Below are 56,787 nucleotides of genomic sequence, written 5' to 3' on the forward strand. Positions count from 1 at the left end.
GACCGCGCCAACTCTTTCCCCCCGGCCATAACCGCACTGACTGATCCCGAAGTTCGATTTGAAATAGAAACCGCATCTTCCGAGTGCGCCCCCAATTCCGACAGGCTATTGAAGATATCGACAAAATTGGTGTCGATCAGCGCCTTCAATTGTGTGAGTAATTGAACCTGCTCTGTAATGTCTGTGGCAAACTTTACAACTTTGCTGACTTTACCATTCGGATCGAAAATCGGGTTATACGAAGCCTCTATCCAGACTTCCTTGCCGTTCTTGGCCAACCGCTTGAACTGACGAGCGCAAAATTGCCCTTTACGCAAGTCGTCCCAGAATGACTCGTATTCCACACTTTGCCCATAACCGACTTCGACAAACAACCTGTGGTGCTTGCCTAGAATTTCGCCAATATCATAGCCCATAACGGATAGGAAATTCTCATTCGCTCCAAGAATATGCCCGGAAAGATCAAATTCGATCACGGCCTGACTGCGATTGATTGCATCAACTTTTCCATCAAGATCAGCCATTTTCTCTTGCCGTGCGGTAATGTCACTTGCAAGTTTGACTATCTTCTCAACTCTTCCATTTGCTGTCAGCACAGGATTGTAAGTTGCCTCAATCCAAACCTGACGACCGTCTTTCGTCTTTCGGGGAAAGGCAGCGCTCTTGAAGCTTCCAGTACGCAGGTCGTCCCAAAACTGCTGATATTCCGCTGTCTCTGCCATACCGGCAGGCATAAAAATCCGATGATGTTGTCCAAGGACCTCACTGACTTCGTAACCCATAAGCTGCAGGAAGTTCCCATTTGCTCGAATAATCGTACCATCAGGTTTGAATTCAATAACTGCGAGCGAACGTTCCAGTGCATCGACAACCGCCATCGCCGCGTTCTTCGAGAATGTACCGAATATCGTCATAACTACCCCGTATGGTCAAAAGGTGTGGAAAATTCCATCAGCCCAGCGCATCACTTCAACCGAGAGTTAGCTATTTCAATAATCTTCTCCATCCTCATATGAGGAGTAATATCGCCCAAAACAAAAGAGCGCACTAAAGGTGCGCTCCTTTGTTTCATTTGAGACTCTGGCTATATGACTGTTATATAGTCACTTTTCAACGAACGCCTTTTCAATCACGAAGTGACCGGGCTCGTTCATATTACCTTCCTTACCGCCCCACTCGACCAGCATCTGGCGGGTTTCAGCAATCATTTCCGGATTACCGCACAGCATGAAGCGATCATTTTCAAGGGTCGGCTTGTCCATACCCAGATCGTCATAAAGCTTGCCTGACTTCATCAGATCGGTGATGCGGCCCTGATGTTTGAATTCCTCGCGGGTGACGGTCGGATAGTACAGAAGCTTTTTGGTTACTTCCTCGCCAAAGAACTCATTGTTGGGCAGCTCGCTGTGGATGAATTCCTGATAGGCCAGTTCACGAACTTCGCGGCAACCATGAACAAGGATGACCTTGTCGTAGCGTTCATAGGTCTCGTAGTCACGGATGACGCTCATGAACGGCGCCAGACCGGTACCGGTCGACAGCAGCCAGAGGTTCTTGCCCGGCAGCAGGTTGTCATGGATCAGGGTGCCGGTCGGCTTGCGCCCGACTAGAATCTTGTCCCCAACCTTGACGTGCTGCAAACGCGACGTCAGCGGACCGTTTGGCACTTTGATCGAAAAGAATTCAAGCTCTTCGTCATAATTGGCACTCACCATCGAATAAGCGCGCAAAAGCGGCTTGCCTTCGACTTCGAGTCCAATCATGGCAAACTGACCGTTGATGAACCGGAAACCCGGATCACGGGTGGTTTTGAATGTGAAGAGGGTCTCAGTCCAGTGATGGACGTAAGTGACTGTTTCTTCGTTTAAATTGCTGGCCATAACGCTGCATCAATCCGTTTCGTCTAAAGCTTTCTACTGGACCGCGGCGGGAACGACGGACACACTTTCCCGGCACCATATCCATGCCAAGTTGACGCGATTTAACATCAATCAAACGTATATCGCAAGAAAACATTCACTATTTGTGTATTTTTATGTAAGGAACCATAGAAATATACAAATTAAGTGTAGAATATTGTCTGACAATAGTGCACGATAATCGCATCAGGTCTATATCGCAAACGCGAACTGCCCCATAGATAGGCTACGATGCGCCGCACGGCAATGATCCATCGCAATCCGGTGAAAAATGACAGAAACCGCCGCATTACCAAACGATAGTCTGACCGTTCAGCAGGTTTCCGATGCCATCACCAATGCAGTGCGCGACGGGCGACTGGTACCGGGTCAACGTCTGACGGAAATCGATTTTGCCAAACGCCTTGGCGTCAGCCGTCCATCCGTTCGCGAAGCCTTTCGACAATTGACCGCAGACGGGCTACTGCACAGCCAACCCTATCGCGGGGTCAGCGTGCGCCACATGACACGACGCGAAGTCGATGATCTGTTTATCGTGCGGGGTGCGCTTGAAGGCCTTGCCGTGCGGCTGGCAACCCCAACACTTCAAAACGATGCGTCGAAATTGCTTGCCATCCAGGCCGAGCTGGACACTGCCGAAACCCGCAACGACCTTGCCGCCATGTCGCACCACAACCTTGCCTTCCATATGCTGTTTGCAAATATCACCGGCAACGCGCTTTTATGTGAACAGTTGCGACGGATTTCCAACAGTGTTTATTGGCTGCAATTCCGCGTTCTGGTCGCTGATGACAAGGTCCTGCAAACCAATACCCAGCACCGTGACATTGTTGACGCAGTTCGCAACGGGGATGCCGCCAAAGCCGAGGCCATCATGATTGATCATGTCGATCATTCGCGCCAATTGGTGCAATCGCTGCCCGAAAATCATTTTGCTGAAAGCCCGGCAGACTGACGGCTCCCCCCCCTGCCACCGCGGTCCCTTGCCGGATGCGCGACCGCATAGAACCCCACCTCACGGCACATCTCCGAACCAGATTTCCAGTCTATCGTGGGTCCTTCATCGGCGCTGGACATGAGATACTTGCATCCCCGAATTCCCGCGATTACGATTGTCTGACAATTTAAACAAACAAATATTAGAGAGCACCATGACAACTCGCCCCGCTCCGACCACCGAATTTTTGCCGATCCCGTTGCCCGATTATCAGGAACGACCGCTTGACGAGATGCGCCTTGGTGCGCAGGCATTTTATGAAGAAATCCGTACGCGCCACACGGTACGCGAATTTTCGGATCGGCCGGTGCCACGCGACATCATCGAAACATGCATTCGTGCGGCGGGTACGGCCCCCAATGGGGCCAATCATCAGCCATGGCATTTTTCGGTTATCGGCGATCCGGCGATGAAAAAGAAAATCCGCACCGCTGCCGAGGAAGAAGAACGCGCATTTTATGCTGGCCGCGCTGGCGAAGAATGGATCGAAGCTCTTCGCCCCTTGGGCACGGATGACAGCAAACCGTTTCTGGAAATCGCACCATGGCTGATTTGCATTTTCGGCGAACGTAAAAGTGCCTCAGCCGACGGGAAGTTGCGCAAAAACTATTACGTGCCGGAATCCGTTTCCATCGCGACCGGCTTTCTGATTGCCGCCCTGCATCGTGCGGGGCTTGCGACACTGACACATACGCCAAACCCGATGAGCTTCCTGACCGAGATTTGCCAACGCCCGGACCACAACAAGCCCTATATCCTTCTGGTCACCGGATATCCGGCAGCGGATGCGACGATCCCGAAACACGCGACCGAGAAAAAAGACCTTTCGGAAATCGCGACTTTCTTCTGAAACACATCAAACCCAAAACAAGAAGCCCCGCAGCACGGCGGGGCTTGGGGCTTTCTGTTTAAAATTCCAAAGACGCTTAATGCCCGATCGGCAGGACAAGACGGACGCGAAGCCCGCCGCCCGGCGCATCTTCAAGGAAGACATCACCGCCATGGCCACGCGCTGAATCGCGCGCAATTGTCATGCCAAGGCCGACACCGCCTGTCGCCTGATTGCGCGATTCCTCCAGACGATAGAACGGCTTGAACACGTCCTCACGCTTGTCGACCGGAATGCCCGGACCATCGTCGTCAAACACGATTTCATAATCCTGCCCGCGACGTCCGGCACGCACCGACAGATTGTTGGCATAACGACCGGCATTGGACATGATATTGGCAAGGCAGCGTCGCACGGATTGCGGACGCAGATCCATTTCCAGACTATCGGCAATATGCAGATCAATCTGCTGGCCATCCCGAAGGGATTCGCCAACCTGATCGGTAATCAGCTTGCCGATATCGGTCGGTACGGCCTTTTCGCCCTCTTCACCGCGTGCAAAGGCAAGATAGGCATCGACCATGCGTTCCATATCGACGACGTCCTGTTTTAGCGCATCGACACCGGGCAGCGACCCCTGCATCGCCAGTTCCAGCTTCATGCGCGTCAGCGGCGTGCGCAAGTCATGCGACACCCCTGCCAGCAAGGCGGTCCGTTGCGATAAATGGCGTGCGATGCGGTCGCGCATCGAAATGAAGGAAGATGCTGCCAATCGCACCTCGGCCGCCCCTTCGGGCTTAAAGGTATCGACTTCAACCCCGCGGCCAAACTGGTCGGCAGCCTTGGCAAGACGGCGGATCGGACGGACCTGGTTGCGCATGAACATCACGGCAACGCCGTAGAGGATCAGTGCCGAACCGGCGATCCACATAAAGAAGATATAAGTGGTCGAGGAATAAAGACGCTTGCGCGGTGCAACCACCGACAGGACCCCGTCCTTCAACTGCACCCGGATTTCCAGTTTGCGGTCATCAACATCAAGATCGAAGAAGAACGGACGCTGCAAACGTTCATTCAGGGCATTGAACAATTCCTGGGAGACAAGCCCGAAGGGCGGCTGCGTGATTTGCCGTTCAAGGATTTCATCTGGTTCGAACAGGATATCAAGCTGCAAGCGCGTGCGTGCCGAATGTTGTAGCCATTCGAAATGATCCGCATCCGGGTATTCGCCAAGATAATCAATGACGAAAGCAATATCACCGGCAAGGCCCCGGCTCAGCTGGCGCGCAACCGTGTCCCAATGCCGCTCGAAGAAAATCAGCACGGTGACGATCTGCAACAGCAGCATCGGCGTCATCAGGATCAACAGCGACCGCCCCAGAAGACCTGACGGCATCAGCGATTTGATCCATCCTGTTTTTCCGCTGCCCAATACCCTTATCCTTATCCGTGTTCGTCGCACCGACGGCTCGACGCTCTGTCTTTAATCCACATACAGCACATAGCCCCGTCCGCGTACAGTCTGCAAGTATCTTGGTTGCTTCGGATCTTCCTCAAACTTGCGTCGAAGGCGCGTCACCTGCACATCAATACTGCGCGATGCCCCCGGATCAACGGCGTTGCCCCCCATCATCTCGTGAAGGTCTTCGCGGGTTGTCGCTTCGCCGCGCCGCCGAACAAGGGCCGCCAAAAGTGCCTGTTCCGAACTTGTCAGATAGATATGTTCCGATCCGCGCTGCAAGGTCATCCGGCTGACATCAAAGGTGAAGCCACCAAACTGCGCCGTGGTCGATGCCTCACCACGTATCTCGTCGGTGACCGGTACCGGCGCTTCGGCATAACGCCGTAAAATGGCTTCGATCCGTAACACAAGCTCACGCGGCTCAAACGGCTTGGCAAGGTAATCATCGGCCCCCGCCTCAAGCCCGGAGATGCGGTCTTCGGTTTCCGAAAGTGCCGTCAGCAGAAGGATAGGCACCTTGGATCCTTCGTCCCGTAGACTGCGCGCAAGATCAACCCCTTTTTCACCGGGCATCAGGACATCCAGCACCAGAAGGTCAAACTGCAATCCGGCAAGGCTCGACCTTGCTTCGGCGGCATTTCGCGCCGCCGAGACGACAAAACCGTTTTCGCCAAGATAGCGGGTCAGCAGATCACGCAGACGATCATCATCATCGACCACAAGAATATGCGGCTGATCCTGATTTGTCATACGCGGCTCTCCTGAAAGCTGAACATTTGAAACGCTTTATCCTATGCGAGTTAGGCAAAAAAAAGTTTCAAAATTGTATCTGTCCAAAAGACAGCAGATCAGGCCATCATCCTGATCCGCTTGATGTCGCACGACTGAAATCAAGACCGTTTTACACTAGCTGGCCCGGCGGCGCATACCGGGCGGGCTGTCGTCGGTGAAACGGGCACGGTCGGGTTCTTCAAGCATGCCCAGCATCACCTTGCGGAACCCTTCAACCGCCTCGGCCCCGGCTTCACGATAGGCGGCCGCAATCAGGCCGCGCTGGTTTTCGGTCAGTTCACGTTCCAGCGCATCACCCTTTTCCGTCAGGGTCAAAAGCCGCTGGCGGCGATCCTGAACACCGGTTTTCTGATCAATAAATCCTTCGCGCACGAGCTGGCCCAAAACACGCGACAGGGACTGCTTGGTGATTTTTAGAATCGACAGAAGCTCGCTTACCGTAATGCCGGGGTTCCGACTTACGAAATAGATGACCCGGTGATGGGCGCGACCGAAATTATATTGCTCAAGAATCTGATCTGCCACTGCCGTGAAATCGCGATAGGCATAGAACAGCAGTTCAATACCTTGCCTAAGCTCTTCTTCCCGCAGAAAAAGCGGGTTTACCTTGCGTGTTGAGATATCAGCCATGCTTTTCCGTTATGTCAGTTATATTGACATATTAATCGATGAATGTTACTCCGGCCAGACAATTAAGGACATAAAGTTACGTCCAAGTGCCCTTTTGAATTGGAATCTGGCAAATGATCACTCCGACCTTCGACAACCGTGATGGTTTTATCTGGTATAATGGCGAACTTAAACCCTGGCGTGAAAGCACCCTCCATGTGCTGAGCCATGCGGTCCATTATGGCAGTGCCGTCTTCGAAGGGGAACGGGCTTATAACGGTAAAGTGTTCAAACTTGCCGAACATGGTCAGCGTCTGATCAAATCGGGCGAAATTCTCGATATGAAAGTGCCTTATAGCGCGGCTGAACTTGATGATGCGGTCATTGAAACGCTGGCAGCCAACAATATCACCGATGGCTATATCCGCCGCATTGCATGGCGCGGCAGTGAAATGATGGGTGTTTCGGCCCAGACCACGCGCATCAATGTCGCGATTGCCACATGGGAATGGCCAAGCTATTTCAAGCCGGAAGAACGCCTGAAAGGCATTCGTCTGGCGCTTTCGAAATGGGCGCGTCCGGCCCCGAATACCGCGCCGACTTCGGCAAAGGCAGCCGGTCTCTACATGATCTGCACCCTGTCGAAACACGAAGCGGAACGTAACGGTTTTGCCGATGCGCTGATGCTTGATTACCGTGGCCAGATTGCCGAGGCGACCGGGGCGAACGTGTTCTTTGTCAAGGATGGCAAAATCCATACGCCAACCCCGGATTGCTTCCTGGACGGCATTACCCGCCGTACCGTGATCGGGCTTGCGAAAGCACGCGGTTTCGAGGTGATCGAGCGCGCGATAATGCCGGAAGAAATGGCAGAATTCGAGGAATGCTTCCTGACCGGAACGGCTGCAGAGGTCACCCCGGTGGCCTCCATCGCCGATTACACCTTTACCCCGGCGCATGTTTGCAAGACGCTGATGGAAGACTATATGGCTCTGGTACGCGGTGAAAAAAACGCGGTTGCCGCTGAGTAGTAAAATTCAATAATCGACCAGATTATTCACTTTTGATGAAAAATAGCCCGGCACCCGTTTGCCGGGCTATTTTTTGATTTCAGGACAAAACGCACCATGACGGCACGATTTTCACAAAAGTCTGATGATATACAAAACACCGATCACAGCCTGCTCTATCAGACCCATTCCCCGTTTGCGCGCAAGGCATTGGTCTTTGCGCTCGAATGCGGATTGGGCGACCGGATCGAGGTGATCCATCAGGAAACCAGCCCGACCAATCGCAATGACCGTGTTTTTGCAGCCAACCCGCTCGGCAAGGTGCCGGTTCTGATCCTGCCTGACGGCATGGCTTTGTTTGATTCGGATGTAATCTGCGAGTATCTCGACAGCCTGCATACAGGCCGGAAACTGATCCCCGCTACGGGAGCGGAACGCTGGCAGGTGCTGCGTTTGCAGGCCCTGGCGCAGGGTATGTGCGATGCGGGGGTTCTGTATCGCTGGGAAACCAATCGTCGCCCGGAACACCTGCGGTATCCGCCGCTGGCCGAGGGACAGAAAACCAAGCTGATTGAGACATTTGATCATCTGGAAAACGAACTTGATCCCAAAGCGCCGCTCGATGGAGGTCAAATCGCGCTTGCGACCGGGCTTGACTGGATCGAGTTTCGCGAACTGGCCGATTTCAGAACCGGTCGCCCGAGGCTGAGCCAATGGTATGAGGGTTTCTGCGCCCGTCCATCGATGGTGCAAACCGGCTTTAGCGGTCAAACCCATGACCATGGTCACCCGCCTTCTTAAGCCGGATCATCCCCAAGGCAGTTCTGGTATATCGCAGACACCTATTCCCCACGTGGAAAGCGCTGGCTTTCTTCGAGTTGGTTCAGGTCCATGTGATTGCGCATATAGCGTTCGGATGCCTTTTGGAGCGGCTGGTAATCCCACGGGAAATAGGCACCGTTGCGCAGCGATTCATAAACGATCCAGCGCCGGGCCTGACTTTCGCGGACCGCACTGTCAAATGCCGCCATATCCCAGCGCGCATCGCGCTGCTTGCGGAACGCATCAATCTGCCGGGCATATGCCGGATCGGGGGCCAGATTGCGCAACTCGTCCGGATCGGTTTCAAGATCGAAAAGCTGTTCGGGATCGAGTTCGCAATGAACGTATTTCCAGCGCCCGTCGCGAATGCAGACCAGCGGGGCGTTTGATCCCTCGGCGGCGTATTCCATCAGGACGGGTTCGCTGCGCCGGGTCCCGGAAAAACCGGGCACGAGGCTGATTCCATCGGTCCAGGGCATGACATCGTCAAGCGAGATACCGGCCAGTTCGGCAAGGGTCGGCGTGACATCAAGGGTCGATACCGGATCGGTGTAGCTGCCCGGTGTGATATTCGGCCCCGCCATCATCAACGGCACACGTGCCGAGCCTTCGAAGAAGCTCATTTTAAACCACAGGCCGCGATCACCCAGCATATCGCCATGATCGGACAGGAACAGAATGATGGTGTTATCCACCTGCCGGGTGCGTTCGAGCACATCGATGATGTCGCCAATCTTGTCATCGATATAGGAAATATTGGCGAAATAGGCGCGACGCGACCGGCGGATATTGTCATCGGTAATGTCAAAGGCGGTATGGTCGCACGCCGCCATCAGGCGTTTTGAATGGGCATCCTGTTCATCAAACGGGATCGCCGAAACGGAGGGTTCCAGCCCCGGGCAGTCTTCGTAAAGGTCCCAGAATTTCCTGCGCGCGACGTAAGGATCATGGGGATGGGTGAAGCTGACGGTCAGGCACCATGGGCGGTCATCCTTGCCCCGGGCCAGGTCATACAGCTTGTGGGTGGCGTGATAGGCGACCTCGTCATCATATTCCATCTGGTTGGAAATCTCGCCCACGCCGGCCCCGGTAACGGAACCCAGATTATGATACCACCAGTCGATGCGTTCGCCCGGCTTGCGATAATCGGGCGTCCAACCGAAATCGGCGGGATAAATATCGGTGGTCAGACGTTCTTCGAAGCCATGCAACTGATCGGGGCCGACAAAATGCATCTTGCCCGACAGGCAGGTGTGATATCCCGCGCGGCGCAAATGATGGGCGTAGGTCGGAATGTCGGAACAGAATTCGGCCGCGTTGTCATAGACCCGGGTGCGGCTGGGCAATTGACCGGCCATGAAGGATGCCCGCCCCGGCGCACAAAGCGGGGATGCAGTATAGCAATTGCGAAACCGCGCAGATCGGGCCGCAAGGGAGGAAAGATGCGGGGTATGAAGGAATTCAGCCGGGCCATCGGGGAAAAGCGTTCCGTTTAGCTGGTCGGCCATCACGATAAGGATATTCGGGCGTTTCATTTTATGTACTGCTTTTTAGCGGGTATCACGCGGAAAGAACGGACAGAGCCAGTCGGATAGATCGGGCACCGCAAAACGGCGCGCGATGGAAAGAAAGTGGTGCGACATATTGGCGAAGCTCCCCTTATTCTTTTTGATGCTGATCTGATATGCTCCATTAAATTCACAAATCGATCCATGGCGAAAGCCGGTGTTTTTTAATCAATATTATAAAGATTCTTTATGCTTCAGCGACATCTTGACCTTGGATGGCTTCGGACTTTTGACGCGGTTGGCAGACTGGGCAGCCTGACACGCGCCGCACAGGAACTTGGCCTGACACAGCCCGCCGTGACCTATCAGATCCGGCGGGTGGAGGAGCAGCTTGGCCTATCGCTTTTTCACCGATCACAGGGCGGCAGCCGGTTGACCGAAGCGGGCGAGGTTCTGTTTCGGGCCGTGCGGGCAAGTGTGGAACGCATCGATGACGCGGCACAGGAAACGTTGCGCAAGGAGCGCGATCCGGCGATCCGGATTTTTACCGATTATGGTTTTGCCGCCTTCTGGCTGATGCCGCGCGTGGCGGATTTCCGCCGCCTGCATCCCAAGGCCGAAGTGCATATCGTGGCGTCGCAAAGTCTTGAGGACGAACTAGAACGTGATACCGATGCGGCGATGGTGTTCGGCGCCATGGGCGATTTTCCGCCAAGCGCACGGCTTCTGATCCCCGAACGCGTGGTGCCGGTCTGTGCACCCGGTTTCCTTGAACGATATGGCCCGTTCGACGATCCGGCGCAGTTTGCCAATGTGCCGTTGCTGCATCTTGAAACCTCGGAAAAAGCCCGCTGGCTAACATGGGCGACGTGGCTGTCAGCACATGGGGTTGCTCGCGAACCCGCGCAGGGCGATCTGGGCCTGAACACATACGGCTTTGTCATTCAGGCAGCCCTTGCCGAACAGGGACTGGCACTGGGCTGGATCGGGCTTGTCGATCATCATCTGGCGCAGGGCAGCCTGATACAGGTAGGCCCCGAAATCAGCCGCCATGATCGGGGATACTGGCTGGTGCCAAGCCCGTCGGCCCACGGCACAACCGCCGCCCTTTTGGATTGGCTGATCAACGAAACCTGAGGCGCTGACATGCCGATTGAAAAGCGCCCCTTAAATCTAATACTTTTGGATAGTTTTTTACTTTCTCCTGCGGTAAAACAGAAAGCACATAAGAATAAATGTGAATGAGGAACGTCATGCGGATCATGCAATCTGTGATGACAATCGCCGCGTCGCTTATGCTTTTCACCACCAGCGCCAGTACGGCGCCCCTGAAGCAGGACCGGATCATCCGAATACCGGTGAGGCAGGCGGATATTGATGGCGTGGAAGCATGCATTCGCAGTCAATCTGATGATTGCCGAAAATGCCGCGAAAACAATCAATCGAACCTTTCGCTGATGAACTATACCCTGCTGCGCGAAGCCATGCATGCGGGCGGTATCGAGGCCGACATCCAGCCGGTCATATCGCCCAATTCCGAGCGCAGCCGGAAAATGATTGCATCGGGGATGGCCGACATCAAAACAGACTGGGCCTTCAACATTTCCGGAAATGGCGACCTGCTTGAGACGGAGCCATTTTTAATGGCAGGGGAGATCGAGAAAGGCCTTTATGTTCCGCGTGGGTTTATGGATGGTCATGCAGATAACGCCCTGCCAGATATTCACACACTCCGGGCGGTGGGCATCCGCAACTGGCGGCTGGACTGGCAGGTTCTTGAAAGTCTGCCCCCGGCCAGCCTGACCAACGCAGCGACAATCAAACAGGTGTTTTCGATCATAAATGCCGGGCGTGCCGATTTCACATTGCTTGAATTTTCATCCCGACCGGATATGGGCAGGGAAGTCGATGGCATATGGCTTTACCCCATTCCCGGTATCAAGATATCCCTGCCCGAAACGCAGCATTTCATGGTTTCGCAAAAACTGAAAGATGCCGGCAGGGTGGTCGAGGCCCTGAACCGCGGCATCAAAACTTTGCGCGACAACGGCTTCATACGTCTTTGCCTGATGAATTACGGCGTCACCCGTCCCGATGTTCAGGACTGGCACACATTGAACGCGACAGCAGAATCGGTCGATAAGGATCATCCGACCGTTTCATCACAGTGACAAGCCCCTCGGGCTTAAGGCCAGTTGGCCTCGGGCGGCAGGGACATCAGGATCGCCTCGGTATTGCCGCCGGTCATGAGACCAAAGCGCGTGCCGCGATCATGGAGCAGGTTGAATTCGACATAGCGTCCGCGCTTGATCAATTGGGCGCGGCGTTCGTCATCAGACCAGGGTTTGTTGTAATGGCGTTTGACCAGTTCGGGATAGATATCGCGAAAGGCGCGCCCGACATCCTGTGTGAAGGCAAAATCCGCATCCCAGTCGGCATCAAGATAATCATAGAAAATCCCGCCCACTCCGCGCGGTTCGTTGCGGTGCGGCAGGAAGAAATATTCATCGCACCATTTTTTGAACCGGTCGTAATAATCATCGCCATGCGCGTCACAGGCGGCCTTTAAGGCGCCGTGAAAATCGGCGGTGTCGGCATCCTTGGGGAAAACCGGGGTCAGGTCGGCCCCACCGCCAAACCACGCCTTGGTGGTAACGATATGACGGGTATTCATATGCACCGCCGGGACATGGGGCGAACAGGGATGGGCCACCAGTGAAATGCCCGCCGCCCAGAAATTCGGGTTTTCGGCCGCACCGGGGATTTCAGCGCGGAATTTTTCGGAAAATTCGCCATATACGGTCGAGATATTGACGCCTACCTTTTCAAAAACGCGGCCCTTCATGACCGACATTTCACCGCCGCCCTGCCCTTCGCCATTCTGATCTTTGCCGCGTTCCCAGCTTTTGCGTTCAAACCGCCCGGCGGGACGATCGGCAAGCGGTCCGGCATAGCTGTCTTCAAGCGCCTCGAAGCTGGCACAGATTTCGTCACGCAACTGGCGGAACCAGTTCCGCGCCGTTTCCTTGTGCCCTTCGATCTTTTGGGCGATCAGATCGTTATCGGTGCTGGTCATCGGGCCTCTCCGGAAAGCTGTTGGTTTGGCGCAGGGCTTCGCCCAGGGTCATGGCCGTTGCCATCGCGACGTTAAGCGACCGCATTCCGGGTTTGAGCGGAATAACGACGCGGGCATCGACATAATCATGCACCTGATCGGGTACGCCACTGCTTTCGGAGCCCAGCATCAGAATATCATCGGGTCGATAATCAAAATCGCAATAGGGCACCGCCCCCTTGGTCGTCAGCAATACCAGACGTCCGGGAACGGTTCCATCATTACGCGCCTGCACAAAGCCGCGCCAATCGGCATGGCGTGTATAATCCGCAGCCCCCAGATAATCCATCCCCGCACGCTTTAGCGCCGCCGAGGTCAGAAGGAAACCGCAAGGTTCGATAATGTCGACGGTAACCCCGAGACATGCCGCCATGCGCAGGATTGTGCCGGTGTTTTGGGGAATGTCGGGTTCGAACAGACAGATTCTCATAAAGCTCTATAGACTCGTAACATTTTCGACCTGAAATCCGGACGCAAAACCTTACAAAATTACGCCGATATATCGCCATTAGACTTATTTGGAATAAGGCGAAAGATGGATATAACCACTTGGTTGCAAATACGCCAGTCTGTTAGAAAACGCTACGTTCGCTTCGATTGTGCAGCGCAAAACCAAATAGGCAAATCGAATGCGAACAATTTGCAACTCCAAGTTCCCCTTAACAAACCCCCTTTTTGTTAGTATACGAACCCGGTTTCAGGCCTGAAGGCTTTGGGGCAAAAGCATTGTTTGATTTCCATCAATGGAAATTAAAGGTCTTTGCCCTAAGTGTGCAGTTGGGCATTCCGCATGCCTGTTTTGGGGGCAGAAAGAGGAATACATTATGTCGCAAACGGTGCAATCATCCGGGGACCACACTCCGGACGAGAACCGCAGGGATTTTCTGACCCTGGCGACCACGGCAGTCGGTGTTGTTGGCACCGGCATGGCGCTGTGGCCGTTCGTGGACAGCATGAACCCGTCCAAGGACGTTCTTGCGCTGGCCTCGGTCGAAGTTAACCTGTCAAATATTCCGGTCGGTCAGGCCGTCAAGGTCATGTGGCGCGGTAAACCCGTATTCATCCGCCACCGTACCGAACGTGAAATCAATGAAGCCGAAGAGGTTTCCTTGAACGAGCTGGTCGATCCGCAATCCGATGAAGCCCGTGTCCAGAAAAAGGAATGGCTGATCGTGGTCGGTGTCTGCACCCATCTGGGTTGCATTCCGATGGGCACGGCAACCGGTGAGACACGCGGTGATTATGACGGATGGTATTGTCCGTGCCACGGGTCGCACTACGACACGTCCGGTCGTATCCGCAAAGGTCCGGCACCGCTGAACCTTGTCGTGCCGACCTACACCTTCCTCACCGACACGTCGGTTCAGATCGGCTAAGGAGCAGGTAGATGAGTGCACCCGTTTGGAATAACAAGGTAGTGAAATGGGTCGATGACCGTCTTCCGGTCTTCTCCATGTTGCATCACTCCGCTTATGAATATCCGACCCCGAAAAACCTGTCCTATATGTGGAACTTCGGTTCGCTGGCCGGTTTTGTTCTGGTGACGATGATTCTCTCCGGGATTTTCCTGGTGATGAACTATACCCCGCATGCCGATATGGCGTTCTGGTCGGTCGAGCGCATCATGCGTGATGTGAACTATGGCTGGCTGATCCGCTATATCCATATGAACGGCGCATCGATGTTCTTCATCTGCGTCTATATCCATATTTTCCGTGGCCTGTATTACGGGTCTTACAAAGCACCGCGTGAAATGCTGTGGTGGATCGGTATCCTGATCCTTCTGGCGATGATGGCGACCGCGTTCATGGGCTATGTCCTGCCGTGGGGCCAGATGTCATTCTGGGGGGCGACGGTTATTACCAACCTGTTCTCGGCCTTCCCGATCATTGGCGATCCGTTGGTGACATGGCTTTGGGGCGGCTTCTCGGTTGATAACCCGACGCTCAACCGGTTCTTCTCGCTGCATTACCTGATGCCGTTCGTGATCCTTGGCCTTGTGGTCCTGCATGTCTGGGCCCTGCACACCGTACGGTCGAACAACCCGACCGGCGTTGAAATCAAGACACCACAGGATGCGATCGCATTCCACCCGTACTATACGATCAAGGATCTGTTCGGTATGGGCGTGTTCCTGATCTTCTTCCTGTTCTTCGTGTTCTTTGCACCGGACTTCTTTGGCGAGCCGGATAACTATATCCCGGCAAACCCGCTGGTGACCCCGCCGCATATCGTGCCGGAATGGTACTTCCTGCCGTTCTATGCGATCCTGCGATCGATCGACTTCACGGTGTTTGGCATTCCGGCAAAGCTGCTTGGCGTGCTTGCGATGTTTGCATCCATCATCGTTCTGTTCGTCATTCCGTGGCTTGATACCTCGAAGGTGCGCAGCTCAAAGTTCCGCCCGGTTTACAAGTGGTTCTTCCTGATCCTGTTCATTGACTGCTTTATCCTTGGATATTGCGGCAAGAAGGCCCCGGATGACTACTTCATGGGGATCGAAGGGCTTAAAGTGATCACCGTTGGCCAGCTGGCAACGCTTTACTACTTCGCGCATTTCCTTCTGGTGATGCCGATTGTGGGCAAACTGGAACGGCCTAAACCGCTTCCGGCCAGCATCAGCGAATCCGTACTCAAGGGAGGCGCAAATGCGTAAGTTTGCATTGACCGCCATTGCTGCGGCATTCGCACTATCCGCCTTTGCCGGCACTTCGGCAAAGGCCGCAGGCAACGCTCCGGTTCCGGAAGCACAGGAATGGAGCTGGCAGGGGCTTTTTGGCACCTATGACCGTGCGCAGCTTCAGCGTGGTTTCCAAGTCTATAAAGGCATCTGTGCCGGTTGCCACAGCCTTCGTTTCATTGCGTTCCGTAATCTGGAAGGCATTGGTTTCAACGAAGACCAGATCAAGGCAATTGCAGCGGAATACGATATTGAAGACGGCCCGAACGATGATGGTGACATGTTCACCCGTCCGGGTATTGCGTCGGATTATTTCCCGTCACCCTTCCCAAATGACAAGGCAGCCGCTGCGTCAAACGGGGGTGCGATTCCGCCTGATCTGTCATTGATGGCGAAGGCACGCCTGCATGGGCCGGATTATGTTTTTGCCCTGCTGACCGGTTACGAGGAAGAAGCACCTGAGGGCTTCGACCTTGCGGAAGGCAAGTATTACAACCACTACTTCCCGGGTCATCAGATTTCGATGGCACCGCCGCTTTATGATGAAGCGGTCGAGTACACCGATGGCACCCCGATGACCATGGAACAGCACGCGCATGACGTGGTTGCGTTCCTGAACTGGACGGCACAGCCGGAACTTGAAGCCCGCAAATCAATGGGTATGAAAGTTCTGCTGTTCCTGATCGTTCTGACCGCGATGCTCTATGCGGTGAAACGCAAAATCTGGCGCGATATCGAACATTAAGCGTTCGCGATATCGCCAAAAATCAAAGGCCGCCGGGAAACCGGCGGCCTTATTTGTTGGCGCATCGCAAAGCGTCGTCGCACGAAACTGCCGCCTGTGATCAGGATTTGGGGTTGGCGGGCAGAGGTTCGGCACAGGTCAACGCGGTTTCGCACTCAATGTCAGCGTGATTTCCGCTGGAATGGTTGCCACTCGAATGATTACCGTCCGCCGGGCGCAGGGGCGGAACAGTCACAGGGATATGTACCAGCCTGCGTTTGCGCGCCGGGGTGCCGGTGCTGGCGTAAAGCTGTTTGCCGGCTTCGACAATCGAAACCCCCGCAAAGGCCTTGAACAGACGTGATCCGACATTTTCGAATGCCTGCGACCAGCGTAGCAGAAACCGGCTTTGGGTCGGGGGCAGGAAAAGGGCGCGGCTGTGCTGCACGGGCAGGAACATGTTTTCGCGCATCAGGTTCTGAAGCTGTGACACGCTATAGGGATGGCCAAAGCCAAAGGGCGTATTTTCCGACCAGGACCAGAGCGAGCTTCGGTTGGGTGTGACCACCACGATCCGGCCGTTGGGGGTCAATACCCGCCAGCATTCGCGCATCAGGCGGCGCATAGAATCGGAATGTTCGACCAGATGCACCAGCAGGATGCGGTCGACCGAGCTATCGGGCAGCGGCAGCATGGTTTCTTCGGTCAGGGCGACATGATTGGGATCGCCCGCGGGCCACGGCACGCAGCCCTGCTGGCCGGGCATGAAGGCCAGCACACGTTCTGCCTCGCCCATGAAGGGACGCAGATAGGGCGTGGCATAGCCAAAACCCAGCACGCGCATGCCCCGGACATCCGACCACATCACGCGCAAGCGGCGACGGATCAGGCGGCGAGCGGCCTGCCCGAGGCTTCCGGCATAAAAACGGTGAAGATCAACAACATCCTGACGCATGAAAAGCAGCCTAGCATCGAGTGATACGGGCGGGAACAAATTAATCGGCCCGGCCCGGGTGTTCCGGTTTTTGATTGAAGCGCAAAAACTTTGCATGATGCGTGATTGTTTTAAGAAGCCGCAAGCTGATAGGCTTGGCGCATATTCCATTCACACACGCGAGGTCGGCCATGTCCGCAGGCGATGTCTTTGTCATTCCGTGCCTTTCCGATAATTACACCTATCTTGTGCGCTGCCATGAAACAGGAACAACCGCGATTGTCGATCCGGGCGAGGCCGACCCGGTGATAAGCGCGCTTGAAGATCGCGGCTGGTCGCTTGATATCGTGATCAATACCCATCATCACAATGACCATATCGGCGGCAATGCAGAACTGATCACCAGATATGGCGCGAAACTGATTGGCCCCAAGGCCGAAACCATGCGCATTCCCGGCATGGATCAGACGGTCGCCGAGGGGGATGAGGTGACGATTGGTGCGCTTTCCGGGCAGGTCTTTGACGTGCCGGGCCATACCAGCGGCCATATTGCGTTTTATTTTCCGGCGGTATCGGCCCTGTTTTCCGGTGACAGCCTGTTTGCATTGGGTTGCGGGCGGTTGTTTGAAGGAACGCCAGCCCAGATGTGGCAGTCCCTGCAAAAATTTCGCAACCTTCCCGGCGAGACGCTGGTGTATTGCGGGCATGAATATACCCAGTCCAATGCCCGGTTTGCCGCAACGATTGAAACCGGCAATGTGGCGCTTAAGGCGCGCTGTGCGGAAATTGACGATCTGCGCGCACGCGGCATCCCGACCATTCCATCACGCATGGACAAGGAACTGGCAACCAACCCGTTCCTGCGCGCCGATCATGCATCGGTTGCCAGCGACCTTGGCATGGAAGGCGCAACCGCCACCGAGATTTTTGCCGAAATCCGCGGGCGGAAGGATCAGTTCTGATCATGGCATGAAGCAAGAAATTGCCGGCAGAAGGCAATTTCTTGCTGCTGTCATCATGCGATAAAAGGCTTTGCTCAGGACTTATTCGGGGATACGTCCATAAACGTCGTCAAGACGTTCAATGTCATCTTCGCCAAGATAGCTGCCCGATTGGACTTCGATCAGTTCCAGCGGGATTTTCCCCGGGTTTTCCATGCGGTGCACGGCCCCAACCGGGATATAGGTTGACTGGTTTTCGCCCAGCAGGAATTTTTTGTCATCACAGGTGACCAAGGCACTGCCTTTGACAACGATCCAGTGTTCGGCCCGATGGTGGTGCCGTTGCAAAGAAAGCTGGGCACCGGGTTTTACGGTAATGCGTTTGACCTGATAGCGATCACTGTGATCAATGCTGTCATAATCGCCCCAAGGACGTGCAACCCGACGATTATCAAGAGCCTGCCCGTGATTTTCCGCAGCAAGGTCCCCTACGACATTTTTGATGGCCTCAACCTCGGCAGACGCGCTGACCAAAAGTGCGTCTGGTGTATCAATCACCACTAGATCCTTGGTCCCCAATGTCACGATCAGGCGACGGTCTGTACCGTGAACAATCGTGTTTTCCGAGTTGACCATACGAACGTTTTCTTCAACACCCAGAACACAGTTTCCGTTCTGCAACTTTGTCCCCAGGTCTGACATCGCGTTCCAACTGCCAACGTCGCTCCAAACGCCCTGGAATGGTGCGACAAGAACATTTTCGGCATGTTCCATGACCGCATAGTCGATACTTTTTGCCATCGCGTCTTTGAATTGCCCACCCGGGCGAAGGAAATGACCATCTCGTTGTGCCGACGCTATAGCGTCGCTGCACGCGTCAAAGGTCTGAGGCTCAAAGCGTGCAATCGCATCAGCCAGGACATCCGCACGCACAAGAAAGACTCCGGCGTTCCAGAGATGCTTTCCCGAAGACAGAAAGGCCATCGCAGTTTCGAGATCGGGTTTTTCAAGAAATTTTGCCGATTTCCATATGCCCGGCCCAACTTCGACACCGGTTTCGATATATCCGTAAGCCGTGCTTGGTGACGTAGGACGCACACCAAAAGTGACGATATTGCCGCTCTTTGCATAATCTGCCGCTTCGAGCACCATTTTACGGAAAAGATCATTATCCGGAATAAAGTGATCCGCCGGGCAGAAAAGCAAAACGCTTTCGGGATTTTCTTGCCTTGCGTGACAGGCGGCAAGCGCCATCGCAGGCGCGGTGTCCCTTGCGATCGGTTCGAGAATTTGCGTCAGATTTACTTTGGATTTTTCAGCAGCTTCTTCGACAAAGAAACGGTGCTCTTCACCCGATAACGCCAAAATATTGCCAAATGACGACAACCGTTCGAAGGTCAGCTCAAGCAGGGATTTACCATGATACACAGGAATGAATTGCTTGGGGAAACCCTTGCGTGACAAAGGCCATAAGCGCGTTCCGGAACCTCCGCAAAGCACAACAGGTGTAATTTCTTTTATTGTCATTTCAAGAACCGATCCCAGAGGCTATCAAACCAAAGTCAATAGCCCCTGTTATAGTTGGAAACAGCTTTCAGTTCCAAGGAGTTTAAAGCTCTGGTCACTGAAAGGATCGCCATTGTTGACCCTAAACGGAAAGCTTGCGCCAAAAGAACTCAGGGCATCTGTTTGAACAGGACGTTCTGATCAAGAAGGTAGCGGGAAAACAGTGGCAGGCTGGCCGCACCGATGGCGCGGGCGGCACTGCCGACGACACCCTGTTCGATATGCGGGGTGGCGATGCCTTGCAGGTCAAGTTTCAGCGTTGCCTTGCGCGTGGCATCGACAATTTTGGCGCAGACATCGGCGGGGAAGCCGCCATCAACAATAACGGCTTCGAAATCGATCACAGAGCAGACCGAGGTAATGGCAATCGCAAGGCCGCGCGCGGTGTGATCAATCCAGAGATTAAGGGTTGCGCCAAGCTGATGCCAGTAATCGGGGTCCTTCCACAACAAGGCAGGATCGCGGCCTTCGCGGGTCAGCATTTCCTCAAGCACGAAGATGGATGCCTGATCGATCAACTGGCTGGGATGGCCAGAACGCGAGGGCACAGGCATCGAGCCAAAGGCCCCGGCATTACCGGTTTTACCAGCATAAAGCGCCTGATTGAGCACCACACCGCCACCGATGAACGATCCGATAAAGAAATAGGCAAAGTCGGAATAATTCGGCCCTGCCCCAAACACCAGTTCCGCCCCACAGGCCGCCGTCGCGTCATTCTGCTGAAAGACAGGAAACGGTACGATTTCACCGATGGTATCGATCAGATCGACTTCGCGCCAGGCGCTCATATCTTCGGGTGGTGCGCCGACTTCTTCCACCCAGTTCCATAATTCAAACGGCGCGGCAATGCCGATCCCGGCGATGCGCTGGCACTGGGCGGGGGATAACCCGCCGGACAATTGTTCGACCGAGGCGCGGACGAATTTGCGGATTCCATCGGGGGTCGGGTATTTATAGGCTTCGTTCAGGCTGGCCCGTACCGTGCCGACAAAATCCATCAGGATCAGTTCGGCACTGCGTCGGCCAATTTTAAGGCCGAAGGAAAAAACACCATCCGGGTTAAGCGCCATCGGGATTGATGGTTTGCCAACCTTGCCGCGCACCGGATCGCCACGTTTAAGCAATCCATCCTTTTCAAGGGCGCGCATGATCACGGAGACGGTTTGGGCGGACAGGCCGGAAAGACGGGCGATATCGGCCTTGGACAATCCGACATTGCGGCGGACCAGCGACAGCACCAGCCGTTCATTATAGGCGCGCACGCGCAACTGGTTCGCCCCCCCTCCCGGATGAAGCGGACGCGCTCCCTGCCCCTCATCCCCAGTGATATCCGGGTTGGTATTCAGTAAAGCTGTCATTGGTATCCGTTGTCCTCCCACTCGGGTCCTTTATTGCCCGATTGCTAATAAGAGTGACAGGATTAATTAATAAATCAATCGGATTTATTAATTGACAGCTTCGCGCATTTGGTGTGTCGTAGGCAACAGACAGGCGCAAAAGACGTGCGTAACGATACGTTCCACCTGTCGCAAAATGAACAAATCCAGCCCAAAGGGCTGATTATCAGGTTATTCCTGGGAGGAAACAGATGAAGAAGACTCTTGTTGGCGCCACCCTTGGGGCGCTTGCGCTTGGCCTTGCCGTTGCACCCAACGGAGCCAAAGCCGATGAAATCGGTGCCTGCCTTATCACCAAAACCGACATCAACCCGTTCTTCGTGAAAATGAAAGAAGGCGCACAGGCGGCATCTGTTGCCAATGGTGTCAGCCTTTCGACTTTTGCCGGTAAAATCGATGGTGACCATGAAACCCAGGTGCAGGCGATTGAATCCTGCATTGCATCGGGTGCGAAGGGCATCCTTCTGACCGCATCGGACACCAAGGCGATTGTACCGGTTGTCAAAAAGGCGCGCGATGCCGGGTTGCTGGTGATTGCACTTGATACACCGCTTGAACCGATTGACTCGGCCGATGCAACCTTTGCCACCGATAACTTCAAGGCCGGCGAGCTGATTGGTCAGTGGGCCGCGGCCAAGCTTGGCGATGAAGCCTCGGAAGCAAAAATCGCGTTTCTTGACCTGACGCCAAGCGCACCATCGGTTGATGTGCTGCGCGATCAGGGCTTCATGAAAGGGTTCGGGATCGACATCAAGGATCCGAACAAAATCGGTGATGAAGATGATCCCCGTATTGTCGGCCATGACATCACCAACGGTAACGAGGAAGGCGGCCGCAAGGCGATGGAAAACCTTTTGCAGCAGGATTCCGAAATCAATGTCGTCTATACCATCAACGAACCGGCCGCTGCTGGTGCCTATGAGGCGCTGAAATCGTTTGGCATGGAAGACGGCGTTCTGATCGTATCGGTCGATGGCGGTTGCCCGGGCGTTTTGAACATCAAGGATGGCGTGATTGGCGCAACATCGCAGCAATATCCGCTTGATATGGCCTATAAGGGGATCGAAGCGATCAAGGCCTGGGCCGAAAGCGGTGAAAAACCAGCCAATTCCGAAGGTCTTAACTTCTACGACACCGGCGTTAACCTTGTGACCGGTGATCCGGCAGAGGGCGTTCCGTCGATTGATATCGATGAAGGCATGAAACGCTGCTGGGGCTAAGCCCACCGCGTGATGTTCTGATATTCGAGGAGGGCGGTGATAAACGCCGCCCTCTTGTCCCACAAAAAGGTTACACTTGGTCAGCCCCCTACCCCCGATCCAAGCCGGTCACCAGAACCGGCGGGGGCATTTGATGAACTGTTGCGCATGATTTTTCGCAACCCATGTTCACGACCAGGCCGGGAGGAAGCGATGAGCGAAACTGCTCGCACATCTCGTACAAAACAGGAATACGAACAGACGCTTGACGCCAGCGACAAGGCGGTTGCGCAGTTCGAACATAAAAGCCGGAACTTTCTGGATGCCACGCAGCATTTCCTGCATGGCAATCCGACGATGGTGCCGGTGATTGTCCTTGTCATTTCCATTATCATTTTTGGTGCACTGGCGGGACCGAAGTTCTTTTCGCCGTTCAACCTGTCGCTGATTGTGCAGCAGGTTTCGATCATCGGCATTCTGGCCGCCGCACAAAGCCTTGTGATCCTAACCGCCGGGATTGATCTTTCGGTCGGTGCGATCATGGTGCTGATGTCGGTCGTTATGGGGCAACTTGCGATCACGCTTGGCGTTCCCGCACCGCTTGCGATCCTGATCGGGTTTGTCGGCGGGATTCTGGCCGGGATGCTGAACGGGTTTCTGGTCACCCGGATCAAATTGCCACCCTTTATCGTGACGCTGGGGACGTGGAATATTTTCTTTGCGCTGAACCTTTGGCTTTCGGGCGCGCAATCGATCCGTAGCCAGACATTGGATGAAATCGCACCTCTTTTGAAATTCTTTGGCGAAAGCATTGCGATTGGCGGGGCGCGGATCACCTATGGCTCGGTCCTGATGCTCGTCATATTTGCCGTCCTTTGGTACATCCTGAACCACACCAGTTGGGGTCGACATGTTTATGCCATCGGTGATGACAAGGAAGCTGCCGAGCTTTCTGGCATTCGCACCAACCGCACGCTTATCATGGTTTATGGCCTTGCCGGGCTTGTATGTGGCATTGGTGCGTGGGCATCAATCGGGCGTGTTGGCTCGGTTTCACCGCAAAGTTTTCAGGAAGCAAACCTGCAGTCGATTACCGCAGTTGTGATTGGCGGCATTTCGCTGTTTGGCGGGCGCGGGTCGATCATCGGCCCGTTGATCGGGGCATTGATCGTTGGCGTGTTCAATTCCGGGCTGCGACTTGTGGGCGTTGATGTTCTTTGGCAGGTGTTTGCGATTGGCTGGCTGACGATTATCGCCGTTGCAATCGACCAGTGGATCAGAAAGGTATCGTCATGAGCACGGATAAAAAGCCGGTCTTGAGCGCACGCGGTATCGTTAAACGCTATGGCCGGGTGACCGCACTTGATCAGGCGGATTTTGACCTTTATCCCGGTGAAGTCCTTGCGGTGATCGGCGATAACGGTGCGGGAAAATCATCGCTGATCAAGGCTCTTTCGGGTGCGATCACGGTTGATGAAGGCACCATCGAGCTTGATGGCAAACCGGTGCGTTTTTCATCACCGATGGAAGCCCGCGAAGCCGGGATCGAGACGGTTTATCAGAACCTTGCGCTTTCCCCTGCCCTTTCGATTGCGGACAATATGTTCATGGGCCGCGAGCTTCGCAAACCGGGTTTCATGGGCAAGTATTTCGGCGCATTGGACCATAAGGGCATGCAGCGGATTGCGCGTGAAAAGCTTTCCGAGCTTGGTCTGATGACCATCCAGAACATCAATCAGGCGGTCGAAACGCTTTCGGGCGGGCAGCGCCAAGGGGTTGCGGTTGCCCGTGCGGCGGCCTTTGGATCGCGCGTCGTGATCATGGATGAACCGACCGCGGCATTGGGCGTCAAGGAAAGCCGCCGGGTGCTGGAACTGATTGCCGATGTCAAATCGCGCGGCATGCCGATTGTGCTGATTTCGCACAATATGCCACATGTGTTCGAGGTCGCGGATCGCATCCATGTTCATCGTTTGGGCAAACGCCTGTGTACAATCAATCCAGATGATTACAGCATGTCGGACGCGGTTGCCTTCATGACCGGCGCCAAGGAACCACCCGAAATATCGGCGGCGGCATGACGGGATGACACCGGATATCGAGACCCTGACCGCGATGATCAGGGACAAACGTATTGGCGATCGTCGCCTCCTTGTCGCGATCGCCGGGGCACCAGCCTCGGGCAAGTCAACCTTGTCCGAACGGCTTCATCACCATCTGGGGGGTGATGAGGCCGGGGCTGTTGTCGTGCCGATGGATGGGTATCATTTCGATGATGCCATCCTTTCCGCACGCGGCCTCCTTCCGCGTAAGGGATCGCCGGAAACCTTTGATACCGGCGGCTTCAAGCGCACCCTTGATGCCATTCGCGACGACATTGACGATGTTTATGTGCCGGTGTTTGACCGCAATCTGGAACTGTCGCGCGGCTCGGCCCGATGCGTTTCACGTAGCCATCGGATCGTTCTGATCGAAGGCAATTATCTGCTGCTCAGCCAGTCGCCCTGGAACCAGTTGGCAGGCCTGTTCGACCTGACCCTGTTCATCGACATACCGCTTCCGGTTCTAGAAAGGCGTCTTGTGCAACGGTGGCTTGATCATGGCCATGACGAACCAGCAGCACGGCAAAAAGCATCGGATAATGACATCCCCAACGCCCATACCGTTCAGAAAAGCAGCGCCCTGGCCGATATCACGATTACCGCGGCGTGATCATCGTGCCATCAACAGGAATTACCGTTCTTTTCGCAACACCAGCGTATAGCACATCGGGATCTGGGCTTTCCTGTCTTCATAGATATCAAATTCAGTTTCCCGATTTGAATGCGGGTACTCTTTAAGACATTCCAGCTTTAATCCGGCCGCGACAGCCGCAGACACGATTTCGCCCATCGTGTAGGAAAACCACCATGAAACCGGCCCCTGCCCGCCATCAGATCCGTTATAGGTGATGGTATCTTCGTTCGCGCGTGGTCCACGGTCAAAATAAGACTGGGAGGGTGAAAACGGATCAGCAGCAGACGGATCAAACATTTCAAGAAACGGATGCGTTTCATAGATAACGAGCACCCCATCCCGGGCCAGCAGCCCTGAGACGGCATCGAAGAAACGTTTCAGATCCGGCATCCAGTTCAGAACGCCGATGGTAATCAAACCAAGATCAAAATCGCCCAGCGTATCTTCCGGCAATTCGTAGATGTCCGCACAGAGGAAATCACATTTCCGTCCCGACAGATGCGCCAGCTTCCGGGCTTGCGCGAGAAATGCATCGGATTGATCAATCCCAAGCACAGTTTTTGCGCCCATGGCCGACAAGGACAACACTTCGCGACCGTTATTGCAGCACACCTGCACGACGCGTTTTCCCTCGACACCGACATCCTCCAGCGTTTCCCGCAAGGTTTCGTCGAATGTCGAAAAATCCGCTTTCGCAACCTCGGCCAAGAGTCTTTGCCAGGTTTCACCGGCTTCATGCAATGGTGCGGAGGCATCCCATGCGGCACGGTTGGCCGATGTGTATTTTTTGTGTGCGTCCATGACCTGCCCCTGCTCATATCATAAGTTGTAGTATTCTAACAATCACAACCAATACAATGCACTGTCAAACAAACAACGCAGGATCACACGGATTTAATAGCCGGATTGCCAATCAGCACATCAGACACCCATTCGGCAACAACCCGCACGCGCGGCACATGGCGCATGTCCTGATGGATCAGAAGCCAGATTTCGCGTCCTTCCGGCTCGATATCGGGTTTGCGCGTCAGCCCCGAGATACGATCGCCTAGGCATCGTGGCAGCAGGGCAAAGGCATTGGCCGAACATGCCATCGTCGCCATGATGGATCCGCGGTTGGATCGACTGATGGTGTGGCGATTGGGGAAATGGCGGTTGAGCCATATCTGTTCGGGCTTGTCGGCAAACGCATCGTCAAGATCGACCCACGGTGCAGTCGTCGGGTCATCCATCCCAGCCGGACCGTAAATACCGTATTCCATCACCCCGATTTTCCGGATGTGAAAGGCCCCGGTTTGCGGTCGGGCAAGGCGCAGTGCGATATCGGTTTCACGTTGCGGCAGGCTCAGATTGCGGTTGCCGCCAATCAGTTCGACGCAAAGGGACGGATGATTTGATGTCAGTTCGCCCAGACGCGGGGCAATGCAGTTTTCAAAAATCACATCCACCCCGGCAACGCGAACAACACCCGATATTTCCGGACGGGCCGCCTTTTCCGACAGAGTGCCATTGGCTTCGAGCAAGGTACTGACTTCGGCCTCCATCGCCCTTGCGGTTTTCAGAAGGCTTTGCGCACGCAATGTCGGGCTCATCTGGCCATCCCGACGCAGCAGGACAGGAAAGCCGGTGACTTCTTCAAGCCGGGCAATGCGACGCGCGATTGTCGTCTGATTCACGCCCAGTTCGCGTGCGGCGGCACTCATGGTATTTGCGCGGCAAACGACGGCGAATGTCCGCAAGGCTTCCCAATCCATGGATCGTCACCCGGTTATGGTTTCTGCGTATACGCAGATCATATCTGCAAATTGACGGATTTAAACTGCAAACATGCAGATGCATGATCAGGCCATCCAAATGACTTTGAAAGGACAGTCACCATGAGCGCGCAATCCATCTTTGAAATTCTTGGCGTTGAACTGCCGACCGGATCGGTCCGGGATGCAGCATTGATCGTGATTGATGCCCAGGAAGAATATCGCAGCGGGCGGTTGAAGCTATCAGAGCTTGAACCGGCACTGGACAATATTGCCAGCCTGATCGCCCATTGGCGTGCGCAGAACGGCACCCTGATCCATATCCAGCATCACGGACAGGGATTGTTTGATCCCGAAGGTCCGTATGCCGCGATCATGAACGAAGTTGCACCCCATGAGGGCGAGCCGGTTCTGACAAAGAATGTGCCCAATGCCTTTGGCGGTACCAATTTGCGCGACCTGATTGATCAGGCCGGTTTGAAACATGTGGTGCTGGCCGGTTTCATGACCCATGTCTGCGTGTCGACCACCGCACGTTCCGCCAACGAACAGGGATTGCAGGTTACCATCGCCGGGGATGCGGTCACCACACGTGACCTGCCCGCCACCGCCGATCACGCCTCTATCCCGGCGGCGGAATTGCACCGTGCCGAACTGGCCATTCTGGCCGATGCGTTTGCCAAGGTTGTAACGACCGACGACGTTCTGAAAGCGTGATTGTAAATGCAAAACACCCCGCAGCAATCTGCGGGGTGTTTTGTGAGATTGAACGCAAGCAGTGCGATCAGAACATATGCTGTCCGCCATTCAGCGACAGACAGGAACCGGTGATGAAGCCGGAATTCGGGCCGCACAGGAACAGGACGGCCTGTGCGATTTCCTCGGCCTCGCCCAGCCGGCCAACCGGGATTTTGGCGATGATGCTTTCAAGAACCTTTTCGGGAACCGCGGCAACCATGTCGGTATTGATGTAACCCGGCGCGATGGTATTGACCGTAATACCTTTGCGCGCGACTTCCTGTGCCAATGCCTTGGTAAAGCCGTGCACCCCGGCCTTGGCCGCGGAATAGTTGGTCTGACCAAGCTGACCGGCCTGACCATTGATCGAGGAGATATTGACCACCCGGCCAAAGCCGCGTTCACGCATGCCATCCAGAACCGGCTTGGTCATATAGAACAGCGAACTCAGGTTCGTTTCGATCACTGCCTGCCAATGATCGACGGACATCTTGTGCATGAAGCCATCACGGGTGATACCGGCATTATTGATCAGGAAATCGACAGGGCCGACTTCGGATTCGACTTGCCGGATGCCATCGGCACAGGCATCCGCGTCCGCGACACTCCATTTAAAGGTCGCAATGCCGGTTTCGTCGGTGAAGGCGCGCGCGGCTTCGTCATTGCCGGCATAGTTTGCCGCAACCGTATAGCCCGCGTCCTTAAGCGCCAGGCTGATTGCCCTGCCAATTCCGCGTGTACCACCGGTTACCAGTGCTGTTTTTGTCATGGTCGCCTCCCTAAACTTCAGTCATCGAATTCATGTATCGGTATCCCGTAGTTTGCCCTTCTACGACATGCGAAACTTTAGTCCATAAAACGAACTATAAACGTAACTTTATTTCTTCTCCATCATCCATGTCACGTGAAATGCGTGAACTTTGGTCGAATTTCATCTGCGTCCTCGGATAAACAAACAGGGCAGCCCCCAAAGGAGGCCGCCCTGCACGTTTCATCCAATCAGATGGTTCGAAGCGATCAGCGTTCGACGCACAGTGCGACCCCCATGCCGCCGCCAATGCACAATGTCGCAAGGCCTTTTTTGGCATCGCGTTTCTGCATTTCGTAAAGCAGGGTGGTAAAGACACGTGCGCCTGATGCACCGATCGGATGGCCAAGGGCAATCGCCCCGCCATTGACATTGACCTTATCGGTATCCCAGCCCATGTCGCGGTTGACCGCAATTGCCTGTGCGGCAAAGGCTTCGTTGGCTTCGATCAGGTCAAGATCACCAACCGACCAGCCAGCCTTTTCAAGAGCCTTGCGCGATGCCGGGATCGGGCCGGAGCCCATGACGGCCGGATCAACACCGGCAGTCGCCCAGCTTTTGATCGTCGCAAGCGGCGTCAGGCCGCGTTTGGCGGCTTCATCGGCCGACATGACAATCAGGGCAGCGGCCCCATCATTGATGCCCGATGCGTTACCCGCGGTTACCGTGCCTTCCTTGTCAAACGCCGGGCGGAGCTTTGCCATGCCTTCGATGGATGCACCGTGGCGCGGATATTCATCGGCATCGAAGATCACATCACCCTTGCGCGAGGAAAGGGTGACGGGGGCGATTTCATCATTGAAGCGACCGGATTTCTGGGCGGCTTCGGCCTTGTTCTGGGACGCGGTCGCGAAGGCATCCTGATCTTCGCGGGTGATCTGCCATTTATTGGCGATGTTTTCCGCGGTATTGCCCATGTGATAGCCGTTGAAAGCACACCACAGGCCATCCTTGATCATGCTGTCGATGAATTTGACATCGCCCATCTTGTGACCGGCGCGCAGATTGGCGACATGCGGTGACATGGACATGTTTTCCTGACCACCGGCGACAACGATTTTGGCGTCACCCGCCATAATCTGCTGGGCGGCAAGGGCAACGGTGCGAAGGCCCGAACCACAAACCTGGTTGATGACAAAGGCGGTTGCGCTATCGGGGATACCCGCCGCGATGGCCGCTTGGCGTGCCGGGTTCTGTCCGGCCCCACCGGTCAGAACCTGACCGAAAATGACTTCGTTTACGGCATCCGCCTCGACACCGGAACGTTCCAGAGCCGCCTTGATGGCAACAGCGCCAAGCTCGTGTGCTGGGGTATTGGCCAGCGAACCGCTAAAAGCGCCGATCGGTGTGCGTGCTGCACCCACAATTACGACGTCTGTCATGAAACCCTCCGATTATATCTTGAATACGTTTTTCCCCGGACCCTGACGATCCTGCTGATCGGACCTGCAATCCGCCTACGATCTTATCGCGACGCAACAAAAAGCCAAGCATTGATACGCACCACTTTCGGACAGTTTTGTTTCCGGGTGTATGGGCCGGGCAAATCCGCGCAGATCCGTTATCCTCATAGTTTGCCTGAAACGGCTATAACGCAACCCCGACTTCATCCTTTAATATCTCGGTCGCGATATAGGTGCGGTACCAGACGATATTGTCGTCCGCGTCAAACAGGGTTTCGCAAAGGGCGGTATATTCCGCCATGTCGCGCATATGCAGGACCAGAACACCGGTCACCTCGCCAGTGACAAGGTAGCATTGCCGAACGGCATCAAGGGTGCGGACTTTTTTGATGAAGTCCTGCCGGTAGCGGTTGCCATGGCGATGAAATTCCAGATTGATCACCGCAGTCAGTGGCCGCCCGACCAGCGCCGGATCAATCACGGCGACAGTTTTGCGAATGACCCCAGATTCGCGCAGTTTGGCGACACGGCGCAAACAGGCCGAGGGCGACAGGCCAACATGATCGGCAAGGGTTGCATTCGCGATATCCGCGTTTTCCTGCAATATTCGAAGGATTTTGGTATCAATACGGTCAAGGTCGGCCAATATCTGCAACTCCGAAGCGCCAAGTGATAAAACTACGCCGTATTATTGCACAAAAGCACGTAATTTCGCCGCGTAATAATATGGTGGTTATGCGAGGATGCGCATCGTTAAACGAATGCCCCACATATGACCCGCGTACCACCCAAGAAGCCCGGAACCTCGCGCCCCATGCATCGCTATTTCCTGAATTTGCTAAACCGCAGCCAGCGTTTGTTCATCACCCTGATCAAGGTCATGTTGCCGGTGATGATCATTGTGCGCATCGCCGATGAATTCGGCGCGGTTGCCTTTGCCTCCGACCTGCTGTCACCTGTCATGAGCCTGATCGGGTTGCCACCCGAAGCTGGCCTGATCTGGGCGACTTGTGCACTGGTCAGTATATATGGCGCGGTCGGGGCGTTTATCGGGTTATCCGCCCATCTGGATATGACAGCGGCGCAGCTCAGTGCGCTTTGCGCGATGATGCTGTTTGCCCATGGGCTTCCGGTCGAGCAGGCAATTGTCAAAAGGGCCGGGGCCAGCTTTGTTGCGACGACTGCACTTCGGCTTGGCACGGCGGTATTTTACGCCGCACTGGTCACATGGATCAGCGACACCACCGGATGGCTTTCCGAACCGGTTGATTTTTCATGGATGGCCGGCGGTGAAACCGTTATCGCAGCCACTGGCCTTGAAGGCTGGATCGACTGGACCATCCAGACAGTCAAATCGCTTGTTGTCAGCTTTGCAGTGATTGTCGGATTGCTTGTGCTGCTGGATATCCTTGAAAAAACCGGCATTACCGACCGCATTACACGCGGCATGATGCCGATCCTGCGGGTGTCGGGTCTGTCACGCGATGTGGCACCGGTCACGACCATTGGGGTGTTGCTGGGCCTGACCTATGGCGGGGCGCTGATCATTGACGAGGCACGCAAAAAGAACTTCCCGCCGCGCACCCTTTTTCTGTCGCTAAGCTGGCTGTCGCTGTCGCATTCGCTGATAGAGGATACGGCGATCATGCTGGCCCTTGGTGCAGATATCTGGGTCGTTCTGGTCGGGCGGGTGATCTTGACATTGCTGATCATTGCCGCCCTTGCACGCCTGACGCTGCGTTGGCAAACCGCCCCGGTGGCGGCACCCGAAACCGGTTCCTGATTACTTCGTTTCCGCCAGCCAATCGAGCATCGGTACCCATGTGGATTTTTCCGCGCGCGATCCGACCATCATGCCGATATGACCGGCCGATGGATGCAATTCGGTTCGCATATCTTCGGGCAGGGCCGCGAAAAGGGCCTGCGCGCTTTCGGGCGGGACGATCCGGTCATTTTCCGGGATGACGGCAAGTGTCGGGCAGCTAATATCGGCCGGGTTGATATCAATGCCGTCGATCTGCCATTCGCCCTTGGCCGGTTTGTTTTCCACATACCAGCCGATCAGGCAATCAATCGCCACCCGGCGGGTCAGTGGCACACCGTCATTCAGCCAGTCTTCAAGGGCGACAAAATCATCGGCCTTGGCCGAATTGGCCGGGATGGAGGCAAAGCGGCGGAACTTTTCCCCGATCATGAACGGGTCAAGGCTTGCAAACAGGCTTTGCAGCACATCGACCGGCAGGCTGTCATGGATCGACAGCATATGGGGCAAAGACGGCGCAAAGGCCGCGGCAATGCGCCCCTGTGTCGGGCCAGCCGCCATGAAATCCCAAGGTGTCGCCAACAGCACCAGACGCGATACCTGCGCGGGATCAAGAAGGGTCGCGGCCAGGGCCAGCACGCCCCCCATGCAATAGCCGATCATTGGCACCGGCCCACCATTCATATCGGCGATATCCTGAAGGGCGGTGACCAGACGACCGGCGATGTAATCATCAAGACCGTAATTGACTTCTTCTTCGCCGGGATAGCCCCAATCGACCAGAAGCGGCCGGTATCCGGCCTTGGCCAGAAAACGGGCGAAGCTGCGTTTTTTGTTCAGATCAAGGATATAGCCGCGGTTCACCAGCGACGGCACCAGCACGACAATGCCAAGCGGGCTTTTGGGCTTGGCATCTTCGACCGCACCGTAATCAAGAATGCGGGTTGCACCATCTTCCCAGATCACCGGCGCATCATCAGCCCCGCGTTTATAGCCATGTTTCTGATAGGCGCGCACACCGTCATGAAAGGCCGACTGGCTAGCAAAGGCGACACGATCAAGGGCCTGCGCGATATCGTCAGGGTGATGGTTTTCCATCTCGCTCAGGAGCTTCTTCGCCTGCTCCTGCAGTTCCGGCCTCCAGGGCAGAAATTGTTTCCTGAAGATCGGCAATGCGGCGCGCGAGCTGAGCCAGCTCGTCATCTCGACCGCCAGATGCATCGCCAGCGGCCTTGGTCCCGCGCGACGATTGCTTGCCCTTTTCGGCGGGTTTGTCTGCTGTCGGTTTTGCGCGCTCATTTTTTCCCTGCCCCGTTTTCTTGCTTTGGCCTGTCTTGTCTATCCTGCCTGCAGCGGCCTTGGCCGTATCGGCATCTTTGGCGTCTGCGTCCGGATGGGACGTTTCATCGGCGCTGGTTGCGCCCGTCATTCCGGCCATCGTCGCCATATTTGGCGGAAAAGGCCCGCCGGGTGGAAAACCGGGTATTGCCATTTTTGACATCTGATTGAACATGGCCGCCATCGGGTTAGCTGCCGGGTCCATCGGCGTGCCCTTCATCATTTCCGGGATCGTTTCGGGCATCATACCCGCTGTCATACCCGGAAAACCGTCCGGAACAGCGCCGGGAAAAGCCCCAGGTTTCTGGCCGGTTGCCAGTTGCCCGATCAGCTTGCCCCATGCCTCGAACCCCTCGCCGATCCGCGATGTATCAGCCCCGAGCGATGCATAAAGCCGCCCGATGGCGCTCGCCGCGTCGGCACCATCGGCCGTTGCGGCAACCTGTTCGCGCCAAAGGTCCATGAACTGCTGGGCCAGATGATCAAGATGATCGTCAAGTTCATCCTCGAGGTTGTCATTGGGCAGATCGTCGGGATCCTGATCCTTTTTCGCCCCTGTGTCGGACAATGTTGCTTCCCCCGGTTCTGATACGGATCACGCAGATGACATGCGCCTTGTGACTGGCAAATACTATAGGGGGTTCGGGCCTGCACGAAAACGAAATCCATTGCTGCGTGGCAGCAACCGGGACCAGAGGTTGTTTTTCGCAGCGCACATCGCGTTGAACACTGGACACATTGGAAATTACACGGCACTCTTATGCACGCTTGAGCAGGCGCAAAATTCAAAATGCTGCGCAACATTCAAATTTGTGCAAACGCAAACAAGGTATTTCATACCGCACTGCCCAAGCCAAACGTCCGGGAAACAGGGAAGCAGGGAATAACGTCATGACCACGAAAAAATCAGATGATCAGGATCGCGTCGTTATCAAGAAATACGCGAACCGCCGCCTCTACAACACTGCGACCAGTTCGTATGTGACGCTTGACCACCTGTCGCAGATGGTCAAGGACAATACCGATTTCGTCGTTTATGACGCCAAGACCGGCGAGGATATCACCCGTCCGGTCCTGACACAGATTATTGTCGAGGAAGAGAACAAGGGGCAGAACCTGCTGCCGATCAGCTTCCTGCGCCAATTGATCGGGTTCTATGGCGACAGCCTTCAGGGTCTGGTACCGAGCTATCTGGAACAGGCGATGCGTTCGTTTGCGCATAATCAGGAACAGATGCGCGAATATATGCAGGGCACGATGCAGGGCATTTTCCCGTTCGGCCAGTTCGAGGAAATGAACAAGCAGAACATGGCGTTGTTTGAGCAGACCATGAAGATGTTTTCGCCCTTCCTTCAGGAAGAGGCCGACAAGGCCAACGGGAAAGCCGATGCAGCCCAGACCGGCAAACCGGCAAAAAATGACGCATCCCTTGATGACCTGAAAAGCCAGCTTGAAGCGATGCAGGCGCAGCTCAACAGCCTGGTCAACAACAAGGCCAGCAAGTAAACGGCCCCAAACCCGTTCATTTCAAAGCATCACGCAGAAAGCTCCGGATTTTCCGGGGCTTTTTTGTTTTTGCCCGCATGTCTCGCGGCATCATTCCTGCATAAACTTTTCATTAACGTTTTTCACCGCCCGGCACCTGTCGCAAGGCGGCAATTTTTGCCGGGTTTACGCCCCCTTGAATGGAGTCCCTTGCATAAGACCAGTTAAATACCCCGGTTAAACGCATAAAACCGCAAAATGACATGACAGCGATCACACCGATCCCCTTGCACCCGGCCCGCAGGCCCGACGCTGCAAGTAGTGGAACAGACGGCCCTGCCGGGATCGGGATGGATATCACTGCACTGGTTTCGCCTGTACGGGAAATCGCGCAGAACGGTGGCGCATGGCTTGAACCCCATGATCCTGGGGGCAGTGCAGCATTTTGGGCGCAGCTTTTGGGCCAGCTCCTACCTCAGGAAAACCTTTTGCAACCTGCGGTCATTCAGGAATTGCATGCCAGCTATGCACGTCATTCCACACCTTACGGCTCAGAAAGCCATGTCTTTTTTTCGCCTAACGCACTAGACAACGACAGGCGAATTGACCTATATAGCTAGCTTCTGGCGGATCGCTGAGACTCCTATCTGACCAAAGTTCAGATATTTCTTGCAAGCAGAAGGCTTTCAAACCGGGTCAACCTGATTGTGATTAATAGGCGAAATTAACAAGCCTGACAGCGTCCCGAGTGGGAATAAATAACTGGCGGTTGATAACGGAAAAATATGCAATGACTGAGATTGTATCAAACGAAGAACCGAAACGCGCTAATCGCGCAACAGATACGGACCGTTATGTCGGTCAGCGTATTCGCGAACGTCGCATCATGCTGGGTCTGTCCCAGCAGCAGATGGCCGATCTGATCGGTGTTACCTACCAGCAGGCTCACAAATACGAGCGCGGCATCAACCGCATTTCTGCCGGTCGTCTTTACGAAATCTCCCAGGTCCTGGGCGTTCCTGTCAGCTACTTCTACGAAGGTCTCGACGGCAACCAGGAAACCGAACTTAATGCGCGTCAGCGCATGTGCCTTGAACTGGCGCGCAACTTTGCGAGCATCAAGCACGAAAAACACCAGGAAGCGCTGAGCCAGATGGCACGCGCACTGGCCGATCAGGCTGCCTAAGCCTGATCACTGCGATCTTCAGCATTGCTGCAAAAATCAGGCTGCCTTCCATGGCAGCCTTTTTTTGTGGCTGATCACAGGCACGATTTTTGTGATAGCGTCACGGCAAGACCAAGACAGGGGCAAACCGCATGACAGGCGATATCACGCAATCCGGCCTGATCGATCTGATCGACGAGCAACGCAGCAAACTTGGCTATCTTTCGATATCAGCCCTTATAGCGCTGACAAGGGCCGGCAATGTCATCCTTGATCCGTTTTCAATCCTGATCAGCATCCATGCCGAGATCGGGCGCGACAACATTTTCCATCCTGCCGTCCGGCTTGATGCCACCTCCCCCGCGATCCTTGAGATTGGCAGCCGAAATACGTTTTACGCCAACACGATGATTGATGCCCAGACAGGACCTATCACGATCGGCGATGGCAATCTGTTTGGCGAAGGTTGCGTTCATGTTGCCACCAACCAGCCCGGTGCGGCGATCACTATCGGATCAGACGGTCGTTATCGCGGGTCAATCCAGATTTCAGGCTTATCCGTTCTGGGTGATGGCAGCCAGATCCTTGGCAATATTATTGTCCGCGATGCACAGCTTGGTGCAGGCGGATCATTTCGCCACCCGATTGCCGATGAACGTGGTGCGGTTTTAAAGGGGGTTGGACAGGGAAGTGGGATTATCCTTCAGATGGGTCAGGTAATTGCCGGACACGGCATCCTGGCCCCGGAAAACGTCCGCATGCAGTCCTTCTATCATCCAGACGCAAAATAGGGGCAGCCGATGGCTACCCCTTTGTCGCAAATCCCGCAACCGAACTCTATTGATCGGCGATCACCAGATCGTCGGAATGAATAACCGCGTTGCCACGGCTATATCCCAAGGCGGTTTCGATTTCCTGCGAGGAATGGCCTTTGATCAACCGGGTTTCCTCGGCCGAATAGGATGTAATGCCACGCGCGATTTCATTGCCCTCGGCATCAAGGATGCGCACCGCATCACCGTGCTTGAAGCTGCCATCAACACCGGCAATCCCCGCCGCCAGCAGGTTTTTGCCCGCCCGCAATGCCTTTGCCGCACCGCCATCAACAATGATGGCCCCGCGTGCCGAAAGCGACGTTGCGATCCAGTGGCGACGTGCCGCAAGCGGGCTTTCACTTGGCAGAAACAGGGTATGGGGTCCGCCTTCGAGCTGCGCCTTTAGCGGATGATAGATGGTGCCGCGCGCGATCATCATGCGGCATCCGGCCTTCATCGCGATTTCGGCGGCCTGCAATTTGGTCACCATGCCGCCGGAGCTATACATCGTCGGCGCGGCACCGGCCATGTCCATGATTTCGGGTGTCAGTTCACGCACCGTCGGGATCAGGGTCGCATCCGGGTTCTTGCGCGGATCGGCGGTATACAGCCCATCGATATCGGACAGCAATACCAGCGTATCGGCCGAAATCATGTGGGCAACCTTGGCACCAAGGCGATCATTATCGCCAAAGCGGATTTCTTCGGTGGCAACCGTATCGTTTTCATTGATCAGCGGCACAGCCCCGCGTGCCAACAGGGCATTTAACGTCCCGCGCGCATTCAGGTAACGGCGGCGGCTTTCCATATCCTCAAGCGTCACCAGAACCTGCGCCATGATCAGGCCGTTACGACCCAATGCTTCCTGCCAGACCTGCGACAGGCTGATCTGGCCGGTGGCGGCAGCGGCCTGCTTATCGGCAAGGCTGATGGTGCGGTGATCAAGCCCCAGCAAACGCCGCCCCATGGCGATCGCGCCACTTGAAACCACGATGACCTCGACCCCGCGTTCGCGCAGAAGTGCGACGTCATCGGCAAGTGCTTCGAGCCAGGCACGGCGAAGCTTGCCGGTATTTTCATCGACCAGAAGGGCAGAACCGACCTTGATGATCAGGCGTTTTGCGTCCGCAAGGCTCACGGTTGGAAGCCCTCATCTTCGCGGCCCTCCATCGCACGGTGCTCGCGCTCTTCGACAATGTGGCGGCGCAGTTCGCGATGAACTTCCTTGACCCCCTGCTGGGTGGCGCCAGACACGATAAAGACTTTCTTGCCGATCCCTTTTTCAAGGATTTCACGCTGTTCCTCGACCATTTCCGGCAGAAGCTGATCGGCCTTGGAAAGGGCGACGATTTCGGGCTTGTCTATGAGGACGTCGGCATAGCTTTCAAGCTCTTCGCGAACAGTGCGATAGGTCGCGATCGGGTCCTCGTCCGCGCAATCGATCAGATGCAGCAGAACTTCGCAGCGTTCGATATGGCCCAGGAACCGGGTCCCGATGCCCTTACCCTCGGATGCGCCTTCGATCAGGCCCGGAATATCGGCCAAAACGAATTCATGATCATCGATTTCAACCACGCCCAGCTGCGGATGCAGGGTGGTGAAGGGATAATCGGCGATTTTCGGACGTGCGCTGGATGACGCTGCAAGGAAGGTGGATTTCCCCACATTGGGCAGACCGACCAGACCGGCATCTGCAATCAGTTTGAGGCGCAGCCAGACCGACATTTCCTCGTTCGGCCAGCCTTCTTCGGCACGGCGCGGTGCCTGGTTGGTGGAGGATTTGAAATGAGTGTTGCCCCGGCCGCCATCACCGCCCCGGCACAGAACAAAGGTTTGCCCGGGTTCCAGCATATCGACAATCAGGGTTTCACGATCTTCTTCAAGGATCTGGGTTCCGACCGGCACCTTGATCGTGATCGAGTTTCCCGAACGGCCGGTCCGGTTGCGCCCCATGCCGTGCATGCCGATTTCGGCCTTGAAATGCTGCTGATAACGGAAATCGATCAGGGTGTTGAGGTTTTCAACCGCCTCGACGATCACGTCACCGCCGCGCCCGCCATCGCCGCCATCCGGGCCGCCATATTCGATGAATTTTTCGCGCCGGAAGCTGACCGCACCGGCACCGCCGCGGCCACTGCGTACGTGGATTTTTGCTTCGTCGAGAAACTTCATAACCGGTCCTTTGGGCGATGCCCGTCAATCATTCCGCCCGGCCGGATCGCGATTTCGAAACAGATCGCCTCGCATCGACGGCACGGGAAATTTTCATATAACACATAAAACAAGGGAGGAATGATTGCTCATTCCTCCCTCGAAATCTTTGCTACGGATGAGCGCAGCCGACGGGAGGCTTACGCCTCGGCCGGAACGACACATACATAGGTACGACCCTTGAAGCCCGACTTGAACTGGACGTTGCCGCCAGCCGTCGCAAACAGGGTGTGGTCTTTGGCCAGGCCAACATTGTCGCCTGCATGGAACTTGGTGCCACGCTGACGAACGAGAATGTTACCTGCAACAACCGTCTGGCCGCCGAATTTCTTGACGCCGAGGCGCCGACCTTCGGAGTCGCGACCGTTACGGGAGCTACCACCAGCTTTCTTATGAGCCATGAAACTCTCCTAAAACTGCATCCCGGCCGATTAGGCCGTGATGTCCGTGATGCGCAGAACAGTCAGGTTCTGGCGATGACCATTTTTGCGACGGTAGTTGTGCCGGCGCTTTTTCTTGAAAACGATCACCTTGTCGCCCTTGGTCTGTTCGAGAACTTCTGCATTCACAAAAGCCCCTTTGACCAACGGAGCACCAACCTTCGGCGCACCGTCGCCAGCAACCATGAGAACTTCTTCAAGTTTCACGGTGTCACCGGCCTGGGCAGCGATCTTTTCGACTTTGATAACGTCGTTGGCAGCAACTTTATACTGTTTGCCGCCAGTTTTGATGATTGCATACATCGATATAGTTCCTGAAAAATCATTCTGGAAACGCACACGCGCGCTTCGGTGTCGCTGCTAACTGAAACCGAACCGCTGCGAGAGACGGGTGAAATACCTTTTTCGCCCACCAGAGTCAACCGCAAAGCGCACCGTTTCCGGGCTTTGGCCATGGCAGGGACGCATGGCAGAGGTTTGTTTCCCAACCCGGCCCGGCCCAACCGGCAAAAGAGTTCGGGGAAAATACGTTTTCCCTCTTGCATTCTGGCTTAAGGATCGTTAAACAGCGCCTCGAACGCCAGACCACACATGCGGAGAGGTGCCGGAGTGGTCGAACGGGGCGGTCTCGAAAACCGTTGTACTAGCAATAGTACCGTGGGTTCGAATCCCACCCTCTCCGCCATTTTTCGCGCTTCCGATTTCAAAAACCGCAAATCTTCAGGCAAGCTCAGTTACTTTTTTCTCGCATCACGCTAAGTGCGAGAAATCAAAACTTTTCCGCCTTACTCTCAAAGCTCGCAAAAACCGCCAAAGTCTCCTCACTCACATGATGCTCGATCCCCTCGGCATCGAATTCAGCAATCGCGGGATCGACGCCCAATACGATCAGGAAATTATAGACAATCTCGTGGCGCTTGCGGCATTTCTCGGCAAGCTCTTTACCCTGATCGGTAAGGAAAATCGAGCGATATGGGCGTGATGTGACAAAGCCGTCACGCTCCAGGCGCTTAATCGTATTGTTGACGGTCGCCGCCGTCACGCCAAAGCGTTCGGCAAGGGCGACAGATCGCGCTTCGCCCTCTTCCTCGATCAGGTCGGCGATCATTTCAACGTAATCCTCGGTCACTTCGCGCGCATGGGCGTCGCGCAATTGCGCAAAAACTTCGGCCTTGTTGTGTCGCGGATGACGCGCATTCGGATCGCCCATTCACAGCTCCTTTGAAATCCCCAAGGCCTTCATATCAACATAGCGTGCAAAAATCAATTTAGCCTTGACTAACTTTAAAAGTCCACACATAAACAGGGGACATTGGCAGACTGATTTTAACTTGCATCACAGGATCCCCCACATGTCGCTTCGCCGCATCGCCCGGAATTTCGGTTTTGCCCTTGCTGCCGTCTGTAGCTTTGTTGCCGTCTCAGTGACAGGTGCGTCGGCCAAGCCGATTGATGTTGTCGCAACAACCTCCATGATCGCGGATGCCGCCCGTCAGGTTGCAGGCGACCGCGCCAAGGTCACAGCCCTGATGGGTCCCGGGGTTGATCCGCATTCCTATCGCCAGACACGCAGCGACATCGCCGCCATGGCGCGCGCAGATCTGGTTTTGTGGCATGGCCTTTATCTTGAAGCACAGCTTGAGGAATTCTTCCTTGATCTGGAAAAGCGCCGCAATGTCGTTGCCGTCGGTGAAGCGATTGATAAATCGAAACTTCTGAGCCATGCCGAATATAAAGGTCGTTATGACCCGCATGTCTGGATGGATCCGAAATTGTGGGAAACCGTGGTTCTGGCCGTGCGCGATGCACTGATCAAGACCGATCCCGAGGGCGAGGCCACCTATCGCGCCAATGCAGACAAGCATATTGCCGATATCGAAAAGCTGATTACCTACATGCAATCGGTCACAAAAACCGTGCCGGAAAAAAGCCGTGTCCTGCTAACCGCACATGATGCGTTTAGCTATTTCGGGCGCGGTTATGATTTCGAGGTTATGGGCATTCAGGGCATTTCAACGGAATCCGAAGCCGGCCTGCGCCGGGTCGAGGAACTGGTCGACACCATTGTTGATCGCAAGATTGCCGCGGTCTTTGTTGAAAGTTCCGTGCCGGAGCGTAATGTACGTGCCCTGATAGAGGGTGCTGCCGCGCGCGGGCAGAAAGTTGAAATCGGCGGCACTCTGTTTTCCGATGCCATGGGAGAACCGGGAACCTATGAAGGCACCTATATCGGCATGATCGACCATAATGCGACCCTGATTACCCGTGCGCTTGGCGGCGATGCCCCCGTCACCGGGATGCAGGGCAAACTGGCGGCCGGCTCCTGAGCCGCGCCACCGAAGGAACTGTCATGAGCAACGCAGAACTGATTGCAGAAGCCGGAAAGATCGTTGATGTCGCCGCCAAGGACGCACCACTGACGGTGCGTGGCCTTACGGTATCCTATGGCAACAAACCGGCGGTTTTTTCCGTCGATGCCTCTATCCCGGCGGGTTCCATGACTGCGATTATCGGGCCGAACGGGGCGGGTAAATCGACCTTTCTCAAAGGGACGCTTGGCGTTATCCCCCGACTGTCTGGCGAAATCCGTATTTTCGGCAAACCATTTCACGAGGCACGGGACCGGGTGGCCTATGTCCCCCAACGCGCCAGTGTGGACTGGGACTTTCCCGCCCGCGTCATCGATGTTGTCCTGATGGGGCTTTATGGATCGGTCGGGCTGTTTCGGTTCTGGCGCGCACGCCACCGCGAACAGGCCATGGAATGTCTTGATCGCGTCGGCATGGCCGACTTCGCCACCCGGCAGATCGGACAGCTTTCCGGCGGGCAGCAGCAACGTGTTTTCCTTGCGCGCGCACTCGCACAGAATGCCGAATTTTACCTTCTCGACGAACCTTTTGCCGGGGTAGATGCTGCGACAGAGCGGGCGATTGTCGCCGTCCTGAAAGACCTTAAGGCGGAAGGCAGAACAGTTGTTTGCGTGCATCATGACCTTTCCACGGTTGCCGAGTATTTTGACCGCGTGCTTCTGATCAATGTGCGCCGCGTTGCCGAAGGCCCGGTCGATACCACCTTCACCGCCGCCAATTTGCAGGAAACCTATGGCGGGCGACTGGCGACCACGCATATCGATGAATTGCGTCTTGCCTGATCACATGCCCGTCCCGGCAAAGCCATCGGAACCACTCAGATGAGTTTTCTTGATTACTTCATAAACGCCCTGTTCCTTCAGGCCGGATATAACAGCGCCCTTGTCGCGGTTGGGGCCGGGTTGCTGGGCCTTGCCGGGGGCGGTGCCGGTGCGTTCATTTTTCTGCGTAAACGTGCCCTTGTTTCTGATGCGATCAGTCACGCCACCCTGCCCGGTGTTGGTATTGCTTTCATGTTGATGGTCGCCCTTGGCGGTGATGGGCGCTGGTTGCCCGGCCTGATCATCGGATCGGCCATTTCATCGGGCATCGGCCTTTTGATGGTCGAATGGATCACCCGCCAGACCCGCCTGACCGAGGATGCCGCAATCGGGGCGGTTCTGTCGGTTTTCTTTGGGCTTGGCATCGTTTTGCTGACGATTATTCAAACCATGTCTTCGGGGCGTCAGGCCGGGCTTGAAAACTTCCTGCTGGGATCGACCGCTGGCATGCTGATCAGCGAGGCAACCACAATTGCGATTGCCGGAGCCCTTGCCACCGCCTTTGTCTTCATGCTGCGCCGTCCGATGACGCTGGTGGCATTTGATCCGGAATATGCAGCAACAACCGGCATCAATGTCCGTCATATTGATCTGGCAATGATGGGACTGGCGCTGATTGTTACCGTGATCGGGCTTAAGATTGTCGGGCTGATCCTGATTGTTGCCCTTCTGATCATTCCGCCGGTTACCGCCCGATTCTGGACCAATCAGGTCGGACCGATGATCGGTATTGCCGCCGCCATTGGCGGACTTGCCGGTTATATCGGGGCGGTGTTTTCGGCCGCCGCCGCGTCGCTCCCGACCGGGCCGATCATTGTTCTGGTGGCGTTCGGGTTCTTTGTCTTTTCCGCATTGTTTTCACCGCTTCGCGGCGGTCTGGCATCGGCCTTGCGTCATTGGCGGTTCCAGCGACGCGTGCACCGTCGGCAGGGGCTTCTGGCACTGGCACGGCGCGAACCGATCTATGACGGATTTACCCTTCGCATACTGCGTCAGTCCGGCATGATACGGCCTGACGGGGTTGCAACCCTGCGCGGTAAAACCGCATCGCAAAAGGCCGCCCATGACGAAGCAAGATGGGCGATGGCGCGGCGTATCCTGCCCGATGATTCCGCCATTGAACGTTATGACGGACTGACCCCGATTGAAGACATGATGACACAGGATCAGATCGATGAAATCGACCGCGTGATTGCCGAACAGACCGGAGCCCCCGCATGATTGACAATCTGATCACCGCTCTGGGTGCTGAATTTGTGCAACTCAGCCTGACACCAATCGTGATAGGTATTCTGGGTGCGGTTGCCTGTGCACTGCCCGGCAACTTCCTGTTGCTACGTCGGCAGGCTCTGATCGGGGATGCGATCAGTCACGTGGTTTTGCCCGGGATTGTTGCGGCCTTTCTGGTCACCGGCACCATTACGGCGGTCCCGATGATGATCGGGGCCGGTTGTGCGGCAATCGTTGCCGTCATCCTGATTGAAATCGTCAAACGGCTGGGCCGGGTTGAACCGGGCGCGGCCATGGGGCTGGTTTTCACCACCCTGTTTGCCGCCGGTGTCCTGTTTCTGGAAATGACAGACACCAGTTCGGTGCATATCGATGTGCAGCACGCGCTTTTGGGGAATCTTGAAAGCCTGATCTGGTTTGATGCCGAGGGCTGGCAATCGTTGCTTGACCCGGTGGCACTGGCGACCCTGCCACCGCAATTGCCACGTCTGGCGGTCGTTCTTGTGGGGATTGTGCTGTTCATCACGCTGTTCTGGAAAGAACTGAAAATATCCACCTTTGATGCCGCCTTTGCCGAGGCGATCGGCATTCGCACCCGTGTTCTTGGATTTGCACTTGTCGTGGTAACGGCGATTGCTGCGGTTGCGGCCTTTGACGCGGTCGGCTCGATCATTGTGATTGCGATGTTTGTCTGCCCGCCCGCCGCCGCCCGCCTGATGACCAATCAGCTTGGCCGGCAGATCGGCTGGAGCGTCGCATTGGCCGTAATCTCGGCAGTTCTGGGTTATGTCTTTGCCGGATATGGACCCGGCTGGTTCGGGTCGCCCTATGCGGTCAGTGCGGCTGGCATGATCGCCACGATTTCCGGTATTGTCCTGTTGCTGGCCTGCCTGTTCGGGCCACAGCGCAAACGTACCGGCCAGCGCGCCGAAGCGTAAAGGAGGTCTGCCTACCAATGACAAAACTGACCTGATCAACACTTGATCTTAAACGGGCATCGCGCCGGTTGGCCAAAATCCGCCGCGCGATAGCTGCGGCCCGCAAACTGGGATAGGGCGCGAGACCGGATCAGTTTGACCTCGCCCCCGGTCTGCCAAAACTGCATACTATGGGTATGGTGAAACTCGCATCCTGTCGCTATCTGCCGCTCCTGATCATTTACTGCCTGCTATCGGGCATGGCGGGAGGCCGGGTTTTACCTGCAAAAGCGCAGGATGTAAGAATGCTTGCCGATATTGAACGCGATCTTAACCGTTATGAAAAGGTCGCCCTGCATAGCTTTGCTGACCGCGACGCTTTTCTGTCGATCATTGATCAGACCCTTGGCCTTGATAACATCAAGGGTGCCGATTTGCTGTTTGCCAAACTTCCACGGTCACCCTTTACCGTATCGGGACGCCGCGGCAACAATCAGGCAGTACCCTGCCAGATTTTCATTCCAGCCAAGATCGCACCGGGTAGCGGTACTGAAATATTCGCTGAACTGATGCGCGGCTGGTTTGGCGATCAGCTTCAGTACGCCAGCAGCGCTAATCTGACCTATGACTGGCTGATGCGCCACGAAGTGCGCCATTGCGATCCATCACATTTTGGCGATGGCGGCGACAAGGAACGGGATAACGAAATAGAAGCCGATCTTTTCGCGCTGAACGTCATCACCGATCCGGTTATTCGTCAGAAGCTGGCGCAGGATGCGCTGGCATTTCGCGTGATCACCGCCACCCTGTTTGCCAGCAGCAGCCATATGACCGGCCTGTCACTGAAACGCGCATTGCATGACAGACAATCTGGAAACGATCCGACGGCTGCCAACGAAATCGCGGCCTTTCTTGCGGCACGTCAACAAGTGTTCGATCACGCCAAAGCCATCGCAACCGGTGCCCGTCCGACCAATCAGGATATCATCCGCGCCGTAATTGAACTGGCCAACAAGCCACAAAGCAATTCGCTGGTTGCCGAAATTCTGGTCGATCTTGATCAGGCCATCGCCCATTTCGCACCCGAACTGCACGACCGGAACAAATCAGTCCAATAGCACATGAACTAAGATCAGGCCGTCTTGCGCCAGAAGGTCATGGCGAGACACTGATCGCGATCAAGGCCGGCTTCCTTGCGCCACATCTGATGGATGGATTTATAGCTCGCCTGCTCCACCCCGGCCCAGCAATAGACGCGGGTTGCATCCTTGGGAACTTCGATGCGGCTGACCGCATCGCGGATAGGGCTGGCATCAGATGTTGGATGCAGATCCCGGCACACCCATTCAATCGCGATCCGGCTTTTGGTTGCCAGGTCAATGATATCGGCCGAGGTTTCCACCTCGATCACCGCATGACCGCTGGCATGTTCAGGCAGTTCTTCAAGATAACGGCCAATCGCCGGAAGGGCTGTTTCGTCCCCGGCAAACAGGAACCAGTCGGCATCGGGCAATTCCCCGCCCAGCGGCCCGGTCATGCCGATCCGGTCACCCGGTTGCGCATTAAGCGCAAAGGCCGAACCGGGTCCATTATCGCCATGTATGACAAAGTCGACTTCGATCCATCCTGCCGTGGCATCAATCCGGCGGATCGTGTAGACGCGCGGCGCAACCGCATTGTCACCTTCAGGCCAGACCACCATGCCATTAGGCGCCAAGGTCGGCCATTGCGGTTCGATCACACCACGCGGCGGGATCAAAAGGCGCATGTGAATGCCATCGCCGTCGTAAAATTTCAGATCATCGCCCGCAAGCCGCAACCGGCGCATGTGCGATGACAGGTCCGTCACCCCGATGACGCTAAGTTCGCGGAAGTTCGGCAGCTTGCCATTGCTTTCCCCCGCCCCCTTCCAGCGACAGTCAAGATCGGCTTCAGGCACGATGCTTTGTAGGATGGCGATAAGTGCTGCCTTCATCTGGGCGACACCGACCTCGCTTTTTGATCCGACCTCGATATCAAGGTGCTTTTCACCGGGCCGCAAAATCAGGTGCCCGACCGACAGGAAAATCGTCGCTCCGTTGTCATCATTCGTCACATCGCAGTCGTGTTCCGCATAATAGGCCGCAACCGCATTTGCGGCATCAGCACTGCCGGACAGCACGATACGGGTCTTGGCAATCAGGGGGCTATCGGATTTTACAGACATAAAATGGCTTTCGGTGGCGATTACGGGCGGCATGAAGTCGCGCTCCATTGATAATAAAACTGATAGGCATTCTCAATAAAATTATTGTCATTACAATCGCGGGCTCATGTTACATCATGGCCCAAACCGCCTCGGTCAGATGTATGCGTCAACGCATGAATGGCCGGAAGTCCATGATCCACAAAGACGAAATAGCACGCCATGACCGATAAAATCCGCCGCCTGAAATCCTTTGAATTTGCCACTGCCGTTGACTGGGCCGCACAGGAAGGCTGGAATCCGGGATTCTCGGATGCGGATGCGTTTTTCAATACCGATCCGCTGGGATTCTGGGGCGCGTTTGACAAGCAGGGACTGGCAGCAGTGATTTCAGCCGTGCATTACAATTCGGATTACGGATTTGTCGGCTTTTATATTTGCCGCCCGGATCGTCGCGGCGAGGGCCTTGGTTTGCGTCTTTGGGAAACCGTTCTGGGCGAAGCGGTCGCCAAAACCATCGGTCTTGATGGCGTTGTCGATCAGCAGGAAAACTATCGCAAATCCGGCTTTGAGTTGGCCCATCGCAATTTGCGTTTTGGTGGTGTGGTAAGCGCATCAACCCCGCAAACCGATGATCTTTTTGAACTTCTGATCAATGATATCGCGATCATTGACGCGTTCGAACAGACCTGCAACCTGTTCCCCGAAAGCCGGATAGAGTTTCTGCGCGGCTGGATTTCGGGGGAAAAACATACCGCATTGGCCCTTCGCGGGCCGATGGGTTTACGCGGCTATGGCGTGATCCGGCCGTGCCGTACCGGGCATAAGGTCGGGCCGCTTTTTGCCGACAATATCGACGATGCCCGCAGCCTGTTCCACGCCCTGCTTGCCACCCGCAAGGATCAGGATCAGCCGGTCTATCTTGATATTCCCGATGTTAATGACGCTGCAAGTGTACTCGTTGAAGAACACGGCATGCAGGCCGAATTTGAAACCGCACGCATGTATCGTGGCAAAGCCCCCGAACTGAACCTTGAAATGACGTTTGGCATTACATCGTTTGAATTAGGCTGACTATCCTTGCCGGTGGGTTGAGCCTCCGACAAAAGTCGACTAACAAACGTATAGTATGCACTAGCCATTCACGCTAAGCATATACTCCGATCGGGACGGTCGTAGGTGTGGGTTGTTCGCACCATGCGAACGAACTATGCCGGATTTTATCCATTTGCTATGGAAAATCCGTCTGCAACCTCCCAATTTGATGGAATGGAACAGAAAGTATAGCCGCCAACACCATGACACGTATCAGGGGTACCGCGTTTTGATGTTCGCCAGCACAGATTGTCTGCCTGCCAGCCTGCAAGAAAGATTGACTTTTTCGATCCCGAACCGGCTTTTGCCGCATGAATTCATAACGCCGGAAAACGTATAAGCATCATGGATATTGCAACACTTATCGGGATCGTCGCCGGTATGGGGGTTATCTTTGGCGCCATCCTTATGGGAGGCAGCCTGGATTCCTTTGTCGACCTGCCATCCATCATGGTTGTTTTTGGCGGCACGGCGGCGGCGACACTGATTAAATTCCCGATGCGCGATGTGATCAAGTCGCTGAAGATCGGGATCAGGATCGCCTTCAAGAACCCAAAGGAAGATCCGCTGTCGATCTATGAAAAGGCCATCGAACTTTCAACGCTGGTGCGCAAGAACGGCCTTCTGGGCCTTGAGAATGTCGAGATTGAAAATGACATCATGGCGCGCGGCATCCGCATGTGTGTTGATGGCCATAGCGGTGAAGTCATTCGAAGCTCGATCTCAAGCGAGGTCGAAAAATCGATCCAGAATGACGAACTTGGCGAACTGATGTTCCGCGGGATTGGGGATACGGCCCCGGCCTTTGGCATGATCGGCACACTGGTCGGTCTGGTGCAGATGCTGGCCAACCTTTCAGACCCCGATGCCATCGGCCCGGCCATGGCCATTGCGATGCTGACCACTTTTTATGGCGCAGTTCTGGCCAACCTGATTGCGCTTCCGGTCGCCGACAAGCTGGCCCTTAAGGTCGAACAGCTTAAAAGCACCAAGCAATTGATTATTGAATCTGTGGTCCAGATCCAGTCCAGCCAGAGCCCGTTGGTGATGAAGGAAATCCTTGGCCCCTACCTTCCAGGTGGCATTCCCAAAGATGTCGACGGCGAAGGCGAATAAACCACGTGGCATTCACGACAGATACCACAAGACAACAGGCTTAACAGATGGCAAAGAAACCGGCAGCAGGAGCTCCCGCATGGATGGCAACATTCGCCGATCTCATGTCATTGCTGCTCGTGCTGTTTGTGCTGTTGCTCACCTTTGCCGAAATGGATGTCATCAAATACAAACAGATTGCCGGATCGGTCAAAGCCGCGTTTGGCTTTAGCAAGCAGGACGAACTGGCCGGTGTTGTCGAACTTGATGGTTCGATCCTTGGCAAGGCGCTGAAACAGCCGACCCCTGACACCCCCCGCATTGTTTCCAATATCCCGCCCGTCGAAACACCTGAGGTCGAGATAAAGGAAGGCGACAGCAAATCTGAAAAGGCCGAGGCCCTCGAAGAAACACTGGAAACCGTGCTTCATAAAATGGGCATGACAAACCAGATCGGCGTTGATCGAAAAGACGGCGACGTGGTTGTCCGTTTTCCAAACGAGATTGCCTTTCCATCCGGCTCGTCGGGGATGACAGCGGAATTTGCGGCCATCCTAAACCGGCTTGTACCGGTCATCAACCAGACCGAAGGTCAGGTCGTGGTTTCCGGCCACACCGATAACATTCCGGTATCGTCAAATTCGCCCTATATCTCGAACTGGGATCTATCGGCGGCACGGGCCACATCGGTCATCCATTACATGATTGATCAGAATGGCACCGACCCCGCCCGCATGGTTGTTCAGGGCCACGGTGACAGCCGCCCGATTGCAGACAATAGCACGCCCGAAGGACGGGCACAGAACCGACGTGTCGAAATTGCCATCGAAATGGTCGATGACACCGAAAGCAATAGCTCCCCGAATACCTCTGGACCGGTCGATGGCGCAAATACGGGAACAGGAAGTGACGGCATTCCATCCCCCGAACAACGTCGAAGCTTTTCAATACCGGGCAACCAGTAGTCATCGGATGCAACCGGGTGACAAACCCCGATAACACAGGCAAGCTTGGTGGAATGACAACACGGTCGCCCAAAAAATTGTCCGTCCTGTATGCCGATTACAGCGACCGGAACATCAAGGCAGTGCAAACAGCACTTGAACCATTGCATCTGGCTGCTTTTCACACCAGCGACGACCGCGAAGCCATCATTGAACTTGCCTGCACACACCGGCCGGACCTGATCCTGATCGGTCTTTATCTGGACGGTATTCGTGGCATTTCGACCATTCGCGACCTGCGTCAATGCGCGTCTGACAGCGATCCGTTCTGCAATCAGGTTCCGGTTCTGCTGGGTGCCCCCAAACTGGATCGCCGCGCAATGCGCGATGCGGTCGATGCCGGGATCGAAGGTGTTTTCCGTCAGCCGGTCGATGCCGACCGTTTGCGCAAAATCGTTCAGACCGTGATTAAAAAACCGCGCCGCTTCGTATTCGAAGGCAATTATTTTGGCCCGGCGCGCGACGGCGATAACGTCGCTGAACCATCCCGCAAAATACGCCAGCCCGGCAATGCCAGCTCCCAGCTCAATGGCACGATTGAAAAACCGGCCCGACGCCATGGCGACATCCAATCGCCTGATCCGGTTGAAGAAGCGGGTTCCAACCAGGCCCAAGACGCGCCTCTGGCAACCGTTGATCAGGAAGGGGAAAGGCCCGCAGCCAGATCGCGTCCGTCGCGGTCCGTAACCCTGAAGCCAACGAAACCGACAAAGACATCAACAGGCACAACCGCCAAAGTCAAACAGACGCCCGACACAAAACGCCCCGCCAGTGGCGACATCGGCATTGAAATCGCGGACACCAAAGCGGGGAAATCGGTGCGCGACTATAACCTTGATGCCGCGCAATCCGTGCACGCGGTCCTTACGCCTACCTTACAACCGCCTGAAACCGACAAAACGCTGGAAGACGGGGTCAACGAATCAGAGGCAACCGACGATACCAGTATCGACGAAGAACTGGTTGAAATTGATCTGATGGAAGCTCTTCAGGGGCATCGACTTTGGGTCGATACCGGTGGCAAGGAAGGGGCGATGATGTCGATCGAGCATGCTGATCTGCGTGATGCCGATCTGGAGGGCATTGATCTGACCCGATGTGCCTTGCCGCATGTGTCATTTCGCAATGCCAATTGTAAAAAGGCGGTGCTGCGACGATGTGATATGACCGCGGGCGATTTCATCGGTTGCAATCTGGATCATGCGGTTCTTGCCGCCACCCGTCTTTCCGGGGCCCGCTTTACCGATGCCATATTGCGCAACACGGTGTTCCTCGGCTCCGACCTGTCAGGCGCATCATTTCGCGGCATGACATTGCACAATTGCGATTTAAGCGGTGCCAATCTTGCCAAAACCGATTTTCGCGATGCGGATTTATCCTCGGTCAAGGGATTGTTCGCCGAACAGATCCAGCGCGCGCGGGTCAATGCCAATACTCGCCTGCCACGTGACATGAAACTCAAGGATTAGGGATTAGGGATCAGGCTTAAAACCTAACGCCGACCAAACATCTTTTCGATGTCATGCAGTTTCAGTTCGACATAGGTCGGTCGACCATGGTTGCACTGCCCGGAATGCGGGGTGGCTTCCATCTGGCGCAACAGTGCATTCATTTCATCGGCGTTCAATTTGCGACCTGACCGCACCGATCCGTGGCACGCCATGGTCGCGCAGACATACATCAACCGATCCTTAAGCGCCATGCCCTGCCCCAATTCGGCAATCTCGTCAGCCAGATCGCGGACAAGCCCCGCCACATCGACCTTGCCCAGCATCGCCGGTACTTCACGCACCACCAGCGCACCGGGACCGAACGGCTCGATAACCAGTCCCAATTCGGCAAATTCTTCGGCGCGGTCGGCAACGCGTTCGGCGGATGCCTCGTCCAGTTCGATAACTTCCGGCAGCAGCAATCCCTGCCGTTTGACGCCACTTTCCGACAAATCGGCCTTCATGCGTTCATAGACAATGCGTTCATGGGCGGCATGCTGATCCACAATCACCAACCCGTCGCGGGTCTGGGCGATGATATAGTTTGCATGCACCTGCCCGCGCGCAGCACCCAGCGGATGATCAACAAATTTCGATGTGTCGGTGTCATCAATCCGTGCCGACGGGGCCGCACCGGCATATCCGCCAACCAGCGCACTGGCGGCAGCCGCGGCAAATCCGCCATTATCACCGCCGGTCTCACCACCAGCAAAATCGCGTCCACGATCAAACAAGCCACCAAACGACGTTGCTGGTGCCTGTGCGGCATAGTCACGCTGCACAGCGGTCACACTTGGATGGTTTGGCTGATAGGAGCCGAAATTGTACCCACCCGATACCGGTCGCGCCCCGCCATAGGGCAAGGATGGTCCATCGCCTTCGCGGCGTGCAGCACCCAACGCCATATCGGCTACGGTCGTCGATGCCCGATGCCCGGCCCCGGCAAGTGCATGTTTTAACGCACCAACGATCAAACCACGTACCATGCCTGGATCACGGAACCGGACTTCGGTCTTACCCGGATGGACGTTGACGTCAACATCTCGCGGCGAAAGTTCAAAAAACAGCGCCAGCAACGGATGACGATCCCGCGCCAGAAAATCCTGATAGGCCCCGCGTACCGCACCCTGCAACAGCCGGTCCTTGACCGGGCGGCCATTGACAAACATGAACTGCATCTGCGCATTGCCACGGTTCAGGGTTGGCACCCCGGCATAGCCGGTCAGGCGAATGCCTTCGCGTTCGGCTTCGATCTGAAGGGCGTTATCCTGAAATTCGCGGCCCATTACCGCGCCCAGCCGTTTCAGGCGGGCATCGAACAAATCACCTTCACAGGCCGGGTAATTCAAAATCTGCTTGTTGCCATCCCCCGAAAGCGTGAAGCCAACATCAGGCCGGGCCATTGCCAGCCGATCCATGATTTCACGGGCATACATCTGTTCGGTGCGTGCGGTTTTAAGAAACTTCAGACGTGCGGGCGTGGCATAGAAAAGATCGCGCACCTCAACCCGCGTGCCGAACGGGTGGGCCGCCGGTTCCGGTGCGCTTTTCGCTCCGCCTTCGACCGTCAGCGTCCAGGCATTTTCCGCCCCGCGCACCCGGCTGGTCAGGCGCATTCGCGATACCGATCCGATGGATGGCAATGCTTCGCCGCGAAACCCCATAAAACCGATATTGAACAGATCATCATCGGGCAGTTTCGATGTCGCATGGCGTTCAACCGCAAGGCCAAGCTCATCGGGCGTCATGCCCTTGCCATCGTCGGTGACAGATAACAAGGTTCGCCCGCCATCGCGCAAAGTCACATCCACCCGCGTCGCCCCGGCATCCAGCGCATTTTCCACCAGTTCCTTCAACGCCGCAGCCGGACGTTCGACCACCTCACCGGCGGCAATCTGGTTGATCAGGTTCTGGGGCAGGACGCGCAGGGTCATAAAGGCGATGCTCGTTAAAATAGGGTGATGTTATTCTGGTTGATCCGAACCTATCAAAGCACAAAGCGCGGCGAAATGCCTTTCACCGCGCTTTGTGCTTTTTAACGTCAGGATCGGCTTAAAACGCCAGATCGCCTTCAGGTTTGCCAACCACCGTCACGGTAACATTAGACGGATCAAGCAGTTCGCTGGCAACCCTATTGACGTCATCAAGGGTGACGGCATCTACAAGGCTGTTGCGTTTATCAAGGAAGTCCTTGCCCAGATCCTGCATCTGCATGCCGACCAGCATGCCCGACAGATTGCCAAGGCTGGTAAAGCGCAGGGGGAAGGCACCGGTAAGATAGGATTTGGCGTTATCGAGTTCTTCCTGCGACACACCGTTATCCTTCATTTTCTGCCATTCATCGCCAATGATCGACAGGCTTTGACCGATGGCATCGTTGCGCGTGGCAACCCCGCCGGTCATCAGTTCTGCTTTGTCCATATCGGCAAGATAGCTATAGACACCATAGGCAAGCCCACGTTTTTCACGCACTTCTTCGGTCAGGCGCGACGAAAAACCACCACCACCAAGGATATAGTTCATGACATAGGCGGCATAGAAATCCGGGTCCTTGCGCGCAATGCCCTTCTGCCCCCATACCGCCTGGCTTTGCGGGATATCCTGTTTGATCACCTCGATCCCGCCAAATTTCGGCGTGACATCGGGAATGGCCGGAAGGTCGCTCTTGTCCGGCAATCCCCCAAAGGCTTCGTCAAGCAGTGGGCCAAGTTCATCGGCCGTGATATCGCCCGCGACCCCGATCACCAGATTGTCACGCGCCATGGCATGGCGGACAAATTCACGGAAATCATTGGCATTCAGGCTGCTGACCGATGCCATCGTCCCCGATACCGGATTGGCATAGGGATGATCGCCAAAGATCGATTTGAAAAACGCCTTTCCGGCGATATCGCCCGGATCATTTTCCGCCCGGCGCAGGCCCGAAATCACCTGTGCACGGATGCGTTCAACCGCCTCGTCATCAAAGCGCGGCTCGATCAGGGCCAGACGCAGAAGATCAATCGCCGTATCGCGTTCACGCGTCAACGTCACCATCGATCCGGAAAAATCATCGCGACTGGCATCAAAGGAAATGCTGATCGACCGGTCTTCCATTTCAGTACGGAAGGTCTGGCTGTCCATTTCGCCGGCCCCCTCGTCGATCAGGCCCGACACCATATTGGCAAGGCCCCCCTTGCCTTCCGGGTCGGTTGCGGAACCGGCCCCCTTGAAGGCAAAATCAACCGTCAGAAGCGGGTTAAGATGATCTTCGATCAGCCATGCGGTAATGCCGCCATCGGATGTGACTTCCTGTACTTCAACAGCCCTCGCATGGCTGGCAAATGACGTCATCAACAGGGTGGCCGATGCCAGCCCCAGCAGGGTTTTGCGCATTTTCATCATCGGAATTGTCTTTGCAATATAGCTCATGATCAATGCACCTCCTGCTCGCCGGTGACCGGCGCGGTTGGCATGCCGTTCACCGGGCCGCCTTCGGGCGGCTGCAACCAGCCGGTTACTGAACGTTTATCGTCAAATACCGATTTGGCAGCTTCGTTGACCTGCTCGACCGTTACGGATTGGATCCGATCCGGCCAGCTTTCAACCTGATCGACGGTCAAACCAACCGCCAGCGCTTCGCCCAGGGTACGCGCAGCCGCCGAAAGGGAGTCACGGGCGAAAACCGCACTATCGAGAAGCTTCTGCTTGGCACGCGCCAGTTCTTCCTCGGTCACGCCATTTTCCGCAACCTTGGCAATTTCGGCATCAACCGCCTTTTCCAGATCGGCCAGTTCAACACCATCGCGCGGCACGACGTAAAGGCCAAAGCTTGCCAGATCGACGGCAACCGGGTCATAGAAAGTCCCGGCACTGGTCGCAATCGACTGATCGACAACAAGGGATCGGAAGAAACGGCTGGTCGTGCCCGATCCAAGGATTTCGCTTAGGACCTCAAGCGGGGCGGCCTGATCGGCATTTTCGCTGTTGTAGGACGGTGCAAGGTAATAGCGCGACATGGATGCCTGCCCGACCCGCGGATCGGTCAGCGTTACCTTGCGCGGGGCATGCTGGGTCGGTTCCTTGACACGGTGGCGGGTGGCAACGTCGCCCGCCGGAATGACACCATAATATTTTTCGGCCAGCGGTTTAAGCTGATCCATGGTGATGTCCCCGGCCACGACCAGAATGGCATTATTGGGCGCATACCATTTGCGATAAAAGGCTAGCGCGTCATCGGTCGACAGGCTTTCCATCTCATTGAGCCATCCGATGATCGACCGGCCATAGGGATGGGCCATATAAAGGGCAGCGCGCATCTGTTCCCCCAGAAGCGCACCGGGATTGTTATCAATCCGTGATCTGCGCTCTTCGATGATCACGTCGCGTTCGGGTAAAACCACATCGTCGGAAAGCTGAAGATTCTGCATCCGGTCGGCTTCCATTTTCATGACCATTTCAAGGCGGTCACGCGCGATATTCTGGAAATAGCCGGTATAGTCCCATGCAGTGAATGCATTGTCATTGCCGCCATTGCGCGCAACGATCTTGGAAAAATCACCCGGGGCAATGTCCTTCGTACCCTTGAACATCAGATGTTCAAGGAAATGGGCAATCCCAGATACGCCCTCAGTCTCGTCGGCGGATCCGACCTTGTACCAGACCATATGGGTTACGACCGGGGCGCGGTGATTTTCCACCAGCACAACCTGCATGCCGTTATCAAGGGTCATGGTTTGCGGGCTGAAAACCGCCGCCCCGGCCAAATGGGGGCTCAGGATCATAAGAACAGCGGCAAGCAGGCCAATTGGCCCGCGCGCAAATATCGAAATCGGGGATCGGGTCGGAAATGTCATTACGTCATCCCAATGCTATAAGCAGGATCGCCAGGAATCAGACAGGGTGCCTGATCTATACGGCAACGGACAAGTTTTGATTAAGAACTGAATATGACAGAACAAGGGCGCGGAAAGACCGCGCCCTGCCATAATTCGAATTTTGTTCTATTTCCGGGATAACTCACCGGAACGTGACCGTCACGACCTAGAAGATATCTTCCAGCCAGCCTTTCTGACGGCGTTCGATGACCGGTGTTTCACCTTCGGAAACCGACTCACCCAATGCCTGCTGATCGCGGATGCGCTTGGCTTCGGCTTCGGCGTCGACCTGGGTGCCAAATTGCGGCTTTTCCTGCCAGAAGATCAGCTTGTCGACGACGCTGTCGCTTTCTTCGATAAAGATCGATGTTTCACGATCAACCGTGGTGCGGATTGCGGGATCAGCATATTGCGCGCCCGACTGCGACAGAAGGGCAACCTGCCCCTGACTACGATTGCCATCGGTGATATCACGCTTGACCGCGTCCGGGTCTTCACCGGTCAGGATACGACGCGCCTGATCGGTGGTGGTGCCGGTCTGCGGGCGTGGTGCACCCGGTTCGGGA

Annotated in this window: 57 protein-coding genes and 1 tRNA gene (2 of these 58 only partly in view); 30 read left to right on the forward strand and 28 right to left on the reverse strand. The window is 55.5% G+C overall.

Features of this window, described 5'->3' with window-relative positions; all coding sequences use genetic code 11:
• Both TH468_RS17555 and TH468_RS17560 read right to left on the reverse strand, forming a co-directional pair.
• Nucleotides 1-914, reverse strand: the 5' portion of a protein-coding gene (locus TH468_RS17555; protein ID WP_085645861.1) for a PAS domain-containing methyl-accepting chemotaxis protein. 568 nt of this gene lie to the left of the window's left edge; 914 of the gene's 1,482 nt are visible here — the first part of the coding sequence; the start codon lies at nt 912-914; its stop codon lies off the left edge, out of view.
• A gap of 189 nt (nt 915-1,103) precedes the next feature.
• Nucleotides 1,104-1,880 carry a ferredoxin--NADP reductase gene (locus TH468_RS17560; RefSeq protein WP_085645862.1) on the reverse strand — a complete coding sequence of 259 codons (777 nt, stop codon included), beginning with the start codon at nt 1,878-1,880 and terminating at the stop codon, nt 1,104-1,106.
• Between the two features lie 310 nt (nt 1,881-2,190).
• On the opposite strand from TH468_RS17560, the gene TH468_RS17565 reads away from it, so the two are divergent.
• Together TH468_RS17565 and TH468_RS17570 are read left to right on the forward strand one after the other, a co-directional pair.
• Nucleotides 2,191-2,874: a GntR family transcriptional regulator gene (locus TH468_RS17565; protein ID WP_085645863.1), complete on the forward strand. Its 684-nt coding sequence runs from the start codon at nt 2,191-2,193 to the stop codon at nt 2,872-2,874.
• A gap of 196 nt (nt 2,875-3,070) precedes the next feature.
• Complete coding sequence (locus TH468_RS17570) at nt 3,071-3,766, forward strand: nitroreductase family protein (protein ID WP_085645864.1); 696 nt, start codon at nt 3,071-3,073, stop codon at nt 3,764-3,766.
• Nucleotides 3,767-3,842: 76 nt separating this feature from the next.
• Here the strand turns inward: TH468_RS17570 and TH468_RS17575 are convergent, their stop codons facing one another.
• From TH468_RS17575 to TH468_RS17585, 3 genes are all read right to left on the reverse strand, one after another.
• Nucleotides 3,843-5,141, reverse strand: coding sequence for an ATP-binding protein (locus TH468_RS17575; protein WP_085645865.1), 1,299 nt, complete (start codon nt 5,139-5,141; stop codon nt 3,843-3,845).
• Between the two features lie 87 nt (nt 5,142-5,228).
• Complete coding sequence (locus tag TH468_RS17580) at nt 5,229-5,957, reverse strand: response regulator (protein WP_085645866.1); 729 nt, start codon at nt 5,955-5,957, stop codon at nt 5,229-5,231.
• A 156-nt stretch (nt 5,958-6,113) separates the two neighbouring features.
• Nucleotides 6,114-6,629, reverse strand: coding sequence for a MarR family winged helix-turn-helix transcriptional regulator (locus tag TH468_RS17585; protein WP_062948064.1), 516 nt, complete (start codon nt 6,627-6,629; stop codon nt 6,114-6,116).
• Nucleotides 6,630-6,742: 113 nt separating this feature from the next.
• Between TH468_RS17585 and TH468_RS17590 the strand changes: the two genes are divergently transcribed.
• A complete protein-coding gene (locus tag TH468_RS17590) occupies nt 6,743-7,639 on the forward strand; it encodes a branched-chain amino acid aminotransferase (protein WP_062960825.1) in 897 nt (298 codons plus the stop codon).
• 96 nt (nt 7,640-7,735) lie between these two features.
• Entirely contained in the window at nt 7,736-8,419 is a 684-nt protein-coding gene (locus tag TH468_RS17595) for a glutathione S-transferase family protein (protein WP_085645867.1), read from the forward strand.
• 41 nt (nt 8,420-8,460) lie between these two features.
• Here the strand turns inward: TH468_RS17595 and betC are convergent, their stop codons facing one another.
• Entirely contained in the window at nt 8,461-9,975 is a 1,515-nt protein-coding gene (gene betC, locus TH468_RS17600) for a choline-sulfatase (RefSeq protein WP_085645868.1), read from the reverse strand.
• Between the two features lie 222 nt (nt 9,976-10,197).
• Here betC and TH468_RS17605 point away from each other — a divergent pair, with 222 nt between their 5' ends.
• Together TH468_RS17605 and TH468_RS17610 are read left to right on the forward strand one after the other, a co-directional pair.
• On the forward strand, nt 10,198-11,085 hold the full coding sequence (locus tag TH468_RS17605) for a LysR substrate-binding domain-containing protein (protein WP_085645869.1): 888 nt from the start codon (nt 10,198-10,200) through the stop codon (nt 11,083-11,085).
• A gap of 116 nt (nt 11,086-11,201) precedes the next feature.
• Nucleotides 11,202-12,119 (forward strand): hypothetical protein, encoded by a 918-nt coding sequence (locus TH468_RS17610; protein ID WP_085645870.1) that lies wholly within the window; start codon nt 11,202-11,204, stop codon nt 12,117-12,119.
• A gap of 14 nt (nt 12,120-12,133) precedes the next feature.
• Here the strand turns inward: TH468_RS17610 and hemF are convergent, their stop codons facing one another.
• Together hemF and TH468_RS17620 are read right to left on the reverse strand one after the other, a co-directional pair.
• On the reverse strand, nt 12,134-13,024 hold the full coding sequence (hemF, locus tag TH468_RS17615) for an oxygen-dependent coproporphyrinogen oxidase (RefSeq protein WP_085645871.1): 891 nt from the start codon (nt 13,022-13,024) through the stop codon (nt 12,134-12,136).
• Nucleotides 13,008-13,493: a tRNA (cytidine(34)-2'-O)-methyltransferase gene (locus TH468_RS17620; protein ID WP_085645872.1), complete on the reverse strand. Its 486-nt coding sequence runs from the start codon at nt 13,491-13,493 to the stop codon at nt 13,008-13,010. Before TH468_RS17620 ends, hemF begins: the two co-directional genes overlap by 17 nt.
• A 394-nt stretch (nt 13,494-13,887) precedes the next feature.
• On the opposite strand from TH468_RS17620, the gene petA reads away from it, so the two are divergent.
• From petA to TH468_RS17635, 3 genes are read left to right on the forward strand one after another with little or no spacing between them, the layout of a single operon-like run.
• Nucleotides 13,888-14,439 (forward strand): ubiquinol-cytochrome c reductase iron-sulfur subunit, encoded by a 552-nt coding sequence (gene petA, locus TH468_RS17625; protein ID WP_007090111.1) that lies wholly within the window; start codon nt 13,888-13,890, stop codon nt 14,437-14,439.
• Nucleotides 14,440-14,450: 11 nt separating this feature from the next.
• Nucleotides 14,451-15,719: a cytochrome b N-terminal domain-containing protein gene (locus tag TH468_RS17630; RefSeq protein WP_085645873.1), complete on the forward strand. Its 1,269-nt coding sequence runs from the start codon at nt 14,451-14,453 to the stop codon at nt 15,717-15,719.
• On the forward strand, nt 15,712-16,488 hold the full coding sequence (locus TH468_RS17635) for a cytochrome c1 (protein WP_085645874.1): 777 nt from the start codon (nt 15,712-15,714) through the stop codon (nt 16,486-16,488). The genes TH468_RS17630 and TH468_RS17635 overlap by 8 nt, the downstream gene beginning before the upstream one ends.
• A 100-nt stretch (nt 16,489-16,588) precedes the next feature.
• Here TH468_RS17635 and TH468_RS17640 read toward each other — a convergent pair whose 3' ends face one another.
• Nucleotides 16,589-17,422: a class I SAM-dependent methyltransferase gene (locus TH468_RS17640; RefSeq protein ID WP_085645875.1), complete on the reverse strand. Its 834-nt coding sequence runs from the start codon at nt 17,420-17,422 to the stop codon at nt 16,589-16,591.
• 170 nt (nt 17,423-17,592) lie between these two features.
• On the opposite strand from TH468_RS17640, the gene gloB reads away from it, so the two are divergent.
• Nucleotides 17,593-18,363: a hydroxyacylglutathione hydrolase gene (gene gloB / locus TH468_RS17645; RefSeq protein ID WP_085645876.1), complete on the forward strand. Its 771-nt coding sequence runs from the start codon at nt 17,593-17,595 to the stop codon at nt 18,361-18,363.
• Between the two features lie 81 nt (nt 18,364-18,444).
• On the opposite strand, the gene TH468_RS17650 is transcribed toward gloB, so the two are convergent.
• Together TH468_RS17650 and TH468_RS17655 are read right to left on the reverse strand one after the other, a co-directional pair.
• Nucleotides 18,445-19,869 carry a mannose-1-phosphate guanylyltransferase/mannose-6-phosphate isomerase gene (locus tag TH468_RS17650; protein WP_168177175.1) on the reverse strand — a complete coding sequence of 475 codons (1,425 nt, stop codon included), beginning with the start codon at nt 19,867-19,869 and terminating at the stop codon, nt 18,445-18,447.
• 149 nt (nt 19,870-20,018) lie between these two features.
• The gene (locus TH468_RS17655; RefSeq protein WP_139834753.1) at nt 20,019-21,266 is read right to left on the reverse strand and encodes an ROK family transcriptional regulator; all 1,248 of its coding nucleotides are present in this window, start codon (nt 21,264-21,266) and stop codon (nt 20,019-20,021) included.
• 230 nt (nt 21,267-21,496) lie between these two features.
• Between TH468_RS17655 and TH468_RS17660 the strand changes: the two genes are divergently transcribed.
• From TH468_RS17660 to TH468_RS17675, 4 genes are all read left to right on the forward strand, one after another.
• Nucleotides 21,497-22,525 carry a sugar ABC transporter substrate-binding protein gene (locus TH468_RS17660; protein WP_085645877.1) on the forward strand — a complete coding sequence of 343 codons (1,029 nt, stop codon included), beginning with the start codon at nt 21,497-21,499 and terminating at the stop codon, nt 22,523-22,525.
• Nucleotides 22,526-22,717: 192 nt separating this feature from the next.
• Nucleotides 22,718-23,800 carry an ABC transporter permease gene (locus tag TH468_RS17665; RefSeq protein WP_085645878.1) on the forward strand — a complete coding sequence of 361 codons (1,083 nt, stop codon included), beginning with the start codon at nt 22,718-22,720 and terminating at the stop codon, nt 23,798-23,800.
• A complete protein-coding gene (locus tag TH468_RS17670) occupies nt 23,797-24,585 on the forward strand; it encodes an ATP-binding cassette domain-containing protein (RefSeq protein ID WP_062948091.1) in 789 nt (262 codons plus the stop codon). Before TH468_RS17665 ends, TH468_RS17670 begins: the two co-directional genes overlap by 4 nt.
• Before the next feature lie 4 nt (nt 24,586-24,589).
• A complete protein-coding gene (locus TH468_RS17675; RefSeq protein WP_085645879.1) occupies nt 24,590-25,216 on the forward strand; it encodes a nucleoside triphosphate hydrolase in 627 nt (208 codons plus the stop codon).
• A 21-nt stretch (nt 25,217-25,237) separates the two neighbouring features.
• Here TH468_RS17675 and TH468_RS17680 read toward each other — a convergent pair whose 3' ends face one another.
• Together TH468_RS17680 and TH468_RS17685 are read right to left on the reverse strand one after the other, a co-directional pair.
• Nucleotides 25,238-26,041, reverse strand: a complete 804-nt coding sequence (locus TH468_RS17680) for a bifunctional 2-polyprenyl-6-hydroxyphenol methylase/3-demethylubiquinol 3-O-methyltransferase UbiG (protein WP_085645880.1) — start codon at nt 26,039-26,041, stop codon at nt 25,238-25,240.
• An 83-nt stretch (nt 26,042-26,124) separates the two neighbouring features.
• On the reverse strand, nt 26,125-26,994 hold the full coding sequence (locus TH468_RS17685) for a LysR family transcriptional regulator (RefSeq protein WP_085645881.1): 870 nt from the start codon (nt 26,992-26,994) through the stop codon (nt 26,125-26,127).
• Between the two features lie 123 nt (nt 26,995-27,117).
• Between TH468_RS17685 and TH468_RS17690 the strand changes: the two genes are divergently transcribed.
• The gene (locus TH468_RS17690) at nt 27,118-27,711 is read left to right on the forward strand and encodes a cysteine hydrolase family protein (RefSeq protein ID WP_085645882.1); all 594 of its coding nucleotides are present in this window, start codon (nt 27,118-27,120) and stop codon (nt 27,709-27,711) included.
• Nucleotides 27,712-27,778: 67 nt separating this feature from the next.
• On the opposite strand, the gene phbB is transcribed toward TH468_RS17690, so the two are convergent.
• From phbB to TH468_RS17705, 3 genes are all read right to left on the reverse strand, one after another.
• On the reverse strand, nt 27,779-28,501 hold the full coding sequence (gene phbB / locus TH468_RS17695) for an acetoacetyl-CoA reductase (RefSeq protein WP_062960837.1): 723 nt from the start codon (nt 28,499-28,501) through the stop codon (nt 27,779-27,781).
• Between the two features lie 248 nt (nt 28,502-28,749).
• Nucleotides 28,750-29,922 carry an acetyl-CoA C-acetyltransferase gene (locus tag TH468_RS17700; protein WP_062960838.1) on the reverse strand — a complete coding sequence of 391 codons (1,173 nt, stop codon included), beginning with the start codon at nt 29,920-29,922 and terminating at the stop codon, nt 28,750-28,752.
• A gap of 205 nt (nt 29,923-30,127) precedes the next feature.
• On the reverse strand, nt 30,128-30,589 hold the full coding sequence (locus TH468_RS17705) for an Lrp/AsnC family transcriptional regulator (RefSeq protein WP_085645883.1): 462 nt from the start codon (nt 30,587-30,589) through the stop codon (nt 30,128-30,130).
• Between the two features lie 126 nt (nt 30,590-30,715).
• Between TH468_RS17705 and TH468_RS17710 the strand changes: the two genes are divergently transcribed.
• Entirely contained in the window at nt 30,716-31,726 is a 1,011-nt protein-coding gene (locus tag TH468_RS17710) for a nucleoside recognition domain-containing protein (protein WP_246832376.1), read from the forward strand.
• Here the strand turns inward: TH468_RS17710 and TH468_RS17715 are convergent, their stop codons facing one another.
• Both TH468_RS17715 and TH468_RS17720 read right to left on the reverse strand, forming a co-directional pair.
• Nucleotides 31,727-32,803: an alpha/beta fold hydrolase gene (locus TH468_RS17715; RefSeq protein ID WP_085645884.1), complete on the reverse strand. Its 1,077-nt coding sequence runs from the start codon at nt 32,801-32,803 to the stop codon at nt 31,727-31,729. It abuts the gene before it with no gap.
• Nucleotides 32,784-33,611: a hypothetical protein gene (locus tag TH468_RS17720; protein WP_085645885.1), complete on the reverse strand. Its 828-nt coding sequence runs from the start codon at nt 33,609-33,611 to the stop codon at nt 32,784-32,786. Before TH468_RS17720 ends, TH468_RS17715 begins: the two co-directional genes overlap by 20 nt.
• A gap of 323 nt (nt 33,612-33,934) precedes the next feature.
• Here TH468_RS17720 and phaR point away from each other — a divergent pair, with 323 nt between their 5' ends.
• The 4 genes from phaR (at nt 33,935) to TH468_RS17740 (ending at nt 36,484) form a co-directional block, all read left to right on the forward strand.
• Nucleotides 33,935-34,549: a polyhydroxyalkanoate synthesis repressor PhaR gene (gene phaR, locus TH468_RS17725; protein ID WP_062948121.1), complete on the forward strand. Its 615-nt coding sequence runs from the start codon at nt 33,935-33,937 to the stop codon at nt 34,547-34,549.
• A 242-nt stretch (nt 34,550-34,791) separates the two neighbouring features.
• Entirely contained in the window at nt 34,792-35,148 is a 357-nt protein-coding gene (locus tag TH468_RS17730) for a hypothetical protein (RefSeq protein ID WP_065701738.1), read from the forward strand.
• 170 nt (nt 35,149-35,318) lie between these two features.
• The gene (locus TH468_RS17735) at nt 35,319-35,714 is read left to right on the forward strand and encodes a helix-turn-helix domain-containing protein (protein ID WP_007090137.1); all 396 of its coding nucleotides are present in this window, start codon (nt 35,319-35,321) and stop codon (nt 35,712-35,714) included.
• 131 nt (nt 35,715-35,845) lie between these two features.
• Entirely contained in the window at nt 35,846-36,484 is a 639-nt protein-coding gene (locus tag TH468_RS17740) for a hypothetical protein (protein ID WP_085645886.1), read from the forward strand.
• 46 nt (nt 36,485-36,530) lie between these two features.
• Here the strand turns inward: TH468_RS17740 and proB are convergent, their stop codons facing one another.
• From proB to rplU, 4 genes are all read right to left on the reverse strand, one after another.
• Entirely contained in the window at nt 36,531-37,646 is a 1,116-nt protein-coding gene (gene proB, locus TH468_RS17745; protein WP_062948127.1) for a glutamate 5-kinase, read from the reverse strand.
• Nucleotides 37,643-38,680, reverse strand: coding sequence for a GTPase ObgE (gene obgE / locus TH468_RS17750; protein ID WP_085645887.1), 1,038 nt, complete (start codon nt 38,678-38,680; stop codon nt 37,643-37,645). Before obgE ends, proB begins: the two co-directional genes overlap by 4 nt.
• A gap of 179 nt (nt 38,681-38,859) precedes the next feature.
• Entirely contained in the window at nt 38,860-39,120 is a 261-nt protein-coding gene (gene rpmA, locus TH468_RS17755) for a 50S ribosomal protein L27 (RefSeq protein ID WP_007090141.1), read from the reverse strand.
• A 30-nt stretch (nt 39,121-39,150) separates the two neighbouring features.
• A complete protein-coding gene (rplU, locus tag TH468_RS17760; RefSeq protein ID WP_007090142.1) occupies nt 39,151-39,462 on the reverse strand; it encodes a 50S ribosomal protein L21 in 312 nt (103 codons plus the stop codon).
• Nucleotides 39,463-39,754: 292 nt separating this feature from the next.
• On the opposite strand from rplU, the gene TH468_RS17765 reads away from it, so the two are divergent.
• Nucleotides 39,755-39,844, forward strand: a tRNA-Ser gene (locus tag TH468_RS17765).
• 84 nt (nt 39,845-39,928) lie between these two features.
• Here the strand turns inward: TH468_RS17765 and mntR are convergent.
• Nucleotides 39,929-40,369: a manganese-binding transcriptional regulator MntR gene (gene mntR / locus TH468_RS17770; protein ID WP_085645888.1), complete on the reverse strand. Its 441-nt coding sequence runs from the start codon at nt 40,367-40,369 to the stop codon at nt 39,929-39,931.
• Between the two features lie 142 nt (nt 40,370-40,511).
• Between mntR and TH468_RS17775 the strand changes: the two genes are divergently transcribed.
• The 5 genes from TH468_RS17775 to TH468_RS17795 all read left to right on the forward strand — a co-directional run bounded on the left by TH468_RS17775 (nt 40,512) and on the right by TH468_RS17795 (nt 45,614).
• Nucleotides 40,512-41,486: a metal ABC transporter solute-binding protein, Zn/Mn family gene (locus TH468_RS17775; RefSeq protein ID WP_085645889.1), complete on the forward strand. Its 975-nt coding sequence runs from the start codon at nt 40,512-40,514 to the stop codon at nt 41,484-41,486.
• A gap of 23 nt (nt 41,487-41,509) precedes the next feature.
• Nucleotides 41,510-42,310 carry a metal ABC transporter ATP-binding protein gene (locus TH468_RS17780; RefSeq protein ID WP_085645890.1) on the forward strand — a complete coding sequence of 267 codons (801 nt, stop codon included), beginning with the start codon at nt 41,510-41,512 and terminating at the stop codon, nt 42,308-42,310.
• Between the two features lie 39 nt (nt 42,311-42,349).
• The gene (locus TH468_RS17785) at nt 42,350-43,570 is read left to right on the forward strand and encodes a metal ABC transporter permease (RefSeq protein WP_085645891.1); all 1,221 of its coding nucleotides are present in this window, start codon (nt 42,350-42,352) and stop codon (nt 43,568-43,570) included.
• Nucleotides 43,567-44,517 carry a metal ABC transporter permease gene (locus TH468_RS17790; protein ID WP_085645892.1) on the forward strand — a complete coding sequence of 317 codons (951 nt, stop codon included), beginning with the start codon at nt 43,567-43,569 and terminating at the stop codon, nt 44,515-44,517. Before TH468_RS17785 ends, TH468_RS17790 begins: the two co-directional genes overlap by 4 nt.
• A gap of 284 nt (nt 44,518-44,801) precedes the next feature.
• Nucleotides 44,802-45,614, forward strand: a complete 813-nt coding sequence (locus TH468_RS17795; protein ID WP_139834754.1) for a hypothetical protein — start codon at nt 44,802-44,804, stop codon at nt 45,612-45,614.
• Nucleotides 45,615-45,628: 14 nt separating this feature from the next.
• Here the strand turns inward: TH468_RS17795 and TH468_RS17800 are convergent, their stop codons facing one another.
• Nucleotides 45,629-46,702: a siderophore-interacting protein gene (locus tag TH468_RS17800; protein WP_085645936.1), complete on the reverse strand. Its 1,074-nt coding sequence runs from the start codon at nt 46,700-46,702 to the stop codon at nt 45,629-45,631.
• 201 nt (nt 46,703-46,903) lie between these two features.
• Between TH468_RS17800 and TH468_RS17805 the strand changes: the two genes are divergently transcribed.
• The 4 genes from TH468_RS17805 to TH468_RS17820 all read left to right on the forward strand — a co-directional run bounded on the left by TH468_RS17805 (nt 46,904) and on the right by TH468_RS17820 (nt 51,344).
• Nucleotides 46,904-47,755: a GNAT family N-acetyltransferase gene (locus TH468_RS17805; protein WP_085645894.1), complete on the forward strand. Its 852-nt coding sequence runs from the start codon at nt 46,904-46,906 to the stop codon at nt 47,753-47,755.
• A gap of 366 nt (nt 47,756-48,121) precedes the next feature.
• Nucleotides 48,122-48,892 carry a motility protein A gene (locus TH468_RS17810; RefSeq protein ID WP_085645895.1) on the forward strand — a complete coding sequence of 257 codons (771 nt, stop codon included), beginning with the start codon at nt 48,122-48,124 and terminating at the stop codon, nt 48,890-48,892.
• A gap of 47 nt (nt 48,893-48,939) precedes the next feature.
• Nucleotides 48,940-49,836 carry an OmpA family protein gene (locus TH468_RS17815; protein WP_085645896.1) on the forward strand — a complete coding sequence of 299 codons (897 nt, stop codon included), beginning with the start codon at nt 48,940-48,942 and terminating at the stop codon, nt 49,834-49,836.
• Nucleotides 49,837-49,853: 17 nt separating this feature from the next.
• The gene (locus TH468_RS17820) at nt 49,854-51,344 is read left to right on the forward strand and encodes a pentapeptide repeat-containing protein (protein ID WP_085645897.1); all 1,491 of its coding nucleotides are present in this window, start codon (nt 49,854-49,856) and stop codon (nt 51,342-51,344) included.
• Between the two features lie 23 nt (nt 51,345-51,367).
• Here the strand turns inward: TH468_RS17820 and mutL are convergent, their stop codons facing one another.
• The 4 genes from mutL to TH468_RS17840 all read right to left on the reverse strand — a co-directional run.
• Nucleotides 51,368-53,299, reverse strand: a complete 1,932-nt coding sequence (mutL, locus tag TH468_RS17825; protein WP_085645898.1) for a DNA mismatch repair endonuclease MutL — start codon at nt 53,297-53,299, stop codon at nt 51,368-51,370.
• Between the two features lie 118 nt (nt 53,300-53,417).
• Nucleotides 53,418-54,776: a pitrilysin family protein gene (locus tag TH468_RS17830; RefSeq protein WP_085645899.1), complete on the reverse strand. Its 1,359-nt coding sequence runs from the start codon at nt 54,774-54,776 to the stop codon at nt 53,418-53,420.
• A gap of 2 nt (nt 54,777-54,778) precedes the next feature.
• The gene (locus TH468_RS17835; protein WP_085645900.1) at nt 54,779-56,200 is read right to left on the reverse strand and encodes a pitrilysin family protein; all 1,422 of its coding nucleotides are present in this window, start codon (nt 56,198-56,200) and stop codon (nt 54,779-54,781) included.
• Between the two features lie 187 nt (nt 56,201-56,387).
• On the reverse strand, nt 56,388-56,787 hold the 3' portion of the coding sequence (locus TH468_RS17840; protein ID WP_007090157.1) for a DUF3035 domain-containing protein. It continues 179 nt past the right edge of the window; only the last 400 of its 579 coding nucleotides appear in the window; its start codon lies off the right edge, out of view; its stop codon occupies nt 56,388-56,390.

It is taken from the genome of Thalassospira sp. MCCC 1A03138 (assembly GCF_002115785.1).
Lineage (GTDB): Bacteria > Pseudomonadota > Alphaproteobacteria > Rhodospirillales > Thalassospiraceae > Thalassospira.

Bases quoted from the DNA above. Each gene is read 5' to 3' on its own strand.
- TH468_RS17560 (WP_085645862.1), bottom strand. From the start codon at position 1,880: ATGGCCAGCAATTTAAACGAAGAAACAGTCACTTACGTCCATCACTGG.
- TH468_RS17685 (WP_085645881.1), bottom strand. From the start codon at position 26,994: ATGGATTGGGAAGCCTTGCGGACATTCGCCGTCGTTTGCCGCGCAAAT.
- betC (WP_085645868.1), bottom strand. From the start codon at position 9,975: ATGAAACGCCCGAATATCCTTATCGTGATGGCCGACCAGCTAAACGGA.
- TH468_RS17815 (WP_085645896.1), top strand. From the start codon at position 48,940: ATGGCAAAGAAACCGGCAGCAGGAGCTCCCGCATGGATGGCAACATTC.
- rplU (WP_007090142.1), bottom strand. From the start codon at position 39,462: ATGTATGCAATCATCAAAACTGGCGGCAAACAGTATAAAGTTGCTGCC.
- TH468_RS17670 (WP_062948091.1), top strand. From the start codon at position 23,797: ATGAGCACGGATAAAAAGCCGGTCTTGAGCGCACGCGGTATCGTTAAA.
- TH468_RS17700 (WP_062960838.1), bottom strand. From the start codon at position 29,922: ATGACAGACGTCGTAATTGTGGGTGCAGCACGCACACCGATCGGCGCT.
- TH468_RS17735 (WP_007090137.1), top strand. From the start codon at position 35,319: ATGACTGAGATTGTATCAAACGAAGAACCGAAACGCGCTAATCGCGCA.
- TH468_RS17630 (WP_085645873.1), top strand. From the start codon at position 14,451: ATGAGTGCACCCGTTTGGAATAACAAGGTAGTGAAATGGGTCGATGAC.
- TH468_RS17575 (WP_085645865.1), bottom strand. From the start codon at position 5,141: ATGCCGTCAGGTCTTCTGGGGCGGTCGCTGTTGATCCTGATGACGCCG.
- TH468_RS17800 (WP_085645936.1), bottom strand. From the start codon at position 46,702: ATGTCTGTAAAATCCGATAGCCCCCTGATTGCCAAGACCCGTATCGTG.
- TH468_RS17740 (WP_085645886.1), top strand. From the start codon at position 35,846: ATGACAGGCGATATCACGCAATCCGGCCTGATCGATCTGATCGACGAG.
- TH468_RS17590 (WP_062960825.1), top strand. From the start codon at position 6,743: ATGATCACTCCGACCTTCGACAACCGTGATGGTTTTATCTGGTATAAT.
- phbB (WP_062960837.1), bottom strand. From the start codon at position 28,501: ATGACAAAAACAGCACTGGTAACCGGTGGTACACGCGGAATTGGCAGG.
- rpmA (WP_007090141.1), bottom strand. From the start codon at position 39,120: ATGGCTCATAAGAAAGCTGGTGGTAGCTCCCGTAACGGTCGCGACTCC.
- phaR (WP_062948121.1), top strand. From the start codon at position 33,935: ATGACCACGAAAAAATCAGATGATCAGGATCGCGTCGTTATCAAGAAA.
- TH468_RS17565 (WP_085645863.1), top strand. From the start codon at position 2,191: ATGACAGAAACCGCCGCATTACCAAACGATAGTCTGACCGTTCAGCAG.
- TH468_RS17675 (WP_085645879.1), top strand. From the start codon at position 24,590: ATGACACCGGATATCGAGACCCTGACCGCGATGATCAGGGACAAACGT.
- TH468_RS17605 (WP_085645869.1), top strand. From the start codon at position 10,198: ATGCTTCAGCGACATCTTGACCTTGGATGGCTTCGGACTTTTGACGCG.
- TH468_RS17690 (WP_085645882.1), top strand. From the start codon at position 27,118: ATGAGCGCGCAATCCATCTTTGAAATTCTTGGCGTTGAACTGCCGACC.
- TH468_RS17620 (WP_085645872.1), bottom strand. From the start codon at position 13,493: ATGAGAATCTGTCTGTTCGAACCCGACATTCCCCAAAACACCGGCACA.
- TH468_RS17650 (WP_168177175.1), bottom strand. From the start codon at position 19,869: ATGACAATAAAAGAAATTACACCTGTTGTGCTTTGCGGAGGTTCCGGA.
- TH468_RS17665 (WP_085645878.1), top strand. From the start codon at position 22,718: ATGAGCGAAACTGCTCGCACATCTCGTACAAAACAGGAATACGAACAG.
- TH468_RS17810 (WP_085645895.1), top strand. From the start codon at position 48,122: ATGGATATTGCAACACTTATCGGGATCGTCGCCGGTATGGGGGTTATC.
- TH468_RS17780 (WP_085645890.1), top strand. From the start codon at position 41,510: ATGAGCAACGCAGAACTGATTGCAGAAGCCGGAAAGATCGTTGATGTC.
- TH468_RS17830 (WP_085645899.1), bottom strand. From the start codon at position 54,776: ATGAGCTATATTGCAAAGACAATTCCGATGATGAAAATGCGCAAAACC.
- TH468_RS17710 (WP_246832376.1), top strand. From the start codon at position 30,716: ATGACCCGCGTACCACCCAAGAAGCCCGGAACCTCGCGCCCCATGCAT.
- TH468_RS17835 (WP_085645900.1), bottom strand. From the start codon at position 56,200: ATGACATTTCCGACCCGATCCCCGATTTCGATATTTGCGCGCGGGCCA.
- TH468_RS17680 (WP_085645880.1), bottom strand. From the start codon at position 26,041: ATGGACGCACACAAAAAATACACATCGGCCAACCGTGCCGCATGGGAT.
- gloB (WP_085645876.1), top strand. From the start codon at position 17,593: ATGTCCGCAGGCGATGTCTTTGTCATTCCGTGCCTTTCCGATAATTAC.
- TH468_RS17595 (WP_085645867.1), top strand. From the start codon at position 7,736: ATGACGGCACGATTTTCACAAAAGTCTGATGATATACAAAACACCGAT.
- mutL (WP_085645898.1), bottom strand. From the start codon at position 53,299: ATGACCCTGCGCGTCCTGCCCCAGAACCTGATCAACCAGATTGCCGCC.
- TH468_RS17790 (WP_085645892.1), top strand. From the start codon at position 43,567: ATGATTGACAATCTGATCACCGCTCTGGGTGCTGAATTTGTGCAACTC.
- TH468_RS17640 (WP_085645875.1), bottom strand. From the start codon at position 17,422: ATGCGTCAGGATGTTGTTGATCTTCACCGTTTTTATGCCGGAAGCCTC.
- TH468_RS17785 (WP_085645891.1), top strand. From the start codon at position 42,350: ATGAGTTTTCTTGATTACTTCATAAACGCCCTGTTCCTTCAGGCCGGA.
- mntR (WP_085645888.1), bottom strand. From the start codon at position 40,369: ATGGGCGATCCGAATGCGCGTCATCCGCGACACAACAAGGCCGAAGTT.
- hemF (WP_085645871.1), bottom strand. From the start codon at position 13,024: ATGACCAGCACCGATAACGATCTGATCGCCCAAAAGATCGAAGGGCAC.
- TH468_RS17730 (WP_065701738.1), top strand. From the start codon at position 34,792: ATGACAGCGATCACACCGATCCCCTTGCACCCGGCCCGCAGGCCCGAC.
- TH468_RS17715 (WP_085645884.1), bottom strand. From the start codon at position 32,803: ATGGAAAACCATCACCCTGACGATATCGCGCAGGCCCTTGATCGTGTC.
- TH468_RS17660 (WP_085645877.1), top strand. From the start codon at position 21,497: ATGAAGAAGACTCTTGTTGGCGCCACCCTTGGGGCGCTTGCGCTTGGC.
- TH468_RS17585 (WP_062948064.1), bottom strand. From the start codon at position 6,629: ATGGCTGATATCTCAACACGCAAGGTAAACCCGCTTTTTCTGCGGGAA.
- TH468_RS17580 (WP_085645866.1), bottom strand. From the start codon at position 5,957: ATGACAAATCAGGATCAGCCGCATATTCTTGTGGTCGATGATGATGAT.
- TH468_RS17570 (WP_085645864.1), top strand. From the start codon at position 3,071: ATGACAACTCGCCCCGCTCCGACCACCGAATTTTTGCCGATCCCGTTG.
- TH468_RS17795 (WP_139834754.1), top strand. From the start codon at position 44,802: ATGCTTGCCGATATTGAACGCGATCTTAACCGTTATGAAAAGGTCGCC.
- TH468_RS17655 (WP_139834753.1), bottom strand. From the start codon at position 21,266: ATGACAGCTTTACTGAATACCAACCCGGATATCACTGGGGATGAGGGG.
- TH468_RS17805 (WP_085645894.1), top strand. From the start codon at position 46,904: ATGACCGATAAAATCCGCCGCCTGAAATCCTTTGAATTTGCCACTGCC.
- TH468_RS17610 (WP_085645870.1), top strand. From the start codon at position 11,202: ATGCGGATCATGCAATCTGTGATGACAATCGCCGCGTCGCTTATGCTT.
- petA (WP_007090111.1), top strand. From the start codon at position 13,888: ATGTCGCAAACGGTGCAATCATCCGGGGACCACACTCCGGACGAGAAC.
- TH468_RS17635 (WP_085645874.1), top strand. From the start codon at position 15,712: ATGCGTAAGTTTGCATTGACCGCCATTGCTGCGGCATTCGCACTATCC.
- obgE (WP_085645887.1), bottom strand. From the start codon at position 38,680: ATGAAGTTTCTCGACGAAGCAAAAATCCACGTACGCAGTGGCCGCGGC.
- TH468_RS17775 (WP_085645889.1), top strand. From the start codon at position 40,512: ATGTCGCTTCGCCGCATCGCCCGGAATTTCGGTTTTGCCCTTGCTGCC.